Here is a 56,676-nt window from a genome sequence, read left to right as displayed (position 1 = left end):
ACGAAGCACCCCATCAGCGTGGCATTCGCGCCGAACTGACCGGGCACCACGACGAGGCCTCGGGCGATGACCGGCTGGGCGAAGCGACGCAGCGCCTCTCGCATGCCGTCGAGATAGGAGGGATGCGCCTCGCCGAGCTCGCCCCCAACGACCACAGCCTGCGGATTGAGCACATTGCAGGTTTCTGCGACGACCTTTCCGAGCGTGTGGCCCGCCTCGCGCAGGATGCGCGCGCTGACCTCGTCGGTGAAAGACGACAGGGGCCGGCGCGAGTCAGCATCGTGGACCCGCCGCAGGCGATCGAGGAGCGGACCACTCGAGACGACCATCTCGACGCATCCATTCTGCCCGCATCGGCACAGCGGACCGTTGGCGTCGATTTGAACGTGCCCGATCTCGCCAGCTATTCCCAGTGCCCCGCTGTACACGCGGCCGTCGAGGATGAGGCCGGCCCCGATGCCCCGCGACGCTTCGAGGTAGATGGCGTGCCGAAAATCACGACCGGAACCGCGCACCAGCTCGGCCCACGCCCCGAGATCCGCGTCGTTACCGACATGCACGGGCAGGCCCAAGCGGGTGGCCAGCAGGCCCGCGGAGTCGACCCCCGACCAGGCCGAGAGAACGCTGGGCGAGCGAACGATGCCGGTGGTCGCATCAATAGGCCCAGGCAGCGCCATGACGACTGCTCCCAGCGGGGTATCCAAGGGGGCGCTCGTACGGACAAGCTCCTGCACTAGCTCGGCAACGCGTTCGAGCGCCAGCTCTGGAGACGATTGGAGATCAGAGTGGAACAAGGAAGTTGCAATGAGATCTCCGTTCATGTCGGCGATCCCGGCTGCAACGGAATCGTGCCGAAAGTGAACTCCGGCAACGATGACGTCGGGCAACGTCGCCCGCAGCACGGCTGACCGCCGAGTACCTCGGTGGGCTTCGGCGGAGTCGCCGACTTCGGCGACCAGACCGTCCTCGAGGAGTTCAGCCACGAGTTGCGCGGTCGCCGATTTCGACAGGCCGGTAGCAGACGCAAGTTCACTACGCGTGATGCTCGTGCTTGTGCGGATGAACCCTGCGACGCGCTGTTTCGCCGAAAGGCGGGCGCGGGCGTAGTAGCGCGGATCGAATTCAACAGGATCGAACGAGGCCGTCTCCGTCATGTGTTCGCGACCCTTCTTTGTCGACGATCCGTGACGGCGACATCGAATTCAGGGTACACGTGCGCACAGCGACCACCGTCTGGACTTAAAATCCGATGTCAGGCTTAATCACCTCCTCAGAGTCTTGCAAATGGACTTGACAGCGCATACTTGCCTCGGAATAAGCTGAAAGTCGGTCACTGTCTGGACCAGACAAACGCTCACGAAGGAGTAAGCATGATTTCGACCACGCCACGTCAACCCAAGCCGAGGAGGGTGGGCCTTGCAGTGGCCGGAGCGGTGCTCGCCCCGCTAGCGGCTGTTGCGACATTCGCGTCGCCGGCGTACGCGGCCGATCAGCCCGAATTGGGAACCCGCACCGCGGACATCCTCACAGTCGACGGGCTGCAGTTCCGCGACCTCGATAGCAGCGGCGACCTCACACCGTACGAGGACTGGAGGCTCACCTCCGACGAGCGCGCGGCCGATCTCGTCGGGCACCTGACCCTCGAGCAGAAGGCAGGCCTGTTGATGCACGCGAGCCTTTCCGGGCAGGGCGCGTACGATAAAGCGTCCTTTTCGGGCTTCCTCCAGAACGGTCACATCACCACCTATATCTCCCGCCTCGGCGTGGGTGCGGCCACGCTCGCCACAGAGCACAATGCGCTACAAGAGCTGGCCGAGGCCGAGCCACTCGGAATCCCACTCCTGATCAGTACCGACCCCCGCTCCGGGTTCACCGTGACCGAGGGCCAAACGGTGTCCAATGGCGATTTCACTCCCTTCCCGGATGCGATCGGCATGGGCGCGACCGCAGATCCGGAGCTCACCTACCAGATGGGTGACATCATTCGTCAGGAGTATGCTGCAGTCGGAATTCGTGAGGCGCTCTCTCCGCAGGCCGATATCGCGACCGAGCCTCGCTGGACCCGCATCAACGGCACCTTCGGCTCCGTCGGAGTCGACGTCAAGCCATTCGTGAAAGCGTACGTCGAGGCCCTCCAGGGTGGCACGCAGGGACTGACCGAAAGCAGTGTCGCTACCGTGGTGAAACACTGGGTTGGTTACGGGGCACAGGAGAACGGCTACGACAGCCATTACTACTACGGTCGTTACGCCGTGTTCCCCGGCAATAACTTCGCTGAGCACATCACGCCCTACGAGGGGGCGTTCGAGGCGGGTGCCGCCGGCATCATGCCCACCTATTCCATCCTCAAGAATCTCGAGGTCGACGGCACTGAGATCGAGCAGGTCGGCGCTGGACACAACGAATACCTCCTGCAGGATCTGCTGCGAGAGCAGTACGGCTTCGACGGCGTGATCACCTCCGACTGGGCAATCGCGAACGACTGCCCTCAGGTCTGCCGCGACACACGTCCGCCGGCACCTTTCTTCGGATCGTGGGGCGCCGGGATGCCCTGGGGGGTCGAAGATCTGACTCTCCCCGAGCGCTATGCCAGCGCCATCAATGCCGGCGTGGACATCCTCGGCGGAAGCGACCAGCCGCAGTACATCGTGCAGGCCGTCCAGCAAGGGTATTTGTCCAACGAACGGCTCGACGAGGCCGCGGGGCGCGTTCTCGCTCAGAAGTTCGATCTGGGACTGTTCGAGAACCCCTACGTCGACCCGGCCGCCGCCGATGCGCTCGTGGGCAACGCCGAGTTCCGCGCTGTCGGGCTCGAAGCTCAGGAACGGTCGCTGACTCTTCTCGAAAACGAAAACAACGTGCTGCCGTTGAAGGCTGGTGCGGGCACGAAGGTGTTCTTGTACGGCGTGACCGACGAAGCGGCTCTCGCTGCCGGGCTCACCCCGGTTACCGACGTGACCCAGGCGGACGTCGCCATCGTGCGCTTGACCGATCCCCGAGGCGGAGCCGACCTCACCGACCTCACCATCACGGGCAGTGAGGAGGACGCCACGGCTCTCGCTCAGGCGCACGCAGCAGGTGTCACGACGATCGCCGTGCCCCAGCTGTCCCGGCCTCTGATCCTCGACAAGGTGCTCGACAGCTCGGATGCCGTGCTGGGCGCCTACGGGGTCTCTGACGAGGCTCTTCTCAACGTCATCATCGGCGCCGCGGAACCAGAAGGCGTGCTGCCGTTCGAACTTCCGTCGACCATGGAGGAAGTAGAAGCGCAATACGCCGATGTGCCGAACGACACCGCAAATCCGCTGTTCGAATACGGCTTCGGTCTGCGCTACGCGGCGGCGCCGGTAACGAACCCCGAGCCCACCCCGCTCCCGAAGCCGGGCCGCGATGAATCACCGGTGGCGGGCGATGGCACCCTCGCCGCAACGGGTGCTGAAATCACCGGCACGATCCTCGCAGCAGTAATTCTGCTAGGAGCAGGCGCGGCCCTGGTGATCCGCCGCCGTCGACGTTCGGCATAAACGAACCGACACCACGGTCCAGCAGCCGTCGGGCGTTTTCGCCCGGCGGCTGCTGCGCCATGTCTGGCCCGGGCTGGAGCCAGACGACTACAGGAGGCGTGTCGCGCACGCAGAGTCCCACAGAACTGCCGAGCCCTTAGCTCGTGTCGCCAGGACTCTACTCAGCGATGCCGAGCCCGCGGACGTCGACGCGCCGGCGGGACAGGCGGCGGCGGGACCGCCCGACCGACCGACGCGACGAGTTCGCCGATCGCCTCGATGCTCATCCGCACTTCGTCACCCTCGCGCAGCGGCGCAGGTACAAGTTCACCGGCTCTCCCCCACAGCTCGCCCAGGCATCCCCCGTTGCCGACCGTTCCCGATCCGAGAACGTCTCCCGGAACAACACGGGAATTCCGGGCCGCATAGGCGACGAGTTCGGGAAACGGCCAGCCCATATTCGAGATGAGATCGTCGCCGACGTGGCTGCCATTCACGCTCACTTCGGCACGGAGGGCCAGGAACCCGTCATCATCGACGAAGGGCGCGAGTTCATCTGCCGTGACGATCCAGGGGCCCAGCGACGTACCGAAGTCCTTACCCTTTGCCGGTCCCAGTCGCACTTTCATCTCTCGGGACTGCAGGTCGCGCGCCGACCAGTCGTTCATGATCGTGTAGCCGAAGATGTGCGCTGCTGCGCTCTCCACCGACAGGTTCACGCCGTCCGATCCCGGCACCCCCCCGATGACCACAGCGAGTTCCAGCTCGAAGTCCAGGCGTTCGGTGACGGGTGGGCTGACCGGCTCTCCGGGACCAAGCACGATGTGCGGATTTGAGAAGTAGAACGTCGGCGCCTCATACCACTCTGCAACGACCTCGCTTTTCCCGTCCACAGCTGCGCTGACCCCTTCGACGTGCTCCTCGAACGTAACGAAGTCACGGATCGACGCCGGCACAAATGGCGCGAGGAGGCGGACGTGCCCCAAGGGCGTGCCCGGGAGGTCGGCGGCACGAGCGTGCAGCGTGTGAGCGAATCCCAATCCGTGAGCGAGGACTTCGGTGACCGTCAACGCGTCGGGGAACAGCACGACACGTTCGTCGATGACAAATCCTTCACCGATTTGTGGTGATTGATCGTGGAGGTCAGCCGGGCCCCGGGATGGTGGGCCGGGATGCTCCCACCGCGCGATCTTCATGCCCGAACCCCCGCGTGCAGAAGGGCATCGGCGCTCTGACCCAGAATCTGTGCGGTGATTCGCTCAGACAGTCCGGCCGAGCGCACGTCCGCAACGGGGTCATCCAGGCCCATGTCGAACGGGAAGTCGCTGCCAAGGAGAACTCGTGAATCCCCAGCGATCTCGACGAGATGCCGGAGGGCCGCCGGGTCGTGCACGACGGTGTCGAACCAGAGCCGTCGAAGGTAGGTAGACGGAGCATTTGCGCATCCGTGCGCTTCCGGACGCACTCGCCAAGCATGGTCGGAACGACCAATCGCAAAGGGCAGATAGCCGCCACCGTGTGCGACGACGATCTTGAGGTCGGGGTGACGGTCGAGCACCCCCGAGAAGATCAGATGCGACAGGGCGACCGCGTTCTCGGTGGGCTGTCCTACGGTGTTCGCCAAGTAGTACCGATCCAGCCGCTCGTCGAGGCTGCACCCGAAGGGGTGCAGAAAGACGATGCACGCCAGCTCTGCGGCGCGTGCCCAGAACGGCTCGAGACGGGGGCTGGACAATTCGATCTCGCCCGCAAAGGAGGAAATCTCCACCCCCGCCAAACCGCGCCCCAGCACAGCGTCATCGAGGAATTCGACTATGCGTTCAGGATGCTGGAGCGGGATCACGCCCAGTCCGGTGAGTCGCCCAGGAGCTTGTCCGACGTGCTCGGCCACGAGCCGATTGGTCTCACCGGCGACCCATGCGGCGAGGCCCTCTGGTGCCCACGGGTAGAAGTGATTCGGGGAGACACTGACCCACTGCCGATCCACGGTCTGCTCATCCATCGCCTCTATCCGTGCGCCCAAGTCGGTGAGCTGAGCTATGCGGGCTCCGATCATAGCGCCTGATGCCTTCAGGCTCTCACTACCGTTGCGTCGGCGCTCGAGATCGGTTGCCTCCGCGAGCAGTTCGGGTGCACGCCGTCCGACTTCGTCGTGAAGGGACGGCAGCAGCAGATGAGCGTGCACGTCGATGACGGGCGTCGGACCATGAAGATTGTTCATGCGGGTACCGCCATCCTTTGTGCGATTTCGAGAATCAGTCCTTTGGCATCTGCGTCCTGGGCGCCATCGAGCTGCCATTGGCCGAGCTGGACAGATCCCTCCACGACCGCTCGCGCCCGTGGTAGCCGGCGGGCGTGAAATTCGTCCCAGAGCTGCTCGTCGATTGACTCCTTCGAGAGAAGCAGTTCGGTCAGAACGAGTGCGTCTTCGAGGCCTTGTGCCGCACCTTGCGCCACCGTCGGAGGGCAACTGTGTGCGGCATCCCCGATGACAACGACCCGACCTCGGTTCCAGGGAGCGTCAACGAGATGTTTGGTGAACCAGGTGTAGTGGGCCTGAGAGCCCTGCTCGAGTTCCGCGCGGATCTGGTTCCACGGCCCCTCGTATGCGCGCGATTCCTCGACCATGACACGGGTCGCCTGTTCGTCCGAGACGCCTGCTCGGTCTTGTGCCTTCTCGACAAGGAAGGCGTACATTGAGTGTTCGCTCGTCGGGGTGTACCCGGCGATGTAGATCGGACCACCGTAGTAGAGCTCGCTGCGCACCACTTCATCTGGGCGCGAAACGAACGTTCGCCAGATCCCCATGCCAGTGGGTTGCGGCTTGGTATCGATACCGATGAGTCTGCGAACGGTGGAGTTCACTCCGTCGGCGCCGATTACTAGATCGTAAACCCCTGTGGGTGCGCCATTGACGGACAGCTGGACCTCGCCGTCAGCAGTGGTCTCCACCGCGGACACAGGTGAACCGAAGGTGATTCGTGCGCCGGCACGCGTGGCATGCTCCAGCATGATCCGTGTGAGTTCAGGTCGCCGCATCCCCAGGGCTGCCGGATAGTCGGGACCGCCCGTCTTGACATCGGGCAGGGCCGCTACTATCGGCGCCCCCGGGCCTGGTGCGCGCAGATTAAGACCCTCGAACGCGTATCCGGCGGCGCGAACGTCTTCCCACACCCCCAGAGCATCGAACACACGCAGGGCATTGCCCTGAAGTGAGATCCCGGAGCCCCGAGCGCTCGGCTCCGACGCGACCTCGAAGACGTCGACCTCGACGCCAGCCTTGCCGAGCTGGATGGCGGCTGCCAGACCCACAACCCCGCTGCCCACGACGGCGACCTTTTTCACTGCACTCACCAGAACCTCACTGTTCTCTCGATAGCTGGTCGATCTGGCCCGAAGTCAGAAGATGGCGACGGGATTGATGGGCGAGCCGACCGCTCCAGTAATGGCCAGCGGCGGTGCAGACAGCATGAAATCCCACCGCCGACGTTCGGCGCAGGACACGGCCAGGGAATCAAGGTCCCACATCTCACCGACGGTGAGACCGATATTAGGGATGACGACCTGGTGGAGAGGTTGGAAGGACGGAACGTCGAACTCGTTCGGGCGCACTTCGAATCCCCAGGTGTCTGTCGCAATGGCGGCGATCTCTGTGCGGTGAATCCAGCCGGCGGTGGTGAGCGAGAGTCCCGCGGACGGGCCGCCGGCATAGTCGCCCCACCCCTCGCGACGGGCCCGGGAGAGGCGGCCGGTGCGAATTAACACGATGTCGCCCGGAGTGATCTTCACACCCTGTTCGGCCGCACAAGCGTCGAGTTCGGCCGCACTGATCGCGTAGCCATCGGGTAGTTCGCCTGACTCCGAACTCAGATGCCGTCCAATATCCAAGAGGACGCCACGCGTGACGATGGCGGACACCGCATGCTCGATTCCGGTGACGAGATCGCCTTCGCTTGTGACGACGTCACCAGCTCGGCGGCCGTTCCACGCAAATCCGTGGTCGAAGATGTGACCGAGCCCGTCCCACTGGGTCGAGCACTGCAGCGGCATGGATATGACGTCGTCCGCGCCTCCGATCCCGTGAGGGAAGCCTTGGTTGCCGCGCTCCGCATCCGTACCCGTGTCGGTCATGGTGTGAACAGGGTTCGTGCGTCGGCGCCAGCCCTTCTGAGGACCATCGGTGTCGAAGGCCTGGGAGAGCGAGATGACAGCACCTTCCGTGACGAGCGCTGCCGCTTCCACACGCTTGCGCTTGTCGATGAAATTGAGCGTGCCGAGCACGTCGGCCTCTCCCCACCGTCCCCAGTTGCGATATGCCTCGGCGCGCACAGCGATCTCGGCCTCCGGGTTGTTCCGGTTGATTTCAGCCGGAACTTCCGAGGGCGCACTCATCTCTCGCCTCCTGGTGCGACGCAGCGCACGACCTGCGTGCCGAGTCCGTCGATCGAACTCGTCATGACATCGCCGGCGCGCAGGAACCGCTTCCAGTGTTGCCCGTTTCCCGGAGGGCTCCCGGTCAGGATCAAGTCTCCGGGAAGCAATGGCATCGTCTTGCTTGCACTTGAGATCAGAGCGGCGACGTCGAAGAGGAGATCGCTGGTCGATCCGTTCTGCATGGTCTGGCCGTTCAGCTCCAGACGGACGCCGAGGTTATCCGCGTCGACGAACTCCGCAGGCACGAGAAGCGGACCGGTCGGAAGAAATCCGGGCGCATTCTTGGCACGGTACCAGTCGGTGCCGATCTCTTTCATGTCCTTCCGAAAGACGAGATCGCGCGTCGTGATGTCGTTGACCATCGTGTAGCCGGCGACATGACCGATTGCGTCTTCCCGTGAGACGTGAAATGCCTCGCGCCCGATCACCACGGCTAGCTCGAGTTCCCAGTCATGCACCTCGCTGTAGGCGGGCAGTACGAGCGGGACATCATCGCCGACGACGCACGCTGGCAGACCGATGAAGAAGTAGGGCTCGCCGTTCGCCGCCCGGTCATCCATCATTCGTGCCGCGAATTCTCGTGCTTCCTCGGGTGTTCGATCGCTGTTCTGCGTCAGGCCCGCGGCGACGAGCTCGATCACGTGTTCCCGGTAATTCGCCCCAGCCTGGAGCACTTGGCGCGGTTCGACGGGGGCGGTCAGAGTGACATCTTTCAGCGCCATCCACTCGTCGCTCTCCGTTACCGCCAGCGCGCCAAGTCTGTCCCAGTCCGGGTTGGCGAGGAATGCGTTCAGGTCGTTCGCACCGAGCTCCACTGAGTCGAGCGGCCTGATGCGCTCATCCACGACGAGGCCCACATGGACGGCACCTCCGAGTCGTAAGCGGGCTAGAGCGTAGGGCACTGCGCTGTTTGAGGTCATGAGTTGCGATCTCCTCGCGTCATTGTGAGAACTGGATGATCAGGACCGTTTGAACGGAGGCGCGGCGGCCACCGGCCGCGTCCTAGTCAACCCTGCCCGTGCTTGGCATACGGGTTGAGCAGCGCGTCTTTGATCTCCTCGGGAACGCCTTCCTCGGTGGCGCTGGGCCCGTCGGCAGCGGGGAAGGACTCGGTCATGGAAATCGGCATGGTGCCGTTGCGATAGAAGTTGTTCGACCCTTGCGAGGGCCGCCAGGTGTTCGGCTCCCAGTCTGGGACATAGTTGCGGTATCCGCCCGTGTTCAGCTCGATACGCAGCGAGGACGGTTCGCGATAATAGAGGAAATTCTGTTCGCCGATACCGTGGATCGACGGGCCGTACTCGATTGGCACGTCATTCTCCAGAAGAATGTCGGCCGCGATGAGCAGCTCTTCGCGGGTATCCACCCAGAATGCGTAGTGATTGATGCGTCCGGCGCGAGTTGAGCCGTCCAGAACCACTCCGAGGTCGTGCGATTTCTCGTTCGTGGTCAAGACGGAGAAGACGGAGATGGGCGCCTCGTCGAGGATGGTCTTCGCCATGATTCGGAATCCCAGTACCTCGTTGTACCAAGTCGCGAAAGCGTCAACGTCGCTGGTGGCGATAGTGACGTGATCGAGCTGGCGGGGGGCTCCGGCCACGGTGCTGCGTTTCTCCGGCCGGTCGGGGAAGATCGACGCGACGCGATCCGCTGCTGCGTGCCGAGTGACGGCCCAGTGCAAGGTCATCGAATGACCCCATGGCCCGGTGAAACAATAGGCGCGACCGATGTGTGGCACGTCATCGAGCCATTCTCCCCGGATACCCGCCGCTTCGACGCGGTTGGCCGCCTCATCGAGGGCCTCTGAGCTGCTGACTCGCCAAGCCATGGTGTCCAGTGCGGGCTCCGCACCCGGAACGACGACGAGCGAATAGGCGTAGTAGTCGCCCCAGCAGCGCAAATAAACCGCTCCGTCGATCCGATCGACCACTGAGAGGCCGACGTGTTCCACATAGAACTTGACCGACGCCTCGACATCGGGAGACGTGATCGCCACGTACGAGAGGTGGGAAAGCAACTTGATCATCTTCGATCCTTTTTTCGGGGCCGTGTCGGCATGCGTCCTAAGTCTCGCGCTCCTGGTGCGTATCAGGGAATCCGTGGTTAGCTATCTGGGACATAGACGTCATTTATGGCCTTCGGGCCCCGCATGAGGAGGCCCGCCATGTCTGACCAGCCCGCGTTATCGCGTCTGGATCTCAATCTTCTGGTGGCGCTTGACGCGCTGTTGACCGAGCGCAGCGTCACCAAAGCCGCCGAGCGACTGCACCTGAGCCAACCTGCTCTCAGCGCATCCCTCGGGCGCCTGAGGTTGCATTTCAATGATCAGCTGCTCGCGAGACGTGGGAATTCGTATGAGTTGACCGCACTGGCGATGCGACTCGCCGATCACACCTCGACGGCGCTGGAGGCTGCGCGGCGAGTCTTCGACAGTCAAGCCGACTGGGTACCCGAGGAGTCGACCCGTGAGTTCTCCATCTACGGGTCTGATTACGGTTTCGCGACGGTCGGAGCCGCAGCCTCTGCGTTGGCGGCGGAGCGCGCACCAGGGGTTCGCTTTCGATACATGCTGCATACGCCGACGATCATCGACGATGTCGACGTCCGGCTGCGTTCGGTTGACGCGTTGATCATTCCGCACGGTTTTCTCACCGGGCTCCCGTATCTCGACCTGTGGCGAGACCATTGGCTCATTATCGCGTCCGACTCGAACGAGCAGGCGCGCGCCGGGCTGACAATGGAGCAGTTGGCATCGTCGCACTGGGTGTTCACATATCAGTCACGCACTGCGTTCACGTCCGCGAGCCGCCAGCTTCAGCAGCTGGGTATCGAGCCGCACGTCGATGCCGTCGTCGAGAGTTTTCTCTCACTCCCGCTTTTCGTGGCGGGAACGGACAGGTTGGGCCTGATTCAGTCCGGACTCGCTCCGGTGGCCCTGGGTGCTGGTGGCATCTGCCTTTATGAGCCGCCCTTCGACGCTACTCCGGTGCTCAACGCGCTGTGGTGGCACCCGGTGCACGATCGAGATCCTGAGCACGCCTGGATGCGGGAGCTCCTGGCGGAGGCGGCGCAAGGAGTCCACACGTTCAACGCTCAGAAGACCGACATCGACTCGGTGCCCGCGAGCGACACTTCGCGGGCACCGAAGAACGTCAGCGCGCCGTACCTTCCACGTTGACGCCTGTTCAGCGTTGAACCGAGGCGTGCGTGTGCGCGGATCGACGGAGGCTCAGGCCGACCACAACGGCCAGGAGAGCGGCCGCGATGCCCACAATTCCGACGGCGATGTTCAGGCGGCCCACCCCGGCTGTGAGGACGCCGATGAGAATCGGCGTCAGAAACTGACCGAGGAAGAATGCCGATGTCCACCATCCCGTAACGCGGCCCCGGTCTTCGAACAGCGTCGTCGCGACGACCCACGTCAGCAGCGATGGCAAAAGCAGACCAGAGCCGAAGGACGCGAAGATCGCTCCTATCACGATCCCCGGCAGGCCTGGAATGACCCAGATCAGGATGAGGCCAAGACCTTGAAGCCCGAACGCGAGCGGGAGCAGGCGACCCGGGGTCAGCTTCGCCAGTCGGGCGAAGGTCAGACCGCCGATGGCGGTGATCAGGGACGAGCCGGCCGCCACGATACCAATTGTTGCGGTGTCCGACGCATCAATTCCCGTTCCGACGATCAGGTAGCTGGTCTCGATCAAGAGCACGTAGAACGTGAATCCGCCGAAGAGCGTGACGAGCAGTGGAACACCGATGCGTCGCCACGGTATCTTCACTTTCGCACCCGCTTCGTCTGGCGTGTCACCCGCCTCGACGCTGGTGGGTTCCCAAAGGGAGAAGATCATCGGAATCGCAATGACGATACTCACGGCGTAGACCCAGAACGGCGTGTGCCAGCCACCCACGCCCAGCGCACCGCCCAAGACGATGAAAGCGGTCGCCGCCAGGGTGGTGGTCACGGTTTGGAGGCCAAGATATTTGTTCCGCTGGCGCTCCTCGTGGAAGTAGTCGACAATCAGGGTCGTGCAGACCGTCATGATCGCGGCTTCGCACAGCCCCACGAGCACGCGGCTGAACAAGATCTCCGGCAGGCCGGACAACCAGACAGGTGCAGTGCCTACGAGTGCGTACGCGATCATCGCCCCGATCAGCAGCCATTTTCTGCCGAGACGATCGACGATCTGACCGGCGAATGGAGCGAAGATCGCAATCAGGAGCGCGGGGATGGCGACGATCATCGGCACCAAGACTTCCGCGCCGGGCACATCGGCGAAATGCTCGGAGAGTTGTGGAAGCACGGGCGTGATGAGCACCGAACCCAGAACCGGCATACAGCTGCCGGCGAGAAGAAGCACCGCCTGCCATACACCTGCGTGCCGACGGTCGGTGACGGACCTGTTTCTGTCTGCCGTGGCGTTCGACATTGAACCTCCTCATAAGCGGGCTCTACGTCGAGCCCACCTGGACGCGATTACTTCAGCCGAAGACCGCGGAACCGCACTCGCGGAACAGGTCCAGTGTTCAGGTGTGCACCGTGGGAGACAACAGCAAATTACTGATATAGCCCATCGTCGTCATGGATATCTCCGACGGAGCTATCCATGATCACCGCCGCTACGGCTTGAGCGAGACGGACCACTCTGATCTCGAATTGTTGGTCTGTTTCGGGAACATCCGCCAGGAAGCTCGGGCCGTACATCACTCGAAGCACGTTTTCCGCGTACACCACCCGAACCGCGGAAGTCGCCGTTGCCGAATCCACGGGCAGAGTCGCCGCCAACCGCTGAACGAGGCCCTGCGATGCCCGCGACCCTCGTTGCAGGAACGACGAGTCGTAGGCGCTCCGCTCGATCAGAGCTTTGAGTGCGCGTTCGTGTGCACGGAACACCCCGATAATGACACGGGCGGCTGCCGCTGCAGCGTGCTCGACGGTCGCATGGGGCCGCACGTGTTGGGCAATGAGCTCATCTTCGGTCAGGGCGAACTGGTCGAGCCACCGCCTGTGCACGGCGGCCAGCAGTCCGGACTTTCCATCGACCCTCGCATAAAGCGATGGGGCCGAGATTGCAGCTCGACGACAGACCTCGTTGATGGTCAGATGGGCAGATCCGCCCTCTTCGAAGAGCTCCATACCGACGCGGAGCGCGCGCTCCCAGCTATCACGACTGCGATCTTGCTGCGGCGCGCGCTCGGTGCCAGGCGAGCTACTGGTCATGAGACGCTCGCTACCGCGCCCTGACGAGACCGGCTCCCATTTCATCCAGTTGCGCGACGATCTCACCGGGGCTTCTTTCGCCGATCTGCTTCTGGAGCATCGGCGTCCGGTCAAGAACGAAGTCACGGATCGGTTGGAGGAACGACGGTGCATGATGGAACAGTTTGCCCAGGACGTAAGCTTGCTGCACTTGCGAGTTGGTGTGGGCGATGCGTCGTTCGTCGTATGCAGCCAGGGCACCAACGACCGCACTGGTGTCGGAGAGGTCGACGCCCGTCAAGCACTGTGCGATGACGTATCCGTCGCAAATCGACATCCCCGCGCCATACGCGGCATAGGGAGAAGTCGCATGGGCGGCATCGCCGGCAAGGCTGATCCTCCCCTTCGACCACTTCTTCAGCGGCACACGGTCGCGGATCGGCCACCGCTGGAAGTGTCCGCCTTCCGTCGCTCGCACGAGATCAGCCAGAGGCCCCGGGAAGCGCTCCGCGAGGGTCAATGCATGCGCACGGAGGTCGGTCGGCGCCGGCGCCGCCGGATCCCAGGCTTCAAGCACCCACCACTGAACGCCATCGCGGCCATCGTCTCTGATAGACGAATAGGTTCCCTGAACCTGGTTGTCATGCGTCAGCACTACCTCGTTGCGCTCAATTCCAGGAACGTCGGCGAACGTGTAGCCCGCGATGATGTGCAGCTTGTGTTCGCGTCGTTCGGAGGCACCCCACAACTGCTTGCGGACCATCGAATCGATGCCATCCGCGCCGATGACGGCAGCGGCCGCAATCACGCTTCCGTTCGCCAGGGTCACCTGGACCTCGTCACCACTGTCGACGATCGACGCGACCTCTTGGTTGGTGCGCAGGACGCCAACCGGCATTGCGTCCAGCATTCGCCGGTAGAGCTCGGGCCGGAGAAGCCCGATGAAGCCGCCTCCGTATGCCGCCACGACCTCATCAGGAATCTGCACGTCAGCACGAACATTGCCCTTGACGCCGCGGAAAGAGGTGTGGCACGGGGCCCCCAGATCGTGGGTGTCGACTCCCATTTCCTGAAGCGCTTTGATGGGCGGTGGCCAGAGGTTCAAGATATTTCCCGCCGCTCGCGCTTCACGATATCTCTCGAGGAGAATGACATCGTGTCCCACAGTGTGAAGGCTGAGGGCAGTCGACATACCAGCGGGTCCGGCGCCGATGACGACGATGGGTCTTGAGTTGAAATCCATTTGCGGGTCTTCCTGTCTTCTTCGACGGGTGATCCTCAGATGCTATGGTGCCCTCCCCTAAGAATGTAACGCCAGTACGATTCTTTCGATTCACCTTTCGTGATGCCGATGATCAGCACTGCAAATACCGCGGCGTTCCAGGTAAGCACGCGGCAACGCGCCCTCAGGATCGGCCGAGGAGTAGGGTTAAGAATTCGGGCTCGAGGCGAACAGTGTCAGGGACCGGGCACGTGACACGAAGAATTCACGACCCGACAACGCGCTTGGAAACCTCGTGGGCCTGCCCGAGAAGGAGGCGGCCGAGCTCGGGGCGGCGCTCGGGGCGGAAGCGCGACTCGATGCCGGTGAGGCTGAGCGCCCACGCCGGCCGGCCGGCGAGGTCGAAGACGGCGGCGCCCATGCCCCAGCTGTCCTCGAGGATGAGCGCCGGGTTCACCGCGTACCCCGTCTCGCGTGTCTCGGCGATGCGCGCCCGCAACGCCGCGGGCGAGTGCTGCGGCCCCCAGGCCGCCTCGAGCGAGGCCGAGGCTGACGCGAGGTACGCCTCGACCTCCTCCTCGGGCAGGTACGACAGGATCGCCAGCCCCGCCGACGCCACCCCCAGCGGGAACCGCGCCCCCTCGTACAGCACGAACGACCGCACCGGAAAGCTCCCCTCCTCCCGCAGCAGGCACACCGTCTCGTTGCCCCGACGCGCCGAGAAGAAGGCGCTCTCGCCGGTCTCGCGAGCGAGCAGGCGCACACTCTCGCGGGCCGCATCCGTGATGTCGTAGCGGTCGGCGGCGAGCGACCCGAGCAGGTAGAGCTCGGGGCCCAGGAACCAGCGGCCCCGCGCGACGTCGTGGTCGACGAATCCCTCGGCGGCGAGCGAGGCGAGCAGGCGGTGCGTCGTGGGCCGGGTGAGCCCGGTGGCGTGCGCCGCAGCGGCCGCGGTGAGGCCGTCAGGATGCTCGGAGACCGCCTTCAGAAGACGGCTCACCCGCGAGACGAGCTGGGCTCCGCGCACCGGCTCAGCCACGGGCATCCGTCAACTTGTCCATATTGTGAGCATAGCCGAGTCGCCCGCCCAGACTGCGAGCGGTCGACGGATGCGCGCCACAGAGCGCTTTGACAGCCCCGTCGAGCGGGCATACGGTCGTTTGAAAGCCCGAACCCACGACCACGTGGTGGACACGGGAACCGCACGAAGGAGTGTCGATGTCGAAACAGTGGGCGAGCGCCGCCGAGGCCTTGCGCGAGACCGTGAAAGACGGGGCGACGGTCGCCGTGGGCGGCTTCGGACTGAGCGGCAACCCGAGCGACCTGATCGAGGCGCTGCGCGACAGCGGCGCCACGAACCTCACCATCGTCTCGAACAACATGGGGGTCGACGGCAAGGGCCTCGGCATCCTGCTCGAGAACCGGCAGGTGGCCAAGGTGATCGCGAGCTACGTCGGCGAGAACAAGCTCTTCGCCCAGCAGTACCTGAACGGCGAGCTCGAGGTCGAGTTCGCCCCGCAGGGCACGCTCGCCGAGCGGCTGCGCGCGGGCGGGGCGGGCATCGCGGGCTTCTACACGAAGACCGGCGTGGGCACCCCCGTAGCCGAGGGCAAGCCGCTGGCCGAGTTCGACGGTGAGACCTACGTGCTCGAGCGCGGCATCGTGGCCGACGTGGCACTCGTGCACGCCTGGCGGGCGGATCGCGAGGGCAACCTGATCTACCGGCACACCGCGCGCAACTTCAACCCGCTCGTCGCCACCGCCGGGCGGCTCACCATCGCCGAGGCCGAGGAGGTGGTCGAGGGCTACCTCGACCCGAACGCCATCGTCACCCCCGGCATCTTCGTGCAGCGCCTGGTGACGGCCGAGCCGCGCGTGAAGGACATCGAGCAGCGCACGGTGCGCCCGCGCGCAAGCGCAGTGGCCGCGACCGCGACCGCTGACACCGGCGCGACCGCGACCGCCACCGCGAGCGCCTGAGAACGAGGAGACCACCATGACCTGGACCCGCGACGAGATGGCAGCCATCGCCGCCTCCGAACTCCGCGACGGCGAGTACGTCAACCTCGGCATCGGCATTCCCACCCTGGTCGCCAACCACCTGCCGCCCGGCGTCAGCGTCACCCTGCAGAGCGAGAACGGCCTGCTCGGCATGGGCCCGTTCCCGTTCGAGGGCGACGAGGACGCCGACCTCATCAACGCCGGCAAGCAGACTGTCACCCTGCTGCCCGGCGGCAGCTACTTCGACTCGGCCACCTCGTTCGGCATGATCCGCGGCGGGCACGTGGCCAAGGCCATCCTCGGGGCGCTGCAGGTGGCGGGCAACGGCGACCTCGCCAACTGGACCATCCCGGGCAAGCTCGTGAAGGGCATGGGCGGGGCGATGGACCTCGTGGCCGGCACTCCCCGGGTGATCGTGATCACCGACCACGTGGCCAAGGACGGGACGCCCAAGATCGTGGCCGCCTGCGACCTGCCGCTCACCGGCGCGGGGGTGGTCGACCGCATCATCACCGATCTCTGTGTGTTCGACGTCGTCGACTCCGCACTCGTGCTACGCGCCGTCGCCCCGGGTGTCATGGTTGACGAAGTGCGCGCGAAGACTGGGACCGTCTTCACGGTAGGTATCGACAACAGGGCCACAATTGCGGTTACAAATCGCGACCGGTAGCAGAGCAGCGCATCAGTTATCGGATAGCAACACTATCGCGGCCACTGTTATCAGGCAGCGTGCCACTGGCAGACCTACCCGCCGTCGTCGGTATACATTGACCCAATCGGTAAGGGCGGAGACGGGCGGCGTCCAGTTCGACCACCGAAACTCGTCTTTCTTGGGAGACCCGCCGCGCATCAAGCACGACTACCGCTAGCTCAAACACGGCGTCGGCCTGGACCACGTCGAAGGCCGCACCTGCCACGGCTGACACCATCACGTCACACACCATCGTCTGCTCGCAGTCCCAATAGTCCACGGGGCAGCCTGAGCTTTCAAGGGCTCTCCGTGAACTCCAAACCTCGGCCACCGACCTCCTCAGCCGCTGTCCTCCGGCCAACACGCGGGGTCAACTAGGCAAGTAATACCATTCGTTGGGTTCCTAATCAGATGCAGCGACCGTACCCTGTCAACTCAGCATGTCTTCGTCGGACGGGCGATCGACGAACGCTCAAGACCGTTATGTCGTCGATCGTTCCTGTGGAGGTGACGACAAGCGGCTCCTCAGGCACGGTCTTCAATCGCGGGATGAGGGTGTGGAAGCTGCGCCTGCCCGCCCCGAGGCTCGTGAACGTCTTCACACAGTAGGTAGGTTCGGCGCGGATCGATGCAGCGAGACCCTCTTATTGTCAAATCGTCACCGCCGGCAGACCTTGGCCGCCACACAGCGGGTCTCGATCGAGGTCACGATGTCGGGTGCCCGACGAATGGATACTGGCATTTGCGCTTGGACGATACCCGCTTGATGGACCCCTCGATGTGTAACCATGGATACCGCAAGTGAGTTTCAGGTGGGAGACAGCCAACTCAATGGCGTTTCAGAGAAGGAAGTACACCTTCTTCACGGGCTCGATCGCCTCAATCCGACCCTGCCAGCCTTCTGGCAATCGATAGCCCTGTCCGGCACTGACGTCGACGCTCTCACCGCCCGTCGGAGTGAGCCGCAGGACTCCCTCCAAAACGAAGGCGGCCTCAGGCTCGGGGATCGGTTGGTAGTCGAATCCATCGCGATCGGCGGTCCAAATCGCCACGAATCCTGCACCGTCTTCCGGTCCGGCTAGATGCAACAGACCGAAGGTCGGGGTGCCAAAGGGATGCACATGGGTAGGAGCTTCGGTAGAGACCGGTATCTCAGCCGTCGACACGAGTGCAGAGTTGAAGGCGAGGAGGGATTCAGTGACAGCGGCCATGAGAACCTTTCTAGAAGTGAGTGCCCCAGTCTCACCACAGACAACCAAACTTGTCAATCGCGTAGTTGCTGCGGCGCTGCTTTTGTCACTCCCGCCACACCGCGTCTGCTGCCCGCGTAGTCCCGCAGGAGCGCGCGCAACGAGGCGATGGCGCGGCGAGTGGCCGCCTCAGCTCCGAACACCATCTGCTGCAGCACCATCCCGTCGAGCGCGGCGAAGATGGCCCAGGTGAGGTCTGGGTCGTCGATACCGTTGCGCAGGAGCTCACGACTCACAGCCGCGCGGTACTCCGAGTACACACGCTCGAGCACAGGCGCGAGTTCCGGACGCCTTCGCGCTTCGAGCGCGAGCTCGAACTGGAAAGCTTGAATCTCTTCGTCGCCGTTCACGAAGTCGACGAGATTCTTGGCGAAGTCGTCAAACCCCGGCGTGGTTGATTCCAGCTCGGTGCCTGCGAGGCTCCGCTGCAGTGAATACTCCAGCGCCTCCTCGAGCAACGTGTCCCAATTGCCGAAGTGATGCTTCACCAGCCCGTAGGTGACTCCGGCCTCCGTCGCCACGGTTCGGTAGGTGAGACCGCGCAGTCCCTGTTGCGCCACGATCGTGACGGCCGCCTCCAAGAGCGCCTGTCGGCCTTTTCCGTATGCGACTCCGCCCATGCGGCATCGACTCCTTTCCCCCAGCCAGGGTACCCCGCGACCTGCCACTCGACCGGTTGCAGGTTTCCACTGTGTTTCCCCGCCAGCCGCTTCGTTTCGGGAAGATTACGCCCGGTAAAAGACTGGTTACAGACAAACTATGCAATTGACAAGTTTGGTCTCGACCTTCGAACATGGCCTCTACCACGCCGTGAGCACGCACGCCCTCGCTTCCGGCACCGCTCCGCCACCCTGATCCTTCCGCCTTCGAGCCCTTGGAGCACGAGCCCATGACTGCCGAGACCATCACCGAACCGCGTACCACCGCCCTCCGGAAGAACGCCGTCGGCGTTCCTGGCATCCTCTTCTTCGTCTTTTCCGCCCAGGCGCCGCTCACCGGAATCGTCGGCGCGGCGGGGCTCGCCGTGGCACTCGGTAACGGTGCAGGTGCGCCGGGTGCGTACCTGATCGTCGGCCTCATCATCGTGCTGTTTGCGGTGGGATTCACCACCATCTCCCGTCACATCGACACTCGCGGCGGGTTCTTCGCGATCGTAGATGCGGGGCTCGGGCGTAGCTTCGGAGTCGGAGGCTCCTATCTCGCGATGCTCTCCTACAACACCATCCAGGCTGCGATGTACGGATTGCTCGGGGGCACCCTATCTGGAATCTTCCCCGTCGTCCCGTGGTGGGTGTTCTCGCTTGCTGCGATCGTCCTCGTGTGGGGCCTCGGTTCTCGCGGAATCGAGCTTGGCGCCCGAGTGCTGGCCGTGCTGGTGATCACCGAGGTTGTCCTCCTGCTCGTCTTCGCGGTCATCGTGCTGGTGACGACGGGCTTCGCCGGCCTTGACGTAGGCGCAAGCTTCAGCCCCGCAGCCATCCTCGCAGGAGCACCCGGCATCGCGATCCTCTTCGCGATCGCGTCGATGTTCGGCTTCGAGTCCACAGCCATCTACAGCGGTGAGGCCAAAGACCCTCAACGCACGGTTCCGCGAGCGACCTACATCTCTGTGATCGCCATCGCCGTGTTCTTCGCCTTCGTGATGTGGATGCTCATCGCCTACTACGGTGCAGACAGTGCTCAGGATGCGGCGCTCGCGACTCTCACGACCGACCCGGCACGATTCGTGCTCGAGCCTCTGACCGCCGTGCTCGGTGGCTGGGCCGCTCCGGTGGCGCAGGTGCTGCTCTGCACCTCGCTGCTCGCCGGAGTGCTGGCCTTCCACAACATGGTTACGCGATACTTTCACGCCCTGAGCGAGCGCGGAAACCTGCCCCGTTCACTGGCGCACACGAACCGGCAGCATGCTCCGGCCACCGCCGCGCTCACGCAGAGCATCGTCGTGACCGTGCTGGTGCTCCCCTTCGCGTTGCTCGGTCTCGACCCGCTCACCACACTTTTCGCCTGGTTCAGCGGGCTCGCAGTCGCCGCTCTCGTGGTGCTCTACGTAATCTCGTCGATCGCTGTAATCGTCTTCTTCCGTCGGCACCGGCTGGTCGAGAGTCCGTGGAGGACGCTCGTCGCACCGATCGTCAGCACCGTGCTGATGTTGGGTGAGCTGTTCCTCATCATCACGAACTTCGGCACGCTCACCGGGAGCGACCCCCTTACTGGCTGGATCATGCTGGGCAGCATTCCGGTGGTGTTCCTGATCGGCTTCGTCTCGGCCCGCGCCGGCCGCGTCGGCTCGAGCTCTGCGGTCGTCGAGTCATGAGCGAGCTCGTGTGGGGCGTCAAGGCGTCACTCCGTTCGTATGTCTCAGACAGCGAAGGTCGGATCGAGACGCCGCTGCATCGGACCGGTGACGGATCGTTCGTGTTCCCCGCGGCCGGAGACGGCCGGTTCAGCGGTGAGGTGCGCTTCATCGCACACGGCGGCATGATGGACTTCCGCATCTGCGACCCCGCCCTCGAGGAGCGAGAGGGGAACACCATACTGACGATCGACGGCGACGGTGGACGGATCGACCTGGCCACCGCCCGGCCGACGCAGCGTGAAGGTCGGCTCGAGCTCGCTCTGACACGAGCCGGGGCGGGGCACTTCGGCGACTTCTACCCGACCGGAGGTGCTCTCGACGACCTCACCATCACGATGGCCGCGGCGGTCAGGCGCGACACCATCGCGATTGTCGGCAGCGGGCCCGCTGGCTGCTACACCGCTCAAGCACTCCGACGTGCCCGCCCTGAAGCCGAGGTCGTGATCATCGAGCGCCTCCCCGTGCCCTATGGGCTCGTGCGCTACGGCATCGCCGCCGACCATCAGGGCACCAAGAACGTCACGAAGCAGTTCGACCGTCTGTTCGAACGAGACGGAGTGCAGTTTGTCGGCAATGTCGAGATCGGACGGGATGTGACGATCGAGCGCCTTCGCACCCTCTTCGATGCCGTTGTGATCGCGACGGGTCTCCCCGGCGACCGGCCGCTCGGCCTGCCGGGCGAGAGTCTGCCTGGCGTGCACGGTTCCGGTGAGTTCACCCGTCACGTGAACGGACATCCCGATGACGCGTCCGCGCGCTACGAGCTGGGTTCCGACGTGGTGGTGATCGGCGCCGGCAACGTCGCGATCGACATCGTGCGTCTTCTGCTGCAGGGAGTCGAGGAGAGGGCGGGCAGCGACATCCACCCCCACACCGAGGCGACCACTCTTTCGGGCACCATCGACCGCATCACGCTGGTGTCCCGCTCTCCCGTGTCCGAGGCGCGGTGCGACGCGGCCATGGTCAAGGAGCTGGGGCGCGTGCCCGGAGTCGCCTTCGTGGTCGACGGTGACGCGCCCGAGGCGGGACCTCCGGTCGCACAAGCGATCCGGGAGCTCACGGCCCGCCCCGTCGACGACGCGCGGCTCACCGTCAGTCTGCGATTCGGGGCATCTCCGGTCGCCGTGCTCGGCGAGGCAAGCGTCAGCGGCGTCGAGGTCTCGACACCCGACGGTGGGTACACCGTGATCCCGGCGACTGCGGTGATCACCGCTATCGGCTTCACGCCCGCGACACCGAGCGACTCAGTGTCAGCAGACGCCGAGCCCGACGGCGGATTGTTCGCAGCCGGATGGGCCCATTTCGGGCCACGTGGTGCGCTTCCCGATGCCCGCAACGATGGTAAGCGAGCCGCTGCGGCCGTCGATTCCTATCTCGCCTCCCTCTTCCTCGCTGTACAGCGCGAAGGAATCGCCGCGCTGCGGGCAGACCTTCCGAGCCCGGCCGTCGACTTCTCCCATTGGCGCCGCGTCGATGCTGAAGAACGCGCTGCAGCAAGTCCCGGCCGCGTGCGCCGGAAATTTCTCACGTCCGAAGAACTCCTGATCGCAGGAGGCTACGCCCTCACTGCATCCCCCGTCACCGAAAGGAACTCCGCATGACCATCCGCGTCCTCTACGGCACAGAATCCGGCAACTCCGAGATGATCGCCGAGGACGTGGCCATCGTCTTGGAACAGCACGGCACGGTGGCGGTCGCCGATCTCCAGGATACTGACCCCGGGTCATTGAGTCCTGCCGATTTGTATATCATCATCTGCTCCACCTACGGAGAAGGCGAGCTCCCCGCTTCTGCGCAGCCATTCGTCGATCGCCTCGTCGAACTCCGGCCGCAGCTCGATGGTGTGCACTACGCGATTTTCGGGCTCGGCGACAGCGGGTACGCCGACAGCTACAGCAAGGGCAGCGAGTATCTGGCAGCCCGCCTGGATTCTTTGGGGGCCGTGCGCGTCGGCGAGTACGGCCGTCACGATGCCGCGGGGTTCGACGACGCGAGCGAGATCGCCACGGAATGGGTGCGCGGCATCATAACCGTGCGTGCAGCAGCCTGAGCGAGGAGCACAGCATGACTATCGAGACACCCGTCGACCTCATCCCCTTCGACGACCCTGCCTTCCGGGCCGATCCCTACCCCTTCTATGCGGAAGCACGAATCCAGGCCCCCGTCTACCGGAGCCCGCTCGGCGTGTGGGTGTTCACCCGCTACGCGGAAGTGTCGAAACTTCTCTACGACCGCAGCCTCACCGTCGAACAGATCGAATTCGGGCCCGCAAGCCCCCTGCACGACAGCGCCCTGGGCGCCGACGCCCCCCGGCATACCGCGCTTCGTCGTGCGCTCAACAAGTGGTTTACTCCGAAGGCCGTGCAGGTGTGGCGCGAGCATGCCCAACGCCACCTCGACGATGCGCTCACCGGCATCGTCGAGCGAGGCGGTGAGTTCGATGCGGTCATGGATATCGCCTACCCGGTCACCTTCCTAACCGTCTGCGATCTGATGGGCGTTCCCCCGCTGGAGGCGATCGGAGTGCGCCAGGCCACCTACGACCTCGGGGCGGGCCTAGGCACGAACCCGAGCGACGATGAGGTTGCGGGCGTCGCGGATGCCATGCACTGGTTCTCGCGGCATGCCGAGCACCTTATCGACCTCAACCTCGCCGCCTCGCGAGACGGGTTGCTCTCGTCGCTACTCGAGATGGAGAGACTGGGAGATCTCACACGCGACGAGGTGGTGGGAACTCTCACCCTGATCTTCGCGGTGGGTCACCTGGACATCGGCTACCTCATCGTGCACGGCCTCCACATCTTCGCGGAGCACCCGGACGTCGCCGCCGCCTACCGCGACGACGCTGCCCTGCGACCCGCCATCGTGGAGGAGGTGCTGCGCGTCGACACTCCCGAACAGTTCGTGACCAGGATGACGACGACGCCGATCACGATCGGCGAGGTCGAGATTCCGGCGGGTGAGATTCTCACCATTCTGATATCCGCGGCGAACAAGGATCCGGAGGTCTTCCCGAACCCCGATCTGTTCGACTACCGGCGAGACAACTCAAAGGCCAAGCACCTCGCCTTCGGCGGCGGTCTGCACGGTTGCGCCGGCCAGGTGCTGGCACGCGCCGAGGCCGAGGTCGTGTTCAGAACGATCACGGAGCGCTTCGGCGGAGTGCGCCCCGCCGGTCCGGTGGTCTACGGGCATACCGACTTCATCCGATCAATCACCCATCTCCCGCTCACCCTGTCGAGCATCTGACCGAAACGGACGACATAGTCATGACGATCGCCCATCCCAAACCCGCCCTCGACCCAATCGACGCCGTCCACTCCGCGCATCCTTTGAGCCCGCTCTCCCCCGCAGAGATCCGTGCTGCCAAGGAGCTGCTCGTCTCAGCCGGAAAAGCAGGGCCGCAGACCCGGTACTCGTACGTCTCGCTGCGCGAACCAGAGAAGGCGGACGTGCTCGCCTACGCAGGAGGCGAACTGCCGACCCGAGAAGTGTCGATACTGCTGACTGATCTCGACACCCAGCGCGTGCGCACGGTCATCGTCGATGTGACCCGGGGCGAGCTGGTGCACGAGCGGGAGATCGACACCAGCGCGGAGGGGTTCGGGCCTGCACTCGATGCCGACTTCACCGCCGTGGACGAAATCGTCAAGGCCGATGAGGAGTGGGTGGCAGCCATCGCCCGCCGCGGGATCACCGATCTCGATCGGGTTCGCACTGTTCCCCTGTCGGCAGGCGTGTTCGACCATCCCGATGAGATCGGGCGCCGGATGTACCGCGTGCTGGCCTTCGAGCAGAAGTATGAGACCGACTCAATGTGGGCGCATCCGATCGACGGTGTCGTGGCTCACGTCGACGTCGGAGGCCGCTCGGTGCTCCGCGTCGTCGAGAACCACATCCGTCACGTGCCCCAGGAGTCGGGCGACTACCTCGACCCCACCACGCGAGGAGCCGAGCGCACCGACCTGAAGCCCATCTCCATCACCCAGCCGGAGGGTGCTTCCTTCGCCCTGGAGGACGGGCTGCTGACGTGGCAGAACTGGAGCGTACGACTCGGCTACAACGGTCGCGAAGGGCTCACGCTCCATCAGCTCTCGTTCACCGACGCCGGCGTGCTTCGTCCGATCCTATACCGCGGATCGGTGAGCGAGATGGTGGTGAACTACGGCGAACCCACTCCGATGCACAACTGGCAGAACTACTTCGACGTGGGCGAATACCAGTTCGGCCGTCTCGCGAACTCGCTCGAACTCGGCTGCGACTGCCTCGGAGAGATCAGCTACGTCGATGCGATCGTCGCCGACGATTTTGGCGATCCGCAATCGATCCGCAACGCCATCTGCATCCATGAGGAGGACTACGGCATCCTGTGGAAGCACACCGACATGTTCTCCGGCACCTCGGAGACGCGGCGGCAGCGCCGACTCGTCGTGAGTTTCTTCGTGACCGTCGGCAACTACGACTACGGCTTCTACTGGTACCTCTATCTAGACGGCACCATCGAGCTGGAAGGAAAGGCAACCGGAATCGTCTTCACCGGCGGCCATGACGGCTCCGACCCGTATTCATCGCGAATCGCACCGGGCCTCGGCGCGCCCGTTCACCAGCATCTCTTCTCGGCCCGGCTCGATCTCGACATCGACGGCACCGCAAACCAGATCGATGAGCTTGAGTTCACTCCAGTGCCGATGGGCGACGGTAACCCCCACGGCAATGCGATCTCGCGCTCGCGCACTCCGCTGCGCACTGAGGGCGAGGCCCAGCGCCTAGCGGCCAACCACCTCGGCCGAGTGTGGGCCATCTCGAGCACGGAACGGCGCAACCGTCTCGGCGAGCCGACCACCTACGTGCTGCACCCGGAAGGTCAGCCCGTGCTGCTGGCCGACCCCGCATCGTCTGTGGCCCGACGTGCAGAGTTCGCGCGCAAGAACCTGTGGGTCACCCGCTACGACAGAGATGAGCTCTGGGCCGCCGGTTACACCATCAACCAGCACCCCGGGGGAGCCGGTCTTCCCGCCTACGCCCAGGGTGACCGTGAGCTAGACGCTCAGGATCTGGTGATCTGGCACACCTTCGGACTCACGCACGTAGTGCGCCTCGAGGACTGGCCGATAATGCCCGTCGACTACACGGGGTTCACCCTGAAACCGCACGGATTCTTCGACCGCAACCCCACCCTCGACGTACCTGACCTTAGTACGCGGCTCTGCCACGCCGACCGGCCGGGAGGGCACGACGCCCACCATCATCACCCCTGAGGCCGACGATGACGACTTCGGCTTTCCTCAGCGCGGCAGCACTCCTCCCCGCACTCGTGAACATCGGCCAGGCGATCGCGCACCCCAGCCGGCGACGAGTCACGATGTTCGTAGCGAGTGTTCTCACCTTCGCCGCCATGCTCGATCACACGGCCTCGGTGATCGGGTTGCCGGGTGTCGTGTGGACCTGCGCGCTAGTGATCAACGCTCTCGTAGTCGCCTGGGCCATGAGACTGCGGTCGCTGCGACCGAAGTCTCACGGCCCATCGCAGGGTCTCGGCCTTCCCCTCTCGCTGATTGCGACGGCGGCTCTCATGCTGAATCACCCGGGTCTCGGCGCGGCGCTCCCCAGCGGCGAGCACGGTTCCCACTCAGCTGCACTCGGCCTCGGGCTCCTGAGTACCGCACTGGCGTTTGGCGCCATAGCTGTGTGTCTGAGCACGTGTGTCACCCAGGTGCGTTCCGGCTGCACCCGTGCTGCAGCTTTCGACAGCGCGGCGATGGCTACTATGCTCGGCCTCATGACCCTCGGTGACGTCACGGCGTGACGATCTTCAGCGTTCCGGCCGACGTGCCACGGGAGGCCGAACCGAAGAAGATGCCGCAGGCGCTGCAGCGCCTCCTTCGTGGGAGTCGTCGCATCAGAGCAACTGCTGGGCTCACCAATCCGTAAGGCGGGGCGAAAATCGGCCGGACGAGAAACCGTGTGTCGCCAAACCCGGCCTGAGTGAGTTCGCCGTACGCCGACCACCTCGACGACGGCACCATGATCGAGAGCGCGGACATCGACACTGCCGATGCGTACTCGATTAAGGTGTCCTCCGACGTCGCTCCGTACAAACCGTCGGCGTTCGATGACGCAGCCGAGGTCATCGTCGACAGCACTCGCACCCGGCAGCGACAGCCACCCAGCCGAATCTCATCGATCTCCGCGCGGTAATCCGTCTCTAGGAGTGGAGCAGGCCGCGCTGCGCTCGTGGGCGCCCAGCCATCAAGGTGCGTTCGGTCAATGGCGCGAACCTACTCAAGGAGCAGGTGGGAGCTTCGATTACGGCTGCGCTGGCCATCTGGAACTCGCGCGGCGCGTAGGAGCGCGAGCAACCTCCCCGACCGGGTGCCAGTGGCCCTCTGTGCCAGAGCTACCCGGGTTCTCGTCGAGGCAGCGACGAGTGGGCGACCCGAGTAGGAGGATCAGGAGGCCGCGTGCGGCTCCTCGGCGCATCCGCGTCGAGCGTCGCCGATGCGGTCCGCGGCCGCCCCGACCTCGCGGTCTACGCATGCCCGGCGACGGAGGCCAGCGGGATCGAGCAGCTTCCGTTCCTGCGCGAGCAGGCGGTCTTCATCACGACCCACCGGTTCGGCACCCCCGACCACCTCACCGACCGACTGGTCTGATGACGACGAGAGGCGCCTCCGTCAGGAGGAACGTCGGCGTCTCAGACGATCGCCGCACGCAGCTCGGCCGCGGCAGCACCGACGTCGGGTGCTCCGTAGATAGCGCCACCGGCGACGGCGACCTGGGCGCCCGACTGCTGAACGGCGACGATCGTGGAGGCGTTGATGCCGCCGGCGACCGAGAACGGAACGCCGGAGGCCTTGCCGTCGTCGAGCAGGGTCGAGAAGGTGAAGCCCTCCTCGGCCTGCTCGTCGAGGCCGGCGTGCATCTCGACGAACTCGACGCCGAGGGCCACGACTTCCTTGGCGCGCGCGGGCTTGTCGGCCACACCGATCAGGTCGACCACGATGCCCTTGCCGTGCTTCTTCGCCGCCTTGATGGCACCCACGATGGTGCTGTCGCCGGCGGAGCCGAGCACGGTCACCAGGTCGGCCCCGGCGGTGAAGGCGATGTCGGCTTCGAGCTCGCCGGCATCCATGGTCTTGAGGTCGGCGAACACGATCTTGTCGGGGTGCGCAGCCTTGACGGCGGTGACGGCGGAGAGGCCGGCGCTCTTGATCAGCGGTGTGCCGAGCTCGAGGATGTCGACGTGCGGCGCCGCGGCGGCCGCCAGTTCGAGGGCTGCTTCGGTGGTGAGGGTGTCCATGGCGAACTGCAGTTTCATGATGTGCTTTCTGTTGGGAGTTCAGGGGTCATTCGAGATTCGCGTGCCGCGGCCAGAGCTCGTCGGCAGTCACGCCGGAGCGCTGCCAGAGACCGTGGAAGAGGGCATCGCCGAGCAGGACGACGGCTTGCTCGAACAGGCTTCCGGCGTACTGCGCCGACGCGGAGCCCGATCGATCGAGCTTGCCCGCGGCGGGAACCAGGATGCGCACAGTCGCCAGATCCGCCAGCGGCGAGTCGGCCGCCGTGGTGATGGCGGCCACTCGAGCGCCTACACCGACCGCGGTCTGCGCCGCGCGCACGATGCCTCCGGTGGTGCCGGACCCGCTCGCCGTGAGCAGCACGTCGCCCGCCGCGATCGCCGAGGCAGTCACCTCCCCCACTACGTGCACCTCGAGACCGAGGTGCATGAGGCGCATCGCGGTCATGCGGAGGGCGAGACCCGAGCGGCCCGCGCCGAGCACGAAGACGCGCGGCGCCTCGGCGAGCAGGTCGGCGAGAGCGTCGAGGCCGTCAGAGCCGCCGATGACGAGCCGATCCACCATGGAGTCGAGCTCCGCGGTGATCAGCGAGAGGGCGGGGCCGACGCCGACCCGGGAAGCATCCATCGCCCTATCGTGCGGGTCACCCCCCGGAGCCACCCCCGCCCGTCGGGCCAGTCCGCACTCCTCTTTCGGGTAGGTGCAGCCGAGCGGGTAGGGTTACGGGCGTGACCGACACCACGCTGCCCTCCCCCGCCTCCCGCCAACTGCTGGTGGAGCACGCCCGCACGGTGGCCGAGCAGGCCGACCGGCACGCGGTGACCCTCGAGTCGATGCTCGCCGTGCTGCGGGCCGGGCGGCTCGACGATCGGGCGGCGCGCATCCTGGCCACCGAGATCGCCACGACGGCGCTGGTCGACCTTCGCATGGTCACCGACCAGCAGCGGAGCAGGATGCTGGAGCCCGTGGTCGGCGCCTTTGCTCGCCTGCGCACCGACCTGCATCCGCTAGTGCGCTACGGCGACCTCGACGTCCAGTTCGTCGAACCGCCGACCACCGGCCGGGCGCTCCCCGGCGAGGTGGCACACGCGGCGCGGGCCATCGTGCGCAGCGCCGTCCTCGCCTTCGTCGACAAGGGCGAGACCCGTCGGGTGCGCATCCAGTGGGACTGCGACGGCCTCAACCTGCTGATCGGCATACGCGACGACGGGAGGGGCGACCTCACGATGCACGATGACTCCCTGCGGCCGATTGCCGAACAAGTGCGCTCTCTCGACGGGACATTGGCAGTGGACGCGACACCTGGTTGGGGCTCGTCGCTCGACATTCGGCTGCCGCTTGACCCTCCAAACGAGCCGGAGCCGCTGGTGGACTCGGTGCCACTCTCTTTGCGGGAGCGTGACGTGCTCCGGCTCGTGGTGTCTGGCGCCCGCAATCGAGAGATAGGCCGACGTCTGTCGATCAGCGAGAACACCGTCAAGTTCCATGTGTCAAATCTCTTACGCAAGGCTGGCGCCCGCTCCCGGGCCGAATTGACCGCGCTCGCAAAAGGTTAGGCCTCCCTGGCCTACCGACTGAGCCCGCCGCGTTCGCGCTGCATGATGGGCGTCTTGGTCGCGGTGCGCGCTCGGGTCTGCCTGCCGGGCTTGGTGGCCACCGCGGCGGTGGCCGGCACGGCATTGTCGCGGTCGGTAACGGTCCGCATCCGCACGAGCTCAGGGTTGAGTCCGGATTTCTCCAGCTCGGCGGCGGTCTGCTGTCGGCGTCCCGCACTGTCGTATGCGAGTGCGGAGCCGTCACGGTTGGCCGCCGCTTCGGCCAGGATATCTTCGCGGGTGAGTCCCTGCGTGGGCTCATCGACCTGTGCTTGGCGCTGCTCTTGGTCGCGCTGCTCGGCGTCGCGTTCGTGCTGCTCGGCCGTGGTGAGCAGCACGGCTCCCTCGGCGGCATCCTTCCCGCTTTCGCCTCGCTGCGCGGCCGCGTCTGCGCGATCGCGCTCGGTGCGCTCGAGCAGGTCACGCACTCGGGCAGGGTCGGCGCCGAGCTCGTCGACGTCGACGCCGTAGCGGCCGCGAAGCTCGTCACGCATGTGGTCTGCGGTGCGAGCAAGATCGGCGTCGACGGGCCGCCACGCCTCGGCGGTTTCATACGCAGCCGCGATGTCGTCGACGCCGGCGCGGTTCCACCACTCGCCCTGGTGCACGGGGGCGAGGCTCGCGGCGGCCGCGGAGCGTTCGGCGTCGAAGCGGGCTTGCAGCTCGCGGGTCTGCTGCTCGGTGCGTGCTTGCGCCGCGCGGGCGAGTTCTTCGCGGAGTCGGGCGAACCGCTGTGCGAGCTGCATCGCGACGGCGAGTGCCGTGCGGAGCTGCCCGTCGAGCGCTTCGCCCATGCCGTCGTTGTCCTCAACCATGTGTTGTTGCCTTCCTGGTTATCTCTCGTGGCCGTCGCGCTCGATGGGCGTGGCGGTGGTTCTGGGTCGCTGCTGCTCGATCGGGGTAGGCAGCGGGCTCCCGGTGCCGGGGATGACCTGGCCGCGCTGCGCGACCTCGACGACGCGGGCGACCTCGGAGTCGACGCCTTCGGCGGGGCCCGGCATGGCCACGCCCTGGGCTGCTGCACCGGTCTTGGGGATCGCGGGGAGGCGATCGCGCACGCTGGTGTACTGCTCCCGCAGGGTGCGGTCCAGCTGGGCGGCGCGCTGGGCGTCTCCGACTGCCTCGTGCATCTCCATCACGGCCCGCACGGTCGCGGCGAGCTGGCGCAGCATGAGCGCTTCGGCCACCCCGCCCTTGCCCTGGTCGGCGGCCTGGAGAAGCATCATGGTGGCGCCGGCGACTGAGATGTGGCCGGCCGGGCGGGGCTTCGATTGGTGGGCCCGGATCTGCGCTGTTCTGGACAGGTCGCGGGCTGTCTGAGCGAGCGGCCCGGGTGTCGCTTCGACGCGCTGCGACCATGCCGCGAACGCGCCGGCCGTGTCGCGGGCGAGGTGCGCCCAGCTGGCACGGTCATCGATCGGCACCTCCCGCATCTGCGCGCGGAGCTGCTTCAGCTCGGCCGTGTACTGCTTCCACAACTGCGGGTCCGGCGCAGACTCTTCGCGACCGGGTATCACGGGTCGGTACTGCCACGGGTTCTTCGCGGTGGCCTTCCACTCGTCGACGGCGCCCTGTGCGGCGTGGACACTGTCGGGCCACCCCTCGCGCAGGCGCGGGAGGGTGAGGTCGCGGGCGAGGCGGCCGCCGCCGTACCAGACGACCTGCTTATCGGGCTCGGGTCGCAGCGCCACGGAGTAGCCGGCCACCACGTCGTCGCGGCCTGCTGCGAACCGCGGGCGGATGAGTACCCCGCCGCGACGCAGGCGGCGCACGAACTCTCCTTCGTCGAGTGACGCGGTGGCCGCGGCACGTATGGTGCGCTCGAGGCGGTGCACACCAACCTCGGCGCCGGCGCGTGTGGCCCTTTCGCGCTCGGCCGGCTTCACGCCACGCTCTCCGATGCCGCGCTCTCGCGACTCCAGCTGCTCGAGGCCATGTTCACGTTCGAGGTCGCGGCAGATGTTCTGTGCCCGCTGGTAGTCGTTGTGGGTGTTCGCCTTCGTGCCGTCCTCGCGGACGAGCGAGAGGGCGACATGGATGTGATCGTTGCCGTTCGTCGAGAGGCCGTGACGGACGGCGACCCACCGGCAGGGAGCCCTGCTGCCGCCCTCGGTGGTGAACCCCATACGGTCCACGAACTGCTGCGCGATCGCCCCCCACTTCTCATCCGTGAGCTGCCCTTCCTCGGCGCGGAGCGAGAGCGAGCAGTGCCACACATCAGCCGGCACGGTGGTGCGGGTGACCTCGCCCGTCTCCGGGTCCGTAATCCGCTCCTGGCGGGTGACATCCACGCCGAGCCGCACACGCGGTTCGTCCAGATCCTTCGCGATCGCCAGAGCGGTGTCGCGGTCGAGTACCCCGTATCCGTGCATCGTGACGATCGCGGAATCCCCCGCCACGAGATGCTGCTCTTCGTGCTCGTTCGAACGACCCGGGCCGGCCAGGTAGACCATCAGTCCACCCATCCGATCGCCTCGGCTGATGTTAGGCATCATGAGTCGGCCAGCGTCTCGATCGCGGTCGACAGTCGTGGAACGATCGCGCGGTACTCAGTGATGATCGACTCCGCCTCAGCGGGGAACGCACCTTCCGTGTTCGCGAACCGGGCGAGCTGATTCGCGTTGTTCGCAATGCTCGCGAGCAGCCGGCGCACCTCGAACATCTCTACGATCGCCGCCTTCCGATCGGTGTCCGTCTGGACGTCCGCCACCATCGCGGATTCGAACAGAAGCCGCGGCACAGTGACCTCGCGAACAGCCGCCCGGGCCTCCAACTGCACCTGCTCATCGGGGGTGACGTAGACGCTGTAGAACTTCCGTCGGGCACCGGTGACGTTCTTACGCCGACTGCGGCCGAAGAGCCGCCCCTTGTCCGGTTCAGCCATCGTTCCACCGCCCTTCCCTGGCCTAGCGCAGCGACCCCGAACTCCGGGGACCATACGTCCAGTATGCCCACGAGAACGCCACGGCGTCGAGAGGAACGAGCAAGTTACCCAGGGTAACTTCATAGCTTGCTCCGTCTGGAGCTCCGCCTAGAGGGATGCGAGAGCGTCGCTCTACCTGCACCCAAGGGTGCCTCTGAGGATGAGCCTTCGGCTCGCCTCTGGTCGGGCAACTCCGTTGCCTTTTGCACCAGGGAAGGGTACGCGCCGACTGCGCGCCGGCAAGGGCTTTCGCGGCATATCCTCGCTGCACTCCGGTATTCCACGGTCCCTTGCCTCCACGCCCCCGACGAGTGTTTCGGCGGGTGCCAAAAGGCAATGAGGTTGAGAGAGAGATGGTTCAGATGGATGAGCATGTGACGCTCTACACGCTCCCCGGATGCATGCAGTGCACGATGACCGAGAGAGCACTTTCCGATGCCGGCGTGGGGTTCGCCGTGGTCGATCTAGCAAGCGACGAGCGAGCCGTCGACCTGGTGAAGCAGCTCGGGTATCTGTCGGCGCCAGTCGTCGATGGGGCGCAGCACTGGTCGGGATTCGACCCGGAGCGGATCAGGGCCACCGCCGCAAGGCGGTCGGCGGAGCAGCTGCTGGCGGTGAGTAACGCGTGAGCGCGCTGCGTGCTCGAGCAGAGCAGATGATGCCGTTGCTGACGCCGACACAGGCTGGCGAAGTGCTTGGCCTGTCCGTGGCGGAGCTCGAGGTGCTGCGCGCACGGGGCGCTGGTCCGAAGTGCCATGCGGTCGGCTACGGGGTGGTGCGCTACAACACGGCCGACGTGATGCGGTGGAGGTCGGTCGGCGCTGGCCCGACGTCGTGACGGCGGCCGCCTGGTCAATCGAGACTGAGCTCTCGGCAACTCCCGCTCATCGCTCATGCCGCGGCCAGTTCGGGGAAGCGGCCTTCCCAGAGCGAGCGGACACGCACAGGCAGCAACAGATCCGACCATACAGCCACCAGCAGGTCGCGGTTCAGGAGTTCAACCTGGTCGATGGCGCGGCCCTCTCGGAGAGTGGCCTGGTAGGCCTCCACAACGTCGGACTCGTTGGCGAGGTCGAACGAGTAGGCCGGGCCCCAGTAGACGTTGATCGTGAGCTGCACGCGGCCGTCGCGCGGACCATGCAGCACGTCGAGCCGCTCCGGCGCCTCATACGGCTTGATGTCTCGGTAGAACACCCGAGCATCTTCCGGAGCGTCCGTTGCGTCGGTCATGGCCAGATAGTGGGGTCGCGAAGGCTCTCGTGACCGGGCGGGTGATCTTTGGGAAGCACACACCACCCGTCACCGACAGGGGCTGACTGGCCACACATCGGCACCGCCACGCCGTGCTCGTCCTGCCCATGCCCGTACAGTGCCCTCGCCGCAGCTCCACGAGTGAGGCCGTGGGCGACGAACGTGCATCCGCGCTCAGTGCACTGCCACGAGGGCAGCACAACAGGAGCGGAGTCGCGCCGGTCAACGTCACTCATCAGCCCTAGCTTTCGAGAACTTCTTCGGGCCGGTCGAGCGCGCGGCGGACACTGGAAACGCCGACGCCGAGGGCGGTGGCGATGGTTGGCCATGTCGCTTTCTCTGACCGCATCCGGCGGGCGATCTTGATTCGCTCCGCGGTCATCACCGTGGGCCGTCCGCCGCCACGGCCACGAGCCTTCGCCGCAGCGAGACCGGCTCGAGTCCGGTCCGAGATGATGCGCCCGTTCATCTGGGCGAACGCGGCGCAGATGTGGAAGAACAGCTCGCCTCCCGGGGTGGTGGTGTCGAAAGGTTCGGTGAGTGACTTGAACTCCACGCCCCGCTCCCCCAGCTCAGTCACGATCGTCACCACGTCGGTCATTGACCGGCCCAGCCGATCAGTCGAGTACACCAGCAGAGTGTCGCCGGCGCGGAGGAACTTCTTCGCGTCGATGAGCCCGGGACGGGCGGCATTCTTACCGGTGAGCTTGTCGGAGAAAATCGGATCGGCGCCGGCCGCTTTCAAGGCGTCGATCTGTGAGTGGAGATTCTGATCCTGCGTCGAAACGCGGGTGTATCCAACAATGGCCACCAGGCCCTACCTTCCGTATCCGCGATCGCTACTGAGCCCCCGACGCCTGACGTGCCCGCGCCCCGGCGTGGAGCCACCAGGTTCGGGCGCCCGGATCTCGGTGGCGCTCGTGGGAAAGCTGCGCTTGTTCAGGTCGGCGATGCGCTGCAGTTCAGGGTCCAGCGGTGCCGGCGCACCCGGCCGTTTATCAATCGACTCGATGGCCTTCGATAGCACCGCGGCTAAGCGGGTGTTGCTACCGGTGTCCTGGCTGTGGAATCGGGCAGCCACGAACTCGTCGCGGAGCGGCGAGCCGACTGTGAAAGCACCCGTGTCGATCCGGTACCCGGCGACCTCTGCGAGCTGGGAGAAGAACACGAACTGGGTGCGGGTGTTGCCCTCACGGAAGCTGTGGATGACGTTCAGCTCACCCCATCGCTCTGCGAGCTCGTCGACGAAATCGGCCTTGTCGAGGCCGCGGAGGAAGTCTCTGCTCGCGAGCTTGTCGTACTCGGCGTGAGCCGCCTCCGTGAGGGCGGGGCCCGCCGGGTAGTACGAGTGCCCATCCTTCGTCATGAAACCGACGGGGCCCACGCGCTCCTCCCCCGCCCATGCGTAGACGTCTTGGAAGATGTGCCGGTGGATGGCCTTCATGTGGCCGTAGTCGAACGTCGCAGGCAGAGGCGCGTCGGCCAGCTCGACGAGGCGCACGTGCGCCTGGGCTTCCTCGTAGCGGCGCAACTGCTCCGCATCTGTGATGCCCTCGATGTTCTTTAAGACGGAAGTACCTGGGATGAAATAGTCATCCCAGGTACGAAAACCGTTCGCCACGGTTAGCGGCTGCCGAGCAGCTGCGCCTTCACCAGCGCTGCCGCCTCGTCCCCCGTGACCTCACCAGCGGCCAGGCGCCGACTAATCGCCCGCACGGCGGGGTCGGTGATCTCGTGGCCGGCCGCTCCGAGAGCGGCGTCAGCGAAGCTCATCCGCCGCTCGACGTCGGCCTGGTCGACGACGGGTTCGGTACTTGCATGCGCGATGCTCATGACGGCTCCAATCTGGTTGTTGCCAGTATACCGGATCTGTTCAAAACCCTCTATGAGCAGGTTTCGGCCGATTTGATTTCGGTAACGGGTTTTGAACAGATCACGACCCGCGGGAAATCAAGGGAGCCGCAGGTCGACGTCGACCTGCTCGCAAACGATCGTTTTCGGCAGCACTCAATCACGCCTCCGATGAAGCTAGCATCGTGCGCGTTGGGCCCGCGCTCTGCCGAGTGCCTCCGTGATCCTTCGACGCTTGAGTCGACTGGGCTGTCCGCGAGACCGGGACAGATTATGAGCTAGCCCGCCGAAGGGACTGCCCTGGTGGGCGCGAACGCTTCTGGATGGCTGTCGCGCCGACAGGCGCGTCCGCTCCTGGGTGGGGAGTGTGAGGGCACCCGCCCCTCACGGCCGGCCCACGCGGGGCCGGCCGTGCCGAGGTCACGACATCTCGGCGGCGCAGGTCACGAGGCGGGCTCGCCCCTCCCGGATGAGCCGGTGGCACCCGGCCGACGTTGGCGAGGTCACCGGCCCGGGGACGGCGTAGACCGGTCTGCCGATGCTCTTCGCGTGCCCTGCCGTGTTCAGCGATCCGGACTGGCTCCCGGCTTCGACGATGACGACCTGATCGGCGAGGGCGGCGATGATTCGGTTCCGTGCAAGGAACCGCCACTTTGTCGGAGCGGTAGTGGGCGGCAATTCGCTGATGACCACTCCCCCGTTGGTCGCGACTCGGGTGATGAGGTCGTGATGCCCGGCCGGGTAGAACCGGTCCACCCCACCGGCGAGAACGACGGCGGGCGTCCCACCGCTTGCAAGTGTGGCCCGGGTTGCCATCCCGTCGATGCCGTAAGCGGCACCGGTGATGATCACGTGCCCGTTCGCGACGAGGTCGCTGGTCAGGTTCATGGCGACGTGCTCGCCATACGTTGTGGCGGCGCGGGAGCCTGAGATCGCGGTGGAATGTTCGGAGTTCAGTGCCTCGAGGTTTCCGCGGCACCAGAACAGGAGCGGGGCAGCGTCACCGAGTGCGGCAACACGTGTCGGCCAGCCCGCGTCTTCCGGTGTGAGGATCGCGAAGCCGTGCTTGTCGGTGAGTTCGAGGCGGCGAGCAACCCGGCTCGGGTTGTACTGAGCTCCCGCAAGGTTCGCGAGTCGACCCGGAGCGTCGCCGGTCGATTGGTTGACCACGAGAGCGAGCGCCGCGACCGGCCCGTGCGTGTGAATGAGGGCTCCGGCCTCGGGGTCACCGGGTTCGATGATGACCGACCAGGCAACGCGTGCAATCGCGGCGTCGCTGTATGTCAGGGGTGTGCTGCTGGCACGGCGGATGGCTTCGACCGCGTTGTGTTCGAGGGGCAGTTGTGCGGGAAGTTCGGTTCGGATGGTCTGGATGGGGTTCTGTTCGGTCGACATAGGGTTCCTCTCGAAATTGGGAGGGGGCGCATCCACGCCCCCTCGAAGGCGTCTCAGAACGGGCCCGTTCCGGCGGAGGGCTCGTCGGGGGCGCCCTGCTCGGCGGTGTCGCCGGTGCGAGGAGTCCGGGTATAAACGGTGGTGCCCCAGGTGAGGTCGTGCCCGATGGCATCCGCGTCGATCTCGACGTTCGTGCCGCTCTTGTCGCCGTCCTCCCACGTGCGAACGCGAAGTTTCCCGGTGACGATGACGTGCTCGCCTCGGCGGAGGCTGCTGGTCACCCCGACCGCGAGCTGACGGAACGCGCTGATGGAGTACCAGTTGGTTCCTGTCTCGACCCACTTTCCGGCGTCGGAGTCGTAGTGGCCCTGGGCGGATGCGACCCGGAAGCTGGCCACGTCCAGCCCCGCCTGGGTGACGATGTGGCGGGGGTCGGTGGCGACGATCCCGGTGATGGTGATGATGTCCGACATGATCTGTTCTCCCTCTGGTTGGCTGATCGTTTTTCTTTGCGTCTCCGCGGGAAGATCCCTTGAGAGCGGAAGCGGCGAAGTGCTGGGACGTGGAATACCGGACCAGGCGAAGCCGGGGAGGATATGCCGCGAAAGCCCGGCACGCAGACGCGGGAGCGAACTAGGGTCTCCACCCGGAGATGCAAAGAAACCCCATAGGGGCTGCCGCCGGCCCGCCGGCGTCCATTCGGTGTCGCTCCGTCGACGCCGACTCCCCATGAGTGCTGCGCGATCGCTAAAGCGGTCGCTCAATCACCTCTCGAGCGTCGCTTCTGAGCCCGGGAGCGTGGCGGCGGTAGGCTCCCCCTGATGCACCCACAGCCGCTGGTCCCAGACGACTACCGCTCCGTCCTCGACGAGCTGAAGTCCCAGGTCCGCAGCGCTCGAATGCACGCGCAGCGCCGGGTCAACACAGAGTAAGTGCAGCTGTGCTGGTCGATAGGACGCACGATCGAGTCTAGGCAGGTGGACGGTTCGTGGGGTACGGGCGTCCTGCAGAAGATCGCGGATGATCTTCGTGCGGAGTTTCCGGAAATGAAGGGGTTTTCTCGCTCGAACCTGCAGTACATGCGCACCCTCGCCCAGGACTGGCCTGAGGAAGCCTCAATTCGCCAACAGGCTGTTGGCAATTTGCCATGGGGACACATCACGGTTCTCATCGACAAGCTGGATGACCGGGAATCACGCGATTGGTACGCCGCGCAGGCAGTGGAGCACGGTTGGTCCCGGAACGTATTGATGAACCAGATCATGAACCGAACCCTGGAGCGCACAGGTGCTGCAGCAACTAATTTCGCCGGGCAACTTGCTCCCGCAGACTCCGACCTCGCGCTGCAGCTTGCCAAAGACCCCTACGTGTTTGACTTCCTGAATCTCACATCCGATGTCGCGGAGCGGGAACTCGAGCAGGCTCTGATGGACCGGATCGTCGACACGCTCCGGGAGCTCGGCGCCGGCTTCGCGTTCGTGGGTCGGCAGGTGCATTTCGACGTCGGCGGCGACGACTTCTACCTTGACCTCTTGTTCTTCCGCGTTGAGCAGCTCCGCTACGTTGTCGTCGAGCTCAAGACCGGAAGGTTCCAGCCGGAGTACGCGGGGAAGCTTGGCTTCTACGTCGCTCTCGTCGATGATCGCCTGCGACGCGAAGCCCACGCCCCAACGGTAGGGATTCTGATCTGCGGTATCGGCAATGAACACACCGTCCGCTACTCGCTCGGCCGCACAGACTCACCGATGGCGGTATCCACCTACACATACGAATCGCTGCCGGTGAATGAGCAGGCTGTCCTCCCCAACGCCGATCAACTTGCGGCCGCCCTGGAACGACAAGTAGAAGCAGATTAATTACCGCGCAATATGCCAACAAGCTGTTGGCATATTGCGGCGTCGGGTGCGACTCGGGCAGGAACACATGACCGGTGAACGACGGCAGGGGCAGTTACCCTGAGCTCATGACCGAACCGGTGAGAGCGGACACGATCAGGGAAGAGGTGCCCGTCTCAGTCCCACGGCTCCCCGGGCTCAGCAACGAGGGCCGTATCGTCATGTCCGATGACAGCTGGAATACGGACTGGTACGGTTCAGCCGACAATGCGTGGCGAACGTTCCCGACCAAGCTAAATCCTTCACCCATCAGAGGGGACCGACGTGCCCGCATTCAATGTCGAAAAGGTTAAGCTCATCCGCCTCCTGGGTAGGCGGATAGCCGACCTGGGAATTTCAGATGTGAACCTGCTTCTTCGTGAAGCTGGCGTCAACCAGATCGATCCAGACGAGTGGGAAGAGAACTATCAGGGCTACCGCCCGACCGAGGAAACGCGACGTTCGTGGGTGATCGAAGCACTCCACAACGTGGATCTGAGTGTCTTGCAAGGCATCAGCACTACATTGCACGAGCTCTTCGACGAACCGCTGATTGCATTGGGGGCTTCGTCCGAGCCTGCCCCACTCAAACTATTCGCGTCGCATCTCACCACACAGAAGGTCTTCGTCCATGAAGTCGCCGACGCGCTCAACCGCAAGTGGGGTGTCTCCCTATTCGTCGCTCACGATGATATCGAGCCGGATAGCACATGGCAGGCTCCAATCGAGGACGCGCTGGCATCAGTGAATGGTGGGGTGGTGTTCTTGCATCCCGGTTTCATCGAAAGTCGCTGGTGCGATCAGGAAGTCGGATGGATGCTCGGCCGACAAATTCCTCTGCGCGCTCTCAAATTCGCCGGGACGGACCCGTACGGGCCGCTCGGGAAGCAACAGGCTTACACCGTCCCAAACACGATGAGTGCGACCGCTCTTGCCGACGTTCTGATTGATTGGGCAGCCGAACGCCCGCTCCTGTCTGGCTCACTCATCACCTCCCTCGTGACAGCGCTCCAGGCTTCCAGAAACTTCGACCAATCAACTGCTCTCTGCGATCGACTGCGTGACCACAATGATCTGACGACAAATCAGGTCGCCGCCGTGGCGACAGCGCTCCGTGACAATGACCAGGTCTACGGAGGCGAATATCGCGGCCGAGTGATAGCTGACTCACGGACATGGCTGGCCTCACTAATCGTGCCCTGGCTGGTCCAACAACCAGGCTTTGAGCCAAACAAAGACCTTGTCGTTGCCGCCGCGAAAGCACGTGGGCTAGCCGATGCACTACCGCAGGCACCCCTTCCAGCGCAGCCGCCATCGGCGCCGAGCGATCCGTGGAACACCCAGCCTTTCTAGGCTGGGGAGCGTCGAGCCCGGTGAGGAATTCACGCTATCGGCACAGCGCCGATCGCTGCCAATCCGGGACTGCTGTTCGTTTCGACCCCGTGGTTTGGCGTGTTATCGGGCCGCGGCGGCGCGTACGGCTTGGTAGGCCAGTGCATCGAGCGACCTAAGAAGACCCTTGAAGTCAGTGACGAGCTTGCGGGGATCTTCGTCGAGTTCGAATTTTGCGTACCAAGTGCGCATCTCAGCGCGGACGTCCTCGGCCTCCGGGCTGCGATCGAGTTGGCTGCCGATCTCTTCGATAAGTGTGACGACATCTTCGCGACGAGCCTGGTTAGCGTGTGTCCTGGTGAAGTCTTTCTTGGCGCGATTGATGCGACTGGATATTTTTTGCACGGACTCGGCACGCTCGGCTTTCCGCTGGCACAAGGCAATGTTCTTCAGCAGAAGAGTGAAGTTGCTGCTGGCAGTCTTTCGATCTTGCTCGGTTGCGGTCACGGACTCGTCGGCGGCTCCTGTAAGCGCATCGAGAGTGGCGCGTGCAAACGCAACTTTGTCCAGATGGAAGGTCGAAGCGCCAGTTTTCGCAGCAATGGCCTTTTCCAGAAACGATAACGTGCCAGCGTTCCGGGGCGCCTTCTCGGCATCGCCGGCCACGGCTGGATAGACATTCTTGGGGAGCAGCTTGAGTTCGAGGGGGTCTATGGTCGGGACGAACTCGCGGCAGTAGATCGCGGCGGCTAGGACAGCGACGTTGAAGGGGATGATGTCTTCGATGCCTGCAATGCCATGCGGGTTGTCCGTTACGAGGCCGGCTAGTTCGTCACAGCCGAGCTGGAGGACCAGATCAGAGTCGATGAGCTTGTCACCGTAGGCGCCGCCGGCCGCGAGATCGTCTCGTGCGTCGTTACCAGCCTTGTCGTTGTCTAGTAGCACTGCGACGGGCGGCTTGTCGATGTCGCGGCCACGAGCCAGGTAGACGAGATATGGGATGTGACGGGTGCCCCCGGCTGGCACGATAGTGATGTGGTTCAGGTCTATCCGATCTCGGTCGGCAACGCCAAGCTTCTTAAGCCACCGGGATGCGCCTGATGAGCACCTGGTCAGAGGGACCTTCAACCATGAGGTTGCAGTTGCCGATGAACGTGGTCTCAGCGACGAAGCTCCCGAAGGCCGACCGCAGTGGCTCGTAATGGTTGGCAGCGGTGCTGGTAACAACCCGGGTGCCTTCGTCGTATTCGCCCTTCTCTAGGACCCGGATGCGGTCAGCCTCGTTCTTATCAATGAGGAACGGCGAGTGCGTGACATACACGACCTGGATGGGACTGCGACCTGCGTCTTTGGGGTCAGCAAAGTCATCAAAGACTCGCAAGAGATCCTGCTGGCCGGAGGCAGAAAGAAATTGATCCGGCTCATCCATCAGAAGGATTTCGGGGCGCCCGTCAGATCTCACTTCGTGAGCGAGGTACTGGACAAAGTACGACAGAAAGTATTTCAGGCCAGCGCTGCGCTCATCAAACCCGTAAGTGCGACCAGTCCGGTCGTGAATCATGAAGACCAGGTCGAACTCAAATAACGAAACAAAGAGTTCAAATTGAGAGTCTTGGGACCACCAGTGGGGGAAGTCCAGAGCCTTCGCGAGTTCGCTGTTGATGGTGTCAACGATGCTGTTAGCGTAGCCATTCTTTTTCTTGACATGCTCCTGAAGCTCTCGGATTAGCTCGCGCTTAACGCCGGCAACTTTGAAGATCAGGTCGGCGGCAAGTTCGTACATGGCAATCTCCGTGCTGGTGGCCTCGCGGACAGGCCGAAACAGTTGAGAGATGGCGGCGGCATTCGCCGTGATGGTCTGATCGGACTGGAACCAGCCGTTGTTCTTCTGAAACCCCGCCCATAGTTCACGGAGGCGATCGCGGCCCAGCGGCGCGGTCTTCGCGACCGAGACGAGGTAGTCCAGAGGGACGCTTTCAGGGAGTGGTACTTCAGCATTGATCCGGAACGGAACGGGCATGCCCAGTTCCGAAAGCATCGATGGCTTCTGGACGTGCACCCCATCGGTCCACACGCCCTTTTGCCGAACGTACACGCGAAATATTGGCGTGTCGTTCATTCGAAAGAACGCGACCCGCTCGACATCGCGAAGGTCTCTGTGACCAGACATACTCTCAATGAGTTTCACGTCTGTGTCTAGGAGGTCGGCGAAGACCACCCCAAACTCCGGCAGCACGATGTGGTCGTGGATACCGAAGAATCGGGAGTAACGGCAGAAATCGCTGCGCTCAAATCCCTCTCCGGTCAGGGCTGCTTCAATGGCGCTGAGGACTTGAGATTTCCCTGACTCGTTCGCGCCGACGATAGTTGTGATGCCTGGGCGGAGCTTGATGCGGACGAACGGGTAGTCTCCTTCAGTCGTCGCATCCCATGGATCGGGCTCATAGTTCTCCCCTGACGCTCGGATGAAGTCGTAATTCAGTGAACGGTAGAAACGCGCGTAAACAGAGTGAAGCCTCATGTGGTGTCCTGTCCGTTAGTCCGTGTGAAGACTCTGCCAGACAGTTCCGACAGCCGAAAGCATAGCGACGCCTTATCTGGCGTACACCCCAAGTAGGCCACAAGCGCTCAGTTCATCGGCAAGGCGGCAGATATCAGATGGCGCGGCCAACTTCAGGCCTGGTCCAGCAGAGACATGCGCCTGTACAGCGTCGCGCGCGAGATCTTCAGATCCTTTGCCACCTGCGCGATCGGTTCGCCCTGCCCAACCAGCACGGCGGCACTCCGGATCTGAGAATCCGTGAACGTCTTCCGCCGTCCGCCCAGATCCTTCCCCGCCGCTCGCCGCTTCGAGACCGAGTCGCCGACGCGTTCGCGTTTGATGTCGAACTCCATCTGCGCGAGCGCGGCCATCACAGTGAACACCATCGCTCCCATTGGGGTTCTCGTGTCCACGTCACCGCCACCAAGATTCAGCACCCGAAGCCCGGCGCCCTTCCCTCGGAGCTGCTCCGCGAACGCGAGCATGTTCTGCGTCGACCGCGCCAATCGGTCCAACGTCGTGATCACCAACGTGTCACCGGCCTCGAGCGCGTCGATCGCGAGGTCGAACTCCGGACTTGACGCTCTGGCTCCCGAGACGGCCTTATCTATATAGAGGTCGTCCCAACGAGCGCGGGCCTCAATCAAGTCTGCGGCCTGCCGGTTGGTACTCTGCTGCTTGGTCGACACCCGGGCGTATCCGATCAGCTTGCCGATGCACTCAATCCGTCTCACAACTCAGTTCGGTTTCACGAATCTAAGCACCCGCTTGAGACACATAGATGTGAGAATCGCCGACCCAGCAAACCCGGGAGGCCATCTCTGCAATTTCGTGAGCGATGAGACATCTCCTATCCCTAGGAGAGCGAGACAGCAGTTCCAGTTGATGCCCCACGCCACTTGACCATGACGAAAAGTGTCCTACGCAGGATCTGTTGCAAGCCAGCACGAGCATAATTTTTGGAGCGGCCATGAACGCGCCGTTTTTCAACTCGACATCATTTGAGAGGCCATCATGAGCCACGATCACAGTGGGCCGAACCCTATTACCTTCGCTACTGCACCCGCGGAGGTCCGCGTCAGCCGTGAGGGAACGCAGCTCGCATATTCCACCCGAGCGTTGGTGTTGCACGAGCCTGGCGCGATCGACCGCTATTACCTGCCGCGAGACGATGTCGACTTCACCACTCTCGAAACAATCGACCTGTCGAGCACGTGCCCGATCAAGGGGATCGCTTCAGACTATTGGAGCGCGGCAGGTGACCCGGCGGCGGATCCGATCGCTTGGTCTTATCCGGATCCGATTGAGCACGTCGAGAAGATTCGTGGCTACATCGCTTTCTACAACGAAAAAGTAGACGTCAGCGTCGTTTAGGACGCTTCGCGGGCCGGCTTATGTCGACCCGCGCACGTCGATCCGGGGAAGATCCGGATCGAGAAGTGTCACGACCCGTATCGGCTGGGTTGCCGGTGGAGTCCAAGCAGTTCGGTAAAGGTTGAGTGGCTGCTAAACGAGAGGTCCGCTTCTCGTACGTTCGGGGTGGGGGCAGTGTTGGTCGATGCTTCGCCGAGAAGGCGGAGGTCGACGTCTGCTGTTGCGGGGCGCAGGACGATACCGTTTGCTCCGATCAGAGCGGTCAGGTCACGCAGCAGGTCGGCGAGTTTCGCGAGAGGGCCTGCGACGGGGATGGCCGGTCTGATGCCCGACGAAACGGTCGCCAGTAGGCTGTCCCGAGACGTGCCTGCCTCGTCGAGTGCGACCACCGTGTCGACCCAGATCTCCGGTGTCGGGGTTCCGTTCTCGTCAGAGATCCGGCGTACTTCGTCTGCGATTGAGATGGCATCGGCTGCCGTCGATGACTGGATGCGTACGACGGCAGGCTGTGCCTCGAACTTCAACTGCTCGATCGAGCGTACGACGAGTACGAGTGGTAGTTGACCCTGCGGGGGGCGCGATACGGTGAGCGGCCCTGCGATCGAGAAGTTTTGTCCGGTGAAGTCGACTCGATGCAGCCTCGTCCGATCGAGGAAGCGGTGGGTCTCATGGTCTCTGATTTCGGCGCCATCCTCCCAGCTGTCCCAGAGTCGACGAACGACTTCGATGACGTCCAGCGCATCTGCGGCGTTGCCATCCTGGGGTGAGGCTGCGGTGACTTGCCAGCCTGTTCGACCCTGACCGATGTGGTCGAGGGTGGCAAGCCGTTTTGCGACGTGGAACGGTTCGCGGCCGGCGAGGTCGATTTCGGGGATGACGACAGGCGCGCTCGGGGATGCGAGGGCTAGGGACGCGAGGAGCACCGGGTCGAGCGCTCCTAGTGGCCCGGCAGGTTCGTCGAGGCGGGCGTCTTCGGCGATTAGGACCGCGTCGGCGCCGGCGGCGACAGCCCAGTCGAGCCTCTGTCGCAGGGTTGCTGCGGAGAACGCGGCGCGCGGGTGCGGGGCCCACCGCCAGGCTTCGGCGCTTGCGCCCAGCCCGCCGATCTCGACGGCGAGTAGGGGCTGGGTTCGATCGGTCATCGCAGAGCCTCTTCGCGGGCGGAGCTCAGCCCGAAGTGGCCTCGCAGAGTGGTGGTTTCGTAGTCGGTGCGGAAAGCGCCACGATCGACCAGCTCGGGTATCACCAGGTCGTAGACCTCGTCCAGGCCCGTCGTGAGCTCGCTGGGGGCGAGGATGAACCCGTCGACCAGGTGGGTCTCGACGCGTGCGATCATCTCCTCGGCCACGCCGGTCGCGGTGTCGGCGAGTACCGATCCGCCGTGCACGTGGGCGAGGAGCCGGCGCGCGCTGCGGTAACCGTGCTCGGCCGAGATCCGGCGCCAGCGGTCGGCGGTCTGCTGCGGAGTAGTGGCTTCGCTGTAGAACTTCCCACCGGTTCCAGGATCGGGATCAAAGGGCGGGAGAGGCCCGTCGGGATCGAGGTTGGAGAGGTCGACCCCCCAGACCGCGCTGAGTTCGCGGCGGATGACCTCGTCGGAAAGCTGCACCGAGATCAGCTCGTGGGCTCGCTCGATGGCTTCGGCCTTCGTCGCGCCCACGACGACTTTCAGTGCGGGAAGAATTTTGAGGTCACTTTCCGGTCGACCGAATTGTGCCAGTCGCGACTTCGTGTCGCGGTAGAACTCTGCCGCGGAAGGGCCGGAGACGTGGTGCGAGAACACCGCGTCGGCCCACTGGGCGGCGAAGTCGCGACCGTCGGGTGAGTCTCCGGCCTGGAAAAGCACCGGAGGCTGCCCGGTCACGGAAGGCACAGGGAAGGTGCCGGCGTGACAGATGTACGCGCCCCGCACGTCGAGGTGGCGCCGGGCGGTCGCCGACTCGGTGAGCGGCCGGTCGGTGGCGGTGTCGGCAATGATGTCGTCGAGTTGCCAGGACGTGGTGGCCTGCCGGAGGAGCGCCACATATTCGGCGGCGCGGCCATAGCGTTCGTCGTAGGCGAGGTACCCGCCACGGCGGAAGTTCTCCCCGGTGAACGCATCGTTACTGGTGACGAGGTTCCAGGCCGCCCTTCCTTCGCTGAGCAGATCGATGGTGGCCAGTTCGCGGAGGAGGTCGCGGGGTTCGCTGTAGGTGGAGTTGAGGGTGGCGACGAGGCCGATGCGTTCGGTGGAGCCCAGCAGTGTGGCGAGCATGGTGAGAGCGTCGGCGCGGCCGGTGAGTTTGTCTTCGTCGATCAGACCGGCGGTCTCCAGGAGACGGAGCCCCTCGGGCATGAAGATGAAGTCGAGGTGCGCTTCTTCTGCTCGGCGTGCGACGTAACGGGCTGCGTCGATGTCGATGACGGAGCCTGGTGCGTCGTTCCAGCGTGTCCATCCGGGTTGTCCCGGGTAGAGGGCGCCGAGGATGACCCGGGTCACTTGGAACCTCCCTGGGCTAAGGCGGAGACGCGGCCGTCGCCGCCGGTGGTCTGTCCGATCAGGGTCTTCGATTCGTCATCCCATACCCCGGTGAATCGCCGCGTGTCCAGCGGCGGTCGCGGGATGCCGTCGATCTCGATCTGCACCCCGGCCTCTTCCCAGAAGGCGATGCGCCCGGCGATGCCGACGGCGGCACTGAAGGGCAGATCGTACGACCACGCCGCATCTGTACGCCGCGCATCCGGTGTGACGACGTTCCAGTAGCGGGAACGGCCTTTGTACGGGCACTGTCCCTTCGATGATGAGCGTTCGAGATAGCGGGTGTCGACGTCGATGCGGGGCAGGTAGAAGCGGGTGGGTAGTCCTGTTTCGTAGAGCAGCACTGCTGATCGTGACTCGGCGATTACTGTGCCGTCAACGAGCACGCGTACGTGTCGTGAGCTTGCTCGGGTATCGACGGTATGGAAGGGGCTGCGGGCGCCGATCACGAGCTCGTCCTCTTCGAAGGCCGCGTCGAAACGGTGGACGTCGACGCCCACCAGGTCGTTAAGCGTTGGGGTGCCGGGGGCTTCCTCCCACACCCAGGCGGCCCTGTCGAGCCGTTTGTCGCCTGCACTGACGCTGAGGTAGCGCCCTCTGCCTACTCGTTCGTCGACGCGGCCCTCGTCGCTGGGTTTGAGGGCGCCGTCGATGAAGGCCGAGCGTGGGAGGTAGTAGTAGGTGCTTGCGAAGTAGTGCTCGTTGCGGGCAACGGCCTCGGCCAGCGCGGCGCGGTCTCGCCGCTCCAGCCACAGCACCGCTTCTTCGGTGTCGGCCACGATGCGCCCTGCCAACTCGAGGCGCAGACGGCGCCGCAGCGGGTAGAGCACGAATGAGTCACCGCGGGTTCGTGTGGTGAGTGGGCTGTCTTCGATGAGGGTCGGTGATGACGGTCGGTTCACGATCGGGTCCTCTCGCTGAGCGCCTCGGCAGGCGGCTGAGATGGGTGCGGGGATGAGTCGGGGCGGACCGCATCGGGTTCCGCAGTGTCTGCGGCGCGGTGGCGGTCGCCGCGGCCGTCAGGGTCGGTGCGTGATTCGGCGTACCGCAGTACCCAGTGGTCGGGGGCTTCCTCGACCCAGTCACCTTCGCCGCTGGCGTGGCGTTCCCGCCAGGGCTCCCGCCCCGGTGGGAGGGCCGGCGGGCCGTTGATGGTGTCGATCACGGAGGCTGCCTCTAGGAGGGCGCGAGTGTAGGGATGCAGTGGCCTGGCGATGAGGTCGGCCGCTGGCCCGCATTCCACGAGCCGGCCGGCGAACATCACCGCGATCCGGTCGCTGATGTAGTTCACGACTCGCAGGTCGTGCGAGATGAACAGCACCGACATGGCCCTGGTGGACTGAATGCGGTCCAGCAGGGCGAGGACGCCGGCCTGCACCGAGACATCGAGGGCAGACACTGCTTCGTCGCAGATGAGCAGGGAGGGTTCGCTGACCAGCGCTCGGGCGATCGCCACCCGCTGCTTCTGGCCGCCCGAGAGGCGAACGGGGTAGTCCTCGAGCACGCCGGTGTCGAGTCCGACCTCGGCGAGGGCGCGTTCCGGGGTGGTTGTCGAGCGCAGCTGGCGGATGGCGCGGGTGAGGATGCGGCGGATGCGGTGGCTGGGGTTGAGGGTCGAGTCAGGGTTCTGGAACACCATCTGCACTGACCGTATAGTGGCCGCCGAACGCTGGCGCAGCGGCCAGCGGACTGGTGTCCCGTGTAGGGTGAGTTTCCCCGTATCAGCGGGGGTGATGCCCGCGATCAGGCCGGCGAGGGTCGACTTGCCGCTTCCCGATTCCCCCACCAGACCGAGTGTTTCGCCGACTCGTATCTCGAGCTGCACGTCGTGAAGAACGGGGCGTCCGCGATACGCTTTGCCCCCGCCCGAAACGGTGACAAGCGGTGACGCTGCTGGTGTTCTAGGCGGGTTGGGTGCGGGCGTCGCGGAAGGCTCAGTGGTTCCGCCCGAGATGCCCGGATCGTCGATGGGCCGTAGTGGGTTGTGCCGCCGATGGTGCGTGAGCGTGGGTGCGCAGGCAAGCAGTTGTGCCGTGTAGGGGTGGCTGGGCTTTACCAGTACCCTCTCGGTGGGCCCGACCTCCACGAAGGATCCGTCGCGAAGGACGCCGATGCGTTCGGTGAGCGCCCGCACGACGCCGAAGTCGTGGCTGACGACAAGCAGGGCAAAACCGCGTTCGCGCCGCAGCTCGTTGACCAGCCCGATGACGTCGCGTTCGACCAGGGCGTCGAGCCCGGTGGTTGCTTCGTCGAGGATGAGGAGCTCCGGTTCGCGCACCAGTGCCATCGCGAGAAGCACTCTCTGTTGCTGGCCACCGGAGAGTTCGTGTGGGTAGCGCCGACCGAACTCGGAGTCGGAGGGCAGCCGTAGTCGCTCGAGCATTGCGGCCACTCGGCGCGCAGCCTCGTCAGGTGTGACATCGGCCCTCCCCCGGAAGACCTCGAGCAACTGGGAGCGGATAATCATGCTGGGGTTGAGGGATGCCGCCGGGTCTTGGGCAACTACTGCGACGTGGCGTGCGCGGAGTCGCCGAAGATCCGAGTCGTCGAGCTCCGCCACTGGCCGGCCGGCCACTCGCACCGTGCCTCCGACCAGTCGTCCCGACACAGGTAGGGCGTGTACGACGGCCGAGACCACGGTGGACTTGCCGCTGCCCGACTCACCGACGATGCCGAACGCCTCGCCTGTGCCCAGTTCGAGGTCGAGCCCACGGATGATGCGGCGATCCCCAAAGTCGATCGACAGCGAGGTCAATTCGAGAGCGAAGTTACTCATCGGGACCGCCACTTCTTCGCCAACGCGTCGCCCACGAGGCCAGCGCCTACAACGAGGCTCGCGAGGGCAAGCGCCGGGCCGAGGACCGTGAACGGTTGCACCTGCAGGTAGATGCGTTCCGTGTTGATGGTGAGCCCCCAGTCCGAGGAAGGCGGCTGCCACGAAAGCCCGAGGAAGGCCAACGAGGTGCTCGCCAGGGTGTTCCAACCGAAGCGCACCACGGCCTCGACCGCGATCACGGGGAGCAGGTTCGGGAGGAGCTCGCCGACGATGACGGCCGCGGCGTTCTCGCCGCGCATCCGGGCCGCGGTCACGAACGAGCGGTTGCGTAGCCGGAAGGTGAGGTTGCGCGCTTGCCGGGCGAAGGTAGGCACCCCCGCAAGGCCTATGACCACGATGAGGGTCGGTGTCGAGACACCAAGGACTCGCACGACGATGACCAACAGGATGAGAGTGGGCAGCACGATCACGACGTCCATCGACCGCATCAGCACTGAGTCGGCCCGCCCGCCGAAGTAGCCGGCGCTCATGCCGATCGCCAGCCCGACCACGAGCTGCAGAAGCGTCGCCGCGGGGGCAACCAGGAACACGGTGGTTGCCCCAGCCAGAACGCGCGAGAACACGTCACGTCCCAGATCATCGGTTCCGAGTAGGTGTCCGTCGCCCGGCCCCGCGACTGCGGGCCCGACGTTGGTCGCATCAGGGTCGAAAGGCACCACAAGCGGCCACAACACGGCTGAGAGCAGCCACACCGTCATCAGAGCCGCGCCGATCCAGAGCTGCCACGACGGAGACCGCCTCCCACTCCCTGCTCTAGGCGTGCGGGCGGCCGGCTCGGGGACGACCGGCAGAAGGCCGTCGGCAGCTATGTCGCGCGCGAGGCTCATCGGGCACCCGCTCGGGCACGCGGGTCGAGCACGAGCAGCATGATGTCGCCCAGGATGATCGCCGCGAGCGTGAGCGCTCCGGCCACCATCGCTGCGGCCAGCAGCACGGGGGTGTCATGCGAGACCGTCGAGTCGACGATGAGTTTGCCGAGGCCCGAGTAGGAGAACAGCTGCTCCACAATCACCAGGCCCCCGAGGATGGTGCCGACATGCAGGAGAGTCACCGACACGCTCGACGGCACGGCGTTGCGAACAATGTGCGCCCCGATCACGCGAGAGCGAGAAAGGCCCTTCAGGGTGGCTGTGCGCACGTAGGCGGCGTCGGCCACCTCAAGAGTTCCCGCACGGATCAGCCGCGCAAGGTACCCGAAGGAGGCGAGTACCACCGGAATCGCGGGCAAGATGAGGACCCGAACTGTGGCGAAGAAGTCCCCGTCGGCCGGCGGTGCCGATGAGACGGGGAACCATTTCAGCTGAACGCTGAAGAGCATCAGCAGCAGTACGCCGGTCACGAACTCGGGCACCACCAGTAGGGCGGAACCGAGCACCGACACCACACGATCGATGACCCCACCGGGCCGGAGTCCGGAGATGATGCCGAGTCCGAACGAGAGTGGGATCAGCATGACGAGAACGACCGTGCCGAGCATCAGCGAGTTCACCAGTCGGCCGATCACTAGGCCACTGACCGGCTCGTCGCGCATCCACGACACTCCCCAGTCGCCGCGCACGAAGCCGCCGACCCAGTCGAGGTACTGCTGCCAGAGCGGCCGGTCGAGACCGAGCTGCGCAGCCAGCGCCTGGTACTGCTCAGGCAGGGCCTGCGACCCCAACCGGGATACGAGGATATCGCCCGGCAGAAGGCTGACCAGGCCGAAGACGAGTATCGACACGACCACGAGCGCCCCCGCGGCCATGACCGCCCGAGTCGCGAGGTAGCCGAAGGGCGCCCTGGCGCGGGAGAGTGCGGTGGTGACCCGGGCACTCCCCCGCGACTGGTAGGTGATCGTGGTGGGGGTCATCCCGCGATCCGCACCCCTGCAAGGTTGAGGGTGGAGGCGACGGGTCCGGCCGGGAACCCGGTGACGTCGGTCGATACGGCTCGGTAGCCCGGCGAGAAGTAGGCGATGATTGCCGGAACATCAGTGCTTTCGATCGTGGCGATCTGCACGGAAAGATCGGACCGGGCCGCCTCGTCTCCTTCGGCGTCGTACTGAGCGACCAGCTGGTCGAGTTCAGGGTTGGCGTAGTGGGATTCGTTGAAAGCAGCGTCACTCACGTAGGCCGAGCGCAGCAGGGCGCTGGGGTCGGTGCGGGTGGCCCAGGGTGTGATCGCAAATGCGGCGGAGAGCCACGGTGCGTTTACTTCGTCAAGGCTGCCGTAGTAGTCACCCTCTGGAAGGGAGTCGATTGTGACGTTCACGCCTGCCTCTTTCAGCTGCGACTGCACAAGCTGGGCCAGTGCGGTGACGGCGGCGGTGTCGGGGATGGTGAGGGTCACGTCAAGGCCGTCGGCGTGGCCCGCCTCGGCCAACAGGTCCTTCGCGGCCTGAACGTCGTGCTCACGCTGGGGCACCGCCGCGGTCACAGCCTCAGCCTCGGGGAAGACGGGTGCCCATGCGTTGTCGTTCGCCACATCCGCGTCACCATCGAAAAGCGTGTCGACAAGAGCCTGACGGTCGATTGCGTCAGCGAACGCCTGCCGCACTCGGACGTCGTCGAAGGGGGCCGAGTCGACGTTGAAGCGGATCGCATTGTGCGCGCTCGAGGGGGTGGAGAGCACGGTGATCGCGTCGTTGCCCTTCAGAGCCGGCACCGAAGCAGCTGACAGATTGGGAGCGAAGTCGATCTCACCGGCCTGGAGGGCCAGGGCAATGGCTTGGTCGTCGTCGTAGAACCGCAGATCGAGCTCGTCGACGTGAATGTCCTCCGCGTCCCAGTAGTCGGAGTTCTTCGTGAACACCACTCCGCTGTCCGGTGAGTATGACGTCAGCAGAAACTGGCCCGTTCCGCCCGCTTTGCCATCGACGTAATCTCCGGGCTGAATCGAGTCGGGGAGCCAGTTGAGCTCAATGCCCGCCAGCGAGTAGGCGAAGTTGCTGTAGGGAGTGTCGAGGGTGAACTGCACGGTCTGGTCATCGATAGCGGTTGTCCCGCCAGGCGACAGCAGTCCGCGAAGTCCCGAGACGCCCGCGGCGGGGGCGACCGGGTCGAGAGCCTTATCGAGGATCTCGACCACGAGGGCCGCGTCGAACGGCGTTCCGTCGAGGTATTTCTGCTCGCGCAGGTGAATGGTCCAGACGCTCGCGTCGTCCGACGAAGACCAGTCCGTGGCCGCATCCGGAATAAGTGTGCCGTCGGCGTCGATGTCAATCAGGTCCGAGAGCACCGGATTCGTGAGGTAGGCACTGCTCTGGGTGAATTCGGTCAGCGGATCGGCTCCGTTCGCTGGCCTGGTGATACCGCCGATAATGGTTCCACCCTCGGCGGCCGCGGTGGAGTCCCCACCCGCGGCTGTGCTCGTGCAGCCCGCGACCGTGGCCAGTAAGGCGAGGCCGGTGACGGCACTGACAATCCGGCCGAGTGGCACACGTGGCGTGTTCATGGGGGGTCCTTCCGAGTGGGGTCGCCAGCTATTGTCGATGACAATGCAGCACTGCTCGCATCTCGGTCGACACACCCTGTCATAAAGCGAGAATGAGCCCTGAGACGGGGACGATCCGAGCTTGTTCCGCTCTATTTCGTCGACGGTTGTCGGAGTTCAGATGCGCGTTTTCGGCATGCGCAAGTCATGTAGTCGGGGAATGAGTTCCCTTCCCCACTCGGCGAATTCCTTTAGAGGATCACCGAATCCTCGGATTATGAAGTCAGTGACCCCTATTTCGACGTAGCGTCTCAGGAGGTCGGCTACTTGCTCTGCGGTACCTACCGGCGCTGCGGTGTCATATTTGGCGCCCGCCAGTTGAGTGATACCGAGCCAAAGTCTTTCGTCATGTACCGTCCGTTCTGCAGCAGCGCGCCAGAGATCCTCGTGGCCGGCAATGGAGGCCGCTGACACCGCGCGCTGAGCGCTGCCCAGGCGTCGACGAGCCGTTTCGAGGTACCTCTCAGCGGTCGCCCACGCCTCAACTTCAGTTCGGCCGATGATCGGGCGAAACGACGCAGATATCCGCACCGAACGTCCCGCCTCAGCGGCCTGCCTACGAATCTCCGCGACCCGGGGTGCGAACGACGATAACGGTGTGCCCCAGGAAGCGTGCACGTCGGCGAAACGACTTCCAACGTCGATCGCTTTCGGAGAGTGCCCACCGAAATAGATCTCGACCGGACTCGCCGGCTTCGTGGTGATATCGCTGACTCCCTGTTCGACCTGGTAATGCCCGCCTGAGAAATCGAAAGGCTCACTACTGGTGAGCGCCTTGCGAAAAACCTGCAAGAACTCCGCGGCTCGGTCATACCGGCCCCTCTTAGTTAGGTCGTCACCCTCTCGACGAGCATCCGCATCCGAAGCGCCACTAACAACATTCACGGCCACTCGCCCGCCCGGCCAGAGCGCGTCCAAGGTGGCAAAGCGCCTGGCAGCGCTAGTGGGAGGCTCCCGGTTGGGCCGAAATGCAGCCAACACGCCAAGCCGCTCAGTCTCTGAAAGCACGAGCGCGGACAACACGGTTGAGTCAGGCGACGAAACCCCCACCGCTATCAAAGTCTTGTCGAAGCCCGCAGCATCCTGCGTCCTCGCGCTTCCAACGACAAACGACCGGTCGAGCACGAGCGCGGTGTCGCCCTCATACACCTCAGACCCCGGTACCGGATCGGTTGCGCCAATCACCGTCACCCGCTCGTTGGTCAAGGCCGTCTCCATTCGGAACAATGCGGGCATAAGCGCACACCGGGTATCTGCCGAAGTCCTTGCTATCAGGCGGGAGTCACCCTTAAGCCCTTCCGGCGTCACAATCCGCAAACAGGCCCGGCCAGAAGGCTGAGTTGCCTCAAATCTGCTCTCGCGGAGCAAAGGGGGTTGGTCGGTCGGTGACGACTCCGTAAACGAGGTCTGTTGTGATTGATCCAATTCGAGCAAACCTGGAGGTGATGCGTTCCAGGTCGCTCATGTCGGTGGCGAGGACCTCGATGCTGTAACAGGACTCGCCGGTGATGCGGAGGCAGCGGACGACTTGGGGTTCTTCTTTGATGACGTCGTTGACTTGGTCAAAGAGTGATCCGTGGACTTTCATTCGTACTACGGCATGCAGTGCGAAGCCGGCCGCGGCGGGCGGCACGGTCGCGGTGTAGCCGGTAATGACGGAGCGTTCTTCCAGCCGGAGCACACGGCTGCGAGTGGCGGATGTTCCCAAGTGAACGATCCGCGCAAGCTCGGTGAGAGGTGTCCGAGCATCTGCCTGCAGCGCTGTGATGAGGGCGACGTCCGTGGCGTCGACGGCTATCTGATCAGTCATCTGCCGATTCTGTCGCAGATCGCACGCCAGAACGCGCGTCATACCGCCGAAATGCACTTCGAATGGTTCGGGGGCTCGCTTAGCGTGGTGTGAAGACCGAAGTGAGGACGGATGCCTAGTACACGTTTTTTCTGGGTGGATGTTTTCGCTCAGTCCCCGCTGACAGGAAATCCGCTCGCCTTGATACCGGACGCCGACGGTCTGACCGTCGAGCAGATGGTCGCCATCGCCCGGGAGTTCAATCAATCCGAGACGACGTTCCTCGTCACACCGACCTCGGACGCGGCGGACTACCGGCTGCGTTCCTTCACCCCAGACGGCTCGGAGGTGCTTGGGGCTGGACACAACGCGATGGGGGCGTGGATCTGGCTGAGCAGCAGCGGCCGTCTGCCTCCACAGCGCACCGCTTTCATCCAGCAGATCGGTTCGGATCTTCTCCCCGTTCGAATCGATGCCGGAACCGTGACGATGCAGCAATCGCCGCCGCGGTTTCTCCGCCGAGTCCTTGAACGTGAGCCGTTGGCTACGGCCCTCGGCCTCGCGCTCACCGATCTGGATAGCGCCCTCAGCACGGAGGTCGTGTCCACCGGGGCAGAGCACCTGATGGTGGCTCTGTCGTCCCGGGGTGCTGTCGACCGAGTCGTTCCCGAGTCGGCTGCCTTGAAGCAGCTGTTGGCAGACAGCGGCGCCGAGGGGTGCTACGTCTACTCCATCGAACCCGGAGCGGATGGCGCTGATGCCTACACACGGTTCTTCAACCCGACGGTCGGGATCGCGGAAGATCCCGCCACCGGGACGGCTGCCGGCCCCTTGACCGCCGTTCTCGTCCGGGACGGTCATGCCGGGGAGGGCCAGCCGGTGCGCATCCTTCAGGGCAACTCACTTGGCCGACCCAGCATCCTCACTGTCCTCGTCGACGGCGACCGGGTCGAGCTCTCCGGGTCAGGACTCATCGTCGCAGAAGGGACACTGCACCTGTGACCCTCGACACCACCCAGACCGGGCTGCTCCGCCGGGCCCTCGACCTCGCCGTTGCAGCCCGCACCGCCGGTAATCCACCATTCGGATCGCTTCTCGCCGACGTTAACGGCACAGTGCTCGCCGAGGACACCAACACGACTATCTCCGAGAACGACATCACCGCCCATCCCGAACTCAAACTCGCCCGGTGGGCAGCACGAAACCTCGCCCCAGACCAGCTCGCCAACGTGACAATGTTTACCAGCTGCGAACCATGCCCGATGTGTGCCAACGCCATCGGCCGCGCCGCCATCCCTCGAGTGGTCTTCGCACTATCCAACCTCCAACTAGCGGCCGCAAAACCCGCGCGCACGCCTCCGCCCGCACAAGCCTTCCTGAGCGAGGGCCCCTACTTGGGACACGAGAGCGCACGACCCCTGGCCGGCTACTACGACACCTGATCGGATTTACCGAACCAAACGATCATGGAGAACCAGCTCACGGGAGCACTATCAGAGCCCATCAGGTCGCAAAGCCCACGGGCTGTAACTGCGGAATTAGGTTGCAGACACCACTTTGGATTGGTGGCATCGCTGGTGGCCGTCTTTGTTTGACCTGCTCCCGCCAAACGCTGTGCCGGAGCGTATCGTCCCGACTGAGCGCCAATCCTTCGGCGCCACGACGGAAGCACGACCATCATGACTGTCACCGACGAACTCCTCACCAACAACGCCGCCTACGCCGCCCAGTTCGACGGGCCACTCCCCCTCCCACCGTCAAAGCACATCGCCATCGTGGCATGCATGGACGCCCGCATCGACGTCTACCGCGCCCTCGGCTTGAACGAAGGCGAAACGCACGTCATCCGCAACGCAGGAGGCGTGATCACCGAAGACGAGATCCGCTCCCTTGCCATCAGTCAACGACTGCTTGGCACCAAAGAGATCATCCTCATCCACCACACCGACTGCGGCATGCTCACCTTCACCGACGAC

General features: G+C 64.6%; 56 protein-coding genes (1 of these 56 only partly in view). 20 read left to right on the top strand and 36 right to left on the bottom strand.

Features of this window, described 5'->3' with window-relative positions; genetic code table 11:
* Positions 1-1,154: the 5' portion of an ROK family transcriptional regulator gene (locus N1032_RS18345; protein ID WP_259540681.1), read on the bottom strand. It extends 121 nt beyond the left edge of the window; the window shows 1,154 of its 1,275 coding nt (coding positions 1-1,154); it begins with the start codon at positions 1,152-1,154; its stop codon lies off the left edge, out of view.
* 216 nt (positions 1,155-1,370) lie between these two features.
* Between N1032_RS18345 and N1032_RS18340 the strand changes: the two genes are divergently transcribed.
* Positions 1,371-3,524 carry a glycoside hydrolase family 3 protein gene (locus N1032_RS18340; protein ID WP_259540680.1) on the top strand — a complete coding sequence of 718 codons (2,154 nt, stop codon included), beginning with the start codon at positions 1,371-1,373 and terminating at the stop codon, positions 3,522-3,524.
* Between the two features lie 161 nt (positions 3,525-3,685).
* On the opposite strand, the gene N1032_RS18335 is transcribed toward N1032_RS18340, so the two are convergent.
* The 6 genes from N1032_RS18335 to N1032_RS18310 all read right to left on the bottom strand — a co-directional run bounded on the left by N1032_RS18335 (position 3,686) and on the right by N1032_RS18310 (position 9,963).
* Positions 3,686-4,699 (bottom strand): fumarylacetoacetate hydrolase family protein, encoded by a 1,014-nt coding sequence (locus N1032_RS18335; RefSeq protein ID WP_259540679.1) that lies wholly within the window; start codon positions 4,697-4,699, stop codon positions 3,686-3,688.
* The gene (locus N1032_RS18330) at positions 4,696-5,724 is read right to left on the bottom strand and encodes an amidohydrolase family protein (RefSeq protein WP_259540678.1); all 1,029 of its coding nucleotides are present in this window, start codon (positions 5,722-5,724) and stop codon (positions 4,696-4,698) included. Before N1032_RS18330 ends, N1032_RS18335 begins: the two co-directional genes overlap by 4 nt.
* Positions 5,721-6,857 carry an FAD-dependent monooxygenase gene (locus N1032_RS18325; RefSeq protein ID WP_259540674.1) on the bottom strand — a complete coding sequence of 379 codons (1,137 nt, stop codon included), beginning with the start codon at positions 6,855-6,857 and terminating at the stop codon, positions 5,721-5,723. Before N1032_RS18325 ends, N1032_RS18330 begins: the two co-directional genes overlap by 4 nt.
* 45 nt (positions 6,858-6,902) lie before the next feature.
* Positions 6,903-7,895: a cyclase family protein gene (locus N1032_RS18320; RefSeq protein ID WP_259540672.1), complete on the bottom strand. Its 993-nt coding sequence runs from the start codon at positions 7,893-7,895 to the stop codon at positions 6,903-6,905.
* Positions 7,892-8,857 carry a fumarylacetoacetate hydrolase family protein gene (locus N1032_RS18315; protein ID WP_259540671.1) on the bottom strand — a complete coding sequence of 322 codons (966 nt, stop codon included), beginning with the start codon at positions 8,855-8,857 and terminating at the stop codon, positions 7,892-7,894. Before N1032_RS18315 ends, N1032_RS18320 begins: the two co-directional genes overlap by 4 nt.
* An 86-nt stretch (positions 8,858-8,943) precedes the next feature.
* A complete protein-coding gene (locus N1032_RS18310; protein ID WP_259540670.1) occupies positions 8,944-9,963 on the bottom strand; it encodes a VOC family protein in 1,020 nt (339 codons plus the stop codon).
* Between the two features lie 138 nt (positions 9,964-10,101).
* Between N1032_RS18310 and N1032_RS18305 the strand changes: the two genes are divergently transcribed.
* Entirely contained in the window at positions 10,102-11,115 is a 1,014-nt protein-coding gene (locus N1032_RS18305; RefSeq protein WP_259540669.1) for a LysR family transcriptional regulator, read from the top strand.
* 7 nt (positions 11,116-11,122) lie between these two features.
* On the opposite strand, the gene N1032_RS18300 is transcribed toward N1032_RS18305, so the two are convergent.
* From N1032_RS18300 to N1032_RS18285, 4 genes are all read right to left on the bottom strand, one after another.
* Positions 11,123-12,361 carry an MFS transporter gene (locus tag N1032_RS18300; protein ID WP_259540668.1) on the bottom strand — a complete coding sequence of 413 codons (1,239 nt, stop codon included), beginning with the start codon at positions 12,359-12,361 and terminating at the stop codon, positions 11,123-11,125.
* A gap of 128 nt (positions 12,362-12,489) precedes the next feature.
* On the bottom strand, positions 12,490-13,152 hold the full coding sequence (locus tag N1032_RS18295) for a TetR/AcrR family transcriptional regulator (RefSeq protein ID WP_259540667.1): 663 nt from the start codon (positions 13,150-13,152) through the stop codon (positions 12,490-12,492).
* A gap of 10 nt (positions 13,153-13,162) precedes the next feature.
* Positions 13,163-14,374, bottom strand: a complete 1,212-nt coding sequence (locus tag N1032_RS18290) for an FAD-dependent oxidoreductase (protein WP_259540666.1) — start codon at positions 14,372-14,374, stop codon at positions 13,163-13,165.
* Between the two features lie 244 nt (positions 14,375-14,618).
* A complete protein-coding gene (locus tag N1032_RS18285; RefSeq protein WP_259540665.1) occupies positions 14,619-15,398 on the bottom strand; it encodes an IclR family transcriptional regulator in 780 nt (259 codons plus the stop codon).
* Between the two features lie 173 nt (positions 15,399-15,571).
* Here N1032_RS18285 and N1032_RS18280 point away from each other — a divergent pair, with 173 nt between their 5' ends.
* Positions 15,572-16,333, top strand: a complete 762-nt coding sequence (locus N1032_RS18280) for a CoA transferase subunit A (RefSeq protein ID WP_259540663.1) — start codon at positions 15,572-15,574, stop codon at positions 16,331-16,333.
* Positions 16,334-16,349: 16 nt separating this feature from the next.
* Complete coding sequence (locus tag N1032_RS18275; protein ID WP_259540662.1) at positions 16,350-17,024, top strand: CoA transferase subunit B; 675 nt, start codon at positions 16,350-16,352, stop codon at positions 17,022-17,024.
* Positions 17,025-17,884: 860 nt separating this feature from the next.
* On the opposite strand, the gene N1032_RS18270 is transcribed toward N1032_RS18275, so the two are convergent.
* Positions 17,885-18,256: a cupin domain-containing protein gene (locus N1032_RS18270; RefSeq protein ID WP_259540661.1), complete on the bottom strand. Its 372-nt coding sequence runs from the start codon at positions 18,254-18,256 to the stop codon at positions 17,885-17,887.
* Positions 18,257-18,309: 53 nt separating this feature from the next.
* The gene (locus N1032_RS18265) at positions 18,310-18,915 is read right to left on the bottom strand and encodes a TetR/AcrR family transcriptional regulator (protein WP_259540657.1); all 606 of its coding nucleotides are present in this window, start codon (positions 18,913-18,915) and stop codon (positions 18,310-18,312) included.
* A gap of 269 nt (positions 18,916-19,184) precedes the next feature.
* On the opposite strand from N1032_RS18265, the gene N1032_RS18260 reads away from it, so the two are divergent.
* From N1032_RS18260 to N1032_RS18230, 7 genes are all read left to right on the top strand, one after another.
* Positions 19,185-20,609, top strand: coding sequence for an APC family permease (locus tag N1032_RS18260; RefSeq protein WP_259540656.1), 1,425 nt, complete (start codon positions 19,185-19,187; stop codon positions 20,607-20,609).
* Positions 20,606-22,252, top strand: coding sequence for an FAD-dependent oxidoreductase (locus N1032_RS18255; protein ID WP_259540654.1), 1,647 nt, complete (start codon positions 20,606-20,608; stop codon positions 22,250-22,252). Before N1032_RS18260 ends, N1032_RS18255 begins: the two co-directional genes overlap by 4 nt.
* A complete protein-coding gene (locus N1032_RS18250) occupies positions 22,249-22,701 on the top strand; it encodes a flavodoxin domain-containing protein (protein WP_259540650.1) in 453 nt (150 codons plus the stop codon). Before N1032_RS18255 ends, N1032_RS18250 begins: the two co-directional genes overlap by 4 nt.
* Before the next feature lie 14 nt (positions 22,702-22,715).
* On the top strand, positions 22,716-23,900 hold the full coding sequence (locus N1032_RS18245; protein ID WP_259540648.1) for a cytochrome P450: 1,185 nt from the start codon (positions 22,716-22,718) through the stop codon (positions 23,898-23,900).
* 20 nt (positions 23,901-23,920) lie between these two features.
* Positions 23,921-25,909 carry a primary-amine oxidase gene (locus N1032_RS18240; RefSeq protein ID WP_259540647.1) on the top strand — a complete coding sequence of 663 codons (1,989 nt, stop codon included), beginning with the start codon at positions 23,921-23,923 and terminating at the stop codon, positions 25,907-25,909.
* 8 nt (positions 25,910-25,917) lie between these two features.
* The gene (locus N1032_RS18235; RefSeq protein ID WP_259540645.1) at positions 25,918-26,457 is read left to right on the top strand and encodes a hypothetical protein; all 540 of its coding nucleotides are present in this window, start codon (positions 25,918-25,920) and stop codon (positions 26,455-26,457) included.
* Between the two features lie 655 nt (positions 26,458-27,112).
* A complete protein-coding gene (locus N1032_RS18230; RefSeq protein ID WP_310795967.1) occupies positions 27,113-27,304 on the top strand; it encodes a hypothetical protein in 192 nt (63 codons plus the stop codon).
* A 41-nt stretch (positions 27,305-27,345) separates the two neighbouring features.
* On the opposite strand, the gene hxlA is transcribed toward N1032_RS18230, so the two are convergent.
* Both hxlA and hxlB read right to left on the bottom strand, forming a co-directional pair.
* Positions 27,346-27,969 carry a 3-hexulose-6-phosphate synthase gene (gene hxlA / locus N1032_RS18225; protein WP_259540644.1) on the bottom strand — a complete coding sequence of 208 codons (624 nt, stop codon included), beginning with the start codon at positions 27,967-27,969 and terminating at the stop codon, positions 27,346-27,348.
* A gap of 28 nt (positions 27,970-27,997) precedes the next feature.
* Entirely contained in the window at positions 27,998-28,576 is a 579-nt protein-coding gene (gene hxlB / locus N1032_RS18220; protein WP_259540641.1) for a 6-phospho-3-hexuloisomerase, read from the bottom strand.
* Between the two features lie 101 nt (positions 28,577-28,677).
* Between hxlB and N1032_RS18215 the strand changes: the two genes are divergently transcribed.
* Complete coding sequence (locus N1032_RS18215; protein ID WP_259540640.1) at positions 28,678-29,505, top strand: helix-turn-helix transcriptional regulator; 828 nt, start codon at positions 28,678-28,680, stop codon at positions 29,503-29,505.
* Positions 29,506-29,516: 11 nt separating this feature from the next.
* Here N1032_RS18215 and N1032_RS18210 read toward each other — a convergent pair whose 3' ends face one another.
* Genes N1032_RS18210 through N1032_RS18200 form a run of 3 tightly spaced genes read right to left on the bottom strand, consistent with a single transcriptional unit; the run spans position 29,517 to position 32,428 of the window.
* Positions 29,517-30,359, bottom strand: coding sequence for a hypothetical protein (locus tag N1032_RS18210; RefSeq protein WP_259540638.1), 843 nt, complete (start codon positions 30,357-30,359; stop codon positions 29,517-29,519).
* Between the two features lie 18 nt (positions 30,360-30,377).
* Positions 30,378-32,009 carry a relaxase/mobilization nuclease domain-containing protein gene (locus N1032_RS18205; protein WP_259540636.1) on the bottom strand — a complete coding sequence of 544 codons (1,632 nt, stop codon included), beginning with the start codon at positions 32,007-32,009 and terminating at the stop codon, positions 30,378-30,380.
* 26 nt (positions 32,010-32,035) lie between these two features.
* Positions 32,036-32,428 carry a MobC family plasmid mobilization relaxosome protein gene (locus N1032_RS18200; RefSeq protein ID WP_259540635.1) on the bottom strand — a complete coding sequence of 131 codons (393 nt, stop codon included), beginning with the start codon at positions 32,426-32,428 and terminating at the stop codon, positions 32,036-32,038.
* A 401-nt stretch (positions 32,429-32,829) separates the two neighbouring features.
* Here N1032_RS18200 and N1032_RS18195 point away from each other — a divergent pair, with 401 nt between their 5' ends.
* Together N1032_RS18195 and N1032_RS18190 are read left to right on the top strand one after the other, a co-directional pair.
* Positions 32,830-33,096, top strand: a complete 267-nt coding sequence (locus N1032_RS18195; protein WP_259540633.1) for a glutaredoxin family protein — start codon at positions 32,830-32,832, stop codon at positions 33,094-33,096.
* Between the two features lie 62 nt (positions 33,097-33,158).
* Positions 33,159-33,305 (top strand): hypothetical protein, encoded by a 147-nt coding sequence (locus N1032_RS18190; protein WP_259540629.1) that lies wholly within the window; start codon positions 33,159-33,161, stop codon positions 33,303-33,305.
* Positions 33,306-33,358: 53 nt separating this feature from the next.
* Here the strand turns inward: N1032_RS18190 and N1032_RS18185 are convergent, their stop codons facing one another.
* From N1032_RS18185 to ssb, 6 genes are all read right to left on the bottom strand, one after another.
* The gene (locus tag N1032_RS18185) at positions 33,359-33,697 is read right to left on the bottom strand and encodes a transcriptional regulator (RefSeq protein ID WP_259540628.1); all 339 of its coding nucleotides are present in this window, start codon (positions 33,695-33,697) and stop codon (positions 33,359-33,361) included.
* A gap of 262 nt (positions 33,698-33,959) precedes the next feature.
* Positions 33,960-34,529, bottom strand: a complete 570-nt coding sequence (locus tag N1032_RS18180) for a recombinase family protein (protein ID WP_259540627.1) — start codon at positions 34,527-34,529, stop codon at positions 33,960-33,962.
* A gap of 6 nt (positions 34,530-34,535) precedes the next feature.
* On the bottom strand, positions 34,536-35,249 hold the full coding sequence (locus N1032_RS18175) for a Fic/DOC family protein (RefSeq protein ID WP_259540626.1): 714 nt from the start codon (positions 35,247-35,249) through the stop codon (positions 34,536-34,538).
* 92 nt (positions 35,250-35,341) lie between these two features.
* The gene (locus tag N1032_RS18170; RefSeq protein WP_259540623.1) at positions 35,342-35,551 is read right to left on the bottom strand and encodes an antitoxin VbhA family protein; all 210 of its coding nucleotides are present in this window, start codon (positions 35,549-35,551) and stop codon (positions 35,342-35,344) included.
* Between the two features lie 438 nt (positions 35,552-35,989).
* Complete coding sequence (gene dprA, locus N1032_RS18165; protein WP_259540622.1) at positions 35,990-36,964, bottom strand: DNA-processing protein DprA; 975 nt, start codon at positions 36,962-36,964, stop codon at positions 35,990-35,992.
* Positions 36,965-37,017: 53 nt separating this feature from the next.
* Positions 37,018-37,437, bottom strand: a complete 420-nt coding sequence (ssb, locus tag N1032_RS18160) for a single-stranded DNA-binding protein (RefSeq protein WP_259540617.1) — start codon at positions 37,435-37,437, stop codon at positions 37,018-37,020.
* Positions 37,438-37,896: 459 nt separating this feature from the next.
* Between ssb and N1032_RS18155 the strand changes: the two genes are divergently transcribed.
* Positions 37,897-38,820, top strand: coding sequence for a PDDEXK nuclease domain-containing protein (locus N1032_RS18155; protein WP_259540616.1), 924 nt, complete (start codon positions 37,897-37,899; stop codon positions 38,818-38,820).
* A gap of 303 nt (positions 38,821-39,123) precedes the next feature.
* A complete protein-coding gene (locus N1032_RS18150; protein WP_259540613.1) occupies positions 39,124-40,191 on the top strand; it encodes a toll/interleukin-1 receptor domain-containing protein in 1,068 nt (355 codons plus the stop codon).
* 102 nt (positions 40,192-40,293) lie between these two features.
* On the opposite strand, the gene N1032_RS18145 is transcribed toward N1032_RS18150, so the two are convergent.
* The 3 genes from N1032_RS18145 to N1032_RS18135 form a co-directional block, all read right to left on the bottom strand.
* On the bottom strand, positions 40,294-41,196 hold the full coding sequence (locus N1032_RS18145; protein ID WP_259540612.1) for a hypothetical protein: 903 nt from the start codon (positions 41,194-41,196) through the stop codon (positions 40,294-40,296).
* A 52-nt stretch (positions 41,197-41,248) separates the two neighbouring features.
* Complete coding sequence (locus tag N1032_RS18140; protein ID WP_259540611.1) at positions 41,249-42,691, bottom strand: AAA family ATPase; 1,443 nt, start codon at positions 42,689-42,691, stop codon at positions 41,249-41,251.
* Positions 42,692-42,843: 152 nt separating this feature from the next.
* Positions 42,844-43,428 (bottom strand): recombinase family protein, encoded by a 585-nt coding sequence (locus tag N1032_RS18135; protein WP_259540958.1) that lies wholly within the window; start codon positions 43,426-43,428, stop codon positions 42,844-42,846.
* A gap of 298 nt (positions 43,429-43,726) precedes the next feature.
* On the opposite strand from N1032_RS18135, the gene N1032_RS18130 reads away from it, so the two are divergent.
* Positions 43,727-44,086: a DUF427 domain-containing protein gene (locus N1032_RS18130; protein WP_259540610.1), complete on the top strand. Its 360-nt coding sequence runs from the start codon at positions 43,727-43,729 to the stop codon at positions 44,084-44,086.
* A 68-nt stretch (positions 44,087-44,154) separates the two neighbouring features.
* Here N1032_RS18130 and N1032_RS18125 read toward each other — a convergent pair whose 3' ends face one another.
* From N1032_RS18125 to N1032_RS18085, 9 genes are all read right to left on the bottom strand, one after another.
* Positions 44,155-45,228 carry an LLM class flavin-dependent oxidoreductase gene (locus N1032_RS18125; RefSeq protein WP_259540608.1) on the bottom strand — a complete coding sequence of 358 codons (1,074 nt, stop codon included), beginning with the start codon at positions 45,226-45,228 and terminating at the stop codon, positions 44,155-44,157.
* The gene (locus N1032_RS18120; RefSeq protein ID WP_259540607.1) at positions 45,225-46,565 is read right to left on the bottom strand and encodes an NtaA/DmoA family FMN-dependent monooxygenase; all 1,341 of its coding nucleotides are present in this window, start codon (positions 46,563-46,565) and stop codon (positions 45,225-45,227) included. The genes N1032_RS18125 and N1032_RS18120 overlap by 4 nt, the downstream gene beginning before the upstream one ends.
* Entirely contained in the window at positions 46,562-47,506 is a 945-nt protein-coding gene (locus tag N1032_RS18115; protein WP_259540603.1) for a DUF427 domain-containing protein, read from the bottom strand. Before N1032_RS18115 ends, N1032_RS18120 begins: the two co-directional genes overlap by 4 nt.
* Complete coding sequence (locus tag N1032_RS18110) at positions 47,503-49,380, bottom strand: ABC transporter ATP-binding protein (protein ID WP_259540602.1); 1,878 nt, start codon at positions 49,378-49,380, stop codon at positions 47,503-47,505. Before N1032_RS18110 ends, N1032_RS18115 begins: the two co-directional genes overlap by 4 nt.
* Entirely contained in the window at positions 49,377-50,267 is an 891-nt protein-coding gene (locus N1032_RS18105) for an ABC transporter permease (protein WP_259540601.1), read from the bottom strand. The genes N1032_RS18110 and N1032_RS18105 overlap by 4 nt, the downstream gene beginning before the upstream one ends.
* The gene (locus N1032_RS18100; RefSeq protein ID WP_259540600.1) at positions 50,264-51,289 is read right to left on the bottom strand and encodes an ABC transporter permease; all 1,026 of its coding nucleotides are present in this window, start codon (positions 51,287-51,289) and stop codon (positions 50,264-50,266) included. Before N1032_RS18100 ends, N1032_RS18105 begins: the two co-directional genes overlap by 4 nt.
* The gene (locus N1032_RS18095; RefSeq protein ID WP_259540599.1) at positions 51,286-52,872 is read right to left on the bottom strand and encodes an ABC transporter substrate-binding protein; all 1,587 of its coding nucleotides are present in this window, start codon (positions 52,870-52,872) and stop codon (positions 51,286-51,288) included. The genes N1032_RS18100 and N1032_RS18095 overlap by 4 nt, the downstream gene beginning before the upstream one ends.
* A gap of 156 nt (positions 52,873-53,028) precedes the next feature.
* Positions 53,029-54,117 (bottom strand): LLM class flavin-dependent oxidoreductase, encoded by a 1,089-nt coding sequence (locus N1032_RS18090; RefSeq protein ID WP_259540598.1) that lies wholly within the window; start codon positions 54,115-54,117, stop codon positions 53,029-53,031.
* A gap of 139 nt (positions 54,118-54,256) precedes the next feature.
* Positions 54,257-54,721 carry an Lrp/AsnC family transcriptional regulator gene (locus N1032_RS18085; RefSeq protein ID WP_259540597.1) on the bottom strand — a complete coding sequence of 155 codons (465 nt, stop codon included), beginning with the start codon at positions 54,719-54,721 and terminating at the stop codon, positions 54,257-54,259.
* A gap of 111 nt (positions 54,722-54,832) precedes the next feature.
* On the opposite strand from N1032_RS18085, the gene N1032_RS18080 reads away from it, so the two are divergent.
* From N1032_RS18080 to N1032_RS18070, 3 genes are all read left to right on the top strand, one after another.
* Positions 54,833-55,702: a PhzF family phenazine biosynthesis protein gene (locus N1032_RS18080; protein ID WP_259540596.1), complete on the top strand. Its 870-nt coding sequence runs from the start codon at positions 54,833-54,835 to the stop codon at positions 55,700-55,702.
* Positions 55,699-56,142: a nucleoside deaminase gene (locus N1032_RS18075; RefSeq protein ID WP_259540595.1), complete on the top strand. Its 444-nt coding sequence runs from the start codon at positions 55,699-55,701 to the stop codon at positions 56,140-56,142. The genes N1032_RS18080 and N1032_RS18075 overlap by 4 nt, the downstream gene beginning before the upstream one ends.
* Positions 56,143-56,379: 237 nt before the next feature.
* Positions 56,380-56,676, top strand: a 297-nt coding sequence (locus N1032_RS18070; RefSeq protein ID WP_259540594.1) for a beta-class carbonic anhydrase, incomplete at its 3' end; no start/stop codon positions are given.

The organism is Herbiconiux daphne, assembly GCF_024979295.1.
In the GTDB taxonomy this organism is placed as follows: domain Bacteria; phylum Actinomycetota; class Actinomycetes; order Actinomycetales; family Microbacteriaceae; genus Herbiconiux; species Herbiconiux daphnes.
Note: the sequence above shows the minus strand (reverse complement) of the source record. Positions and strands in the feature narration are given on the sequence as shown.

What these genes read in the sequence shown, in the direction of transcription:
- N1032_RS18340 (WP_259540680.1), top strand. Translation starts at nt 1,371, where the DNA reads ATGATTTCGACCACGCCACGTCAACCCAAGCCGAGGAGGGTGGGCCTT.
- N1032_RS18335 (WP_259540679.1), bottom strand. Translation starts at nt 4,699, where the DNA reads ATGAAGATCGCGCGGTGGGAGCATCCCGGCCCACCATCCCGGGGCCCG.
- N1032_RS18330 (WP_259540678.1), bottom strand. Translation starts at nt 5,724, where the DNA reads ATGAACAATCTTCATGGTCCGACGCCCGTCATCGACGTGCACGCTCAT.
- N1032_RS18320 (WP_259540672.1), bottom strand. Translation starts at nt 7,895, where the DNA reads ATGAGTGCGCCCTCGGAAGTTCCGGCTGAAATCAACCGGAACAACCCG.
- N1032_RS18315 (WP_259540671.1), bottom strand. Translation starts at nt 8,857, where the DNA reads ATGACCTCAAACAGCGCAGTGCCCTACGCTCTAGCCCGCTTACGACTC.
- N1032_RS18310 (WP_259540670.1), bottom strand. Translation starts at nt 9,963, where the DNA reads ATGATCAAGTTGCTTTCCCACCTCTCGTACGTGGCGATCACGTCTCCC.
- N1032_RS18305 (WP_259540669.1), top strand. Translation starts at nt 10,102, where the DNA reads ATGTCTGACCAGCCCGCGTTATCGCGTCTGGATCTCAATCTTCTGGTG.
- N1032_RS18300 (WP_259540668.1), bottom strand. Translation starts at nt 12,361, where the DNA reads ATGTCGAACGCCACGGCAGACAGAAACAGGTCCGTCACCGACCGTCGG.
- N1032_RS18295 (WP_259540667.1), bottom strand. Translation starts at nt 13,152, where the DNA reads ATGACCAGTAGCTCGCCTGGCACCGAGCGCGCGCCGCAGCAAGATCGC.
- N1032_RS18290 (WP_259540666.1), bottom strand. Translation starts at nt 14,374, where the DNA reads ATGGATTTCAACTCAAGACCCATCGTCGTCATCGGCGCCGGACCCGCT.
- N1032_RS18285 (WP_259540665.1), bottom strand. Translation starts at nt 15,398, where the DNA reads ATGCCCGTGGCTGAGCCGGTGCGCGGAGCCCAGCTCGTCTCGCGGGTG.
- N1032_RS18280 (WP_259540663.1), top strand. Translation starts at nt 15,572, where the DNA reads ATGTCGAAACAGTGGGCGAGCGCCGCCGAGGCCTTGCGCGAGACCGTG.
- N1032_RS18275 (WP_259540662.1), top strand. Translation starts at nt 16,350, where the DNA reads ATGACCTGGACCCGCGACGAGATGGCAGCCATCGCCGCCTCCGAACTC.
- N1032_RS18270 (WP_259540661.1), bottom strand. Translation starts at nt 18,256, where the DNA reads ATGGCCGCTGTCACTGAATCCCTCCTCGCCTTCAACTCTGCACTCGTG.
- N1032_RS18265 (WP_259540657.1), bottom strand. Translation starts at nt 18,915, where the DNA reads ATGGGCGGAGTCGCATACGGAAAAGGCCGACAGGCGCTCTTGGAGGCG.
- N1032_RS18260 (WP_259540656.1), top strand. Translation starts at nt 19,185, where the DNA reads ATGACTGCCGAGACCATCACCGAACCGCGTACCACCGCCCTCCGGAAG.
- N1032_RS18255 (WP_259540654.1), top strand. Translation starts at nt 20,606, where the DNA reads ATGAGCGAGCTCGTGTGGGGCGTCAAGGCGTCACTCCGTTCGTATGTC.
- N1032_RS18250 (WP_259540650.1), top strand. Translation starts at nt 22,249, where the DNA reads ATGACCATCCGCGTCCTCTACGGCACAGAATCCGGCAACTCCGAGATG.
- N1032_RS18245 (WP_259540648.1), top strand. Translation starts at nt 22,716, where the DNA reads ATGACTATCGAGACACCCGTCGACCTCATCCCCTTCGACGACCCTGCC.
- N1032_RS18240 (WP_259540647.1), top strand. Translation starts at nt 23,921, where the DNA reads ATGACGATCGCCCATCCCAAACCCGCCCTCGACCCAATCGACGCCGTC.
- N1032_RS18235 (WP_259540645.1), top strand. Translation starts at nt 25,918, where the DNA reads ATGACGACTTCGGCTTTCCTCAGCGCGGCAGCACTCCTCCCCGCACTC.
- hxlA (WP_259540644.1), bottom strand. Translation starts at nt 27,969, where the DNA reads ATGAAACTGCAGTTCGCCATGGACACCCTCACCACCGAAGCAGCCCTC.
- hxlB (WP_259540641.1), bottom strand. Translation starts at nt 28,576, where the DNA reads ATGGATGCTTCCCGGGTCGGCGTCGGCCCCGCCCTCTCGCTGATCACC.
- N1032_RS18210 (WP_259540638.1), bottom strand. Translation starts at nt 30,359, where the DNA reads ATGGTTGAGGACAACGACGGCATGGGCGAAGCGCTCGACGGGCAGCTC.
- N1032_RS18205 (WP_259540636.1), bottom strand. Translation starts at nt 32,009, where the DNA reads ATGGGTGGACTGATGGTCTACCTGGCCGGCCCGGGTCGTTCGAACGAG.
- N1032_RS18200 (WP_259540635.1), bottom strand. Translation starts at nt 32,428, where the DNA reads ATGGCTGAACCGGACAAGGGGCGGCTCTTCGGCCGCAGTCGGCGTAAG.
- N1032_RS18195 (WP_259540633.1), top strand. Translation starts at nt 32,830, where the DNA reads ATGGATGAGCATGTGACGCTCTACACGCTCCCCGGATGCATGCAGTGC.
- N1032_RS18185 (WP_259540628.1), bottom strand. Translation starts at nt 33,697, where the DNA reads ATGACCGACGCAACGGACGCTCCGGAAGATGCTCGGGTGTTCTACCGA.
- N1032_RS18170 (WP_259540623.1), bottom strand. Translation starts at nt 35,551, where the DNA reads ATGAGCATCGCGCATGCAAGTACCGAACCCGTCGTCGACCAGGCCGAC.
- dprA (WP_259540622.1), bottom strand. Translation starts at nt 36,964, where the DNA reads ATGTCGACCGAACAGAACCCCATCCAGACCATCCGAACCGAACTTCCC.
- ssb (WP_259540617.1), bottom strand. Translation starts at nt 37,437, where the DNA reads ATGTCGGACATCATCACCATCACCGGGATCGTCGCCACCGACCCCCGC.
- N1032_RS18140 (WP_259540611.1), bottom strand. Translation starts at nt 42,691, where the DNA reads ATGAGGCTTCACTCTGTTTACGCGCGTTTCTACCGTTCACTGAATTAC.
- N1032_RS18130 (WP_259540610.1), top strand. Translation starts at nt 43,727, where the DNA reads ATGAGCCACGATCACAGTGGGCCGAACCCTATTACCTTCGCTACTGCA.
- N1032_RS18125 (WP_259540608.1), bottom strand. Translation starts at nt 45,228, where the DNA reads ATGACCGATCGAACCCAGCCCCTACTCGCCGTCGAGATCGGCGGGCTG.
- N1032_RS18110 (WP_259540602.1), bottom strand. Translation starts at nt 49,380, where the DNA reads ATGAGTAACTTCGCTCTCGAATTGACCTCGCTGTCGATCGACTTTGGG.
- N1032_RS18105 (WP_259540601.1), bottom strand. Translation starts at nt 50,267, where the DNA reads ATGAGCCTCGCGCGCGACATAGCTGCCGACGGCCTTCTGCCGGTCGTC.
- N1032_RS18100 (WP_259540600.1), bottom strand. Translation starts at nt 51,289, where the DNA reads ATGACCCCCACCACGATCACCTACCAGTCGCGGGGGAGTGCCCGGGTC.
- N1032_RS18095 (WP_259540599.1), bottom strand. Translation starts at nt 52,872, where the DNA reads ATGAACACGCCACGTGTGCCACTCGGCCGGATTGTCAGTGCCGTCACC.
- N1032_RS18085 (WP_259540597.1), bottom strand. Translation starts at nt 54,721, where the DNA reads ATGACTGATCAGATAGCCGTCGACGCCACGGACGTCGCCCTCATCACA.
- N1032_RS18080 (WP_259540596.1), top strand. Translation starts at nt 54,833, where the DNA reads ATGCCTAGTACACGTTTTTTCTGGGTGGATGTTTTCGCTCAGTCCCCG.